This window comes from Pseudomonas sp. 3A(2025) (assembly GCF_054589175.1).
In genome coordinates, this window is the sequence record NZ_BAAILM010000008.1 from 171,220 (window position 1) to 225,407 (window position 54,188).

56 protein-coding genes, 1 other RNA gene and 2 pseudogenes (1 of these 59 running past the window's edge) are annotated in these 54,188 nt (G+C 61.4%); 25 read left to right on the top strand and 34 right to left on the bottom strand.

Annotated elements, in window-relative coordinates:
* From tcyN to ACYP2A_RS02930, 5 genes are all read left to right on the top strand, one after another.
* Positions 1-733 carry the 3' portion of an L-cystine ABC transporter ATP-binding protein TcyN gene (gene tcyN, locus ACYP2A_RS02910; RefSeq protein WP_459742588.1) on the top strand. It extends 14 nt beyond the left edge of the window, so only the last 733 of its 747 coding nucleotides appear in the window; its start codon lies beyond the left edge, outside the window; its stop codon occupies positions 731-733.
* 313 nt (positions 734-1,046) lie between these two features.
* Positions 1,047-1,772, top strand: coding sequence for a hypothetical protein (locus ACYP2A_RS02915; RefSeq protein WP_459742589.1), 726 nt, complete (start codon positions 1,047-1,049; stop codon positions 1,770-1,772).
* Between the two features lie 134 nt (positions 1,773-1,906).
* Positions 1,907-2,530, top strand: coding sequence for a class I SAM-dependent DNA methyltransferase (locus tag ACYP2A_RS02920; RefSeq protein ID WP_459742591.1), 624 nt, complete (start codon positions 1,907-1,909; stop codon positions 2,528-2,530).
* 134 nt (positions 2,531-2,664) lie between these two features.
* A complete protein-coding gene (locus tag ACYP2A_RS02925) occupies positions 2,665-3,138 on the top strand; it encodes a carbohydrate binding domain-containing protein (RefSeq protein ID WP_459742593.1) in 474 nt (157 codons plus the stop codon).
* Between the two features lie 235 nt (positions 3,139-3,373).
* Positions 3,374-3,868 carry a hypothetical protein gene (locus tag ACYP2A_RS02930; protein WP_459742595.1) on the top strand — a complete coding sequence of 165 codons (495 nt, stop codon included), beginning with the start codon at positions 3,374-3,376 and terminating at the stop codon, positions 3,866-3,868.
* Here ACYP2A_RS02930 and ACYP2A_RS02935 read toward each other — a convergent pair.
* The 5 genes from ACYP2A_RS02935 to ACYP2A_RS02955 form a co-directional block, all read right to left on the bottom strand.
* Complete coding sequence (locus ACYP2A_RS02935) at positions 3,865-6,966, bottom strand: efflux RND transporter permease subunit (RefSeq protein WP_459742597.1); 3,102 nt, start codon at positions 6,964-6,966, stop codon at positions 3,865-3,867. The genes ACYP2A_RS02930 and ACYP2A_RS02935 overlap by 4 nt on opposite strands.
* Entirely contained in the window at positions 6,963-8,033 is a 1,071-nt protein-coding gene (locus tag ACYP2A_RS02940; protein ID WP_459742599.1) for an efflux RND transporter periplasmic adaptor subunit, read from the bottom strand. Before ACYP2A_RS02940 ends, ACYP2A_RS02935 begins: the two co-directional genes overlap by 4 nt.
* Positions 8,030-9,145, bottom strand: coding sequence for an efflux RND transporter periplasmic adaptor subunit (locus ACYP2A_RS02945; RefSeq protein ID WP_459742600.1), 1,116 nt, complete (start codon positions 9,143-9,145; stop codon positions 8,030-8,032). Before ACYP2A_RS02945 ends, ACYP2A_RS02940 begins: the two co-directional genes overlap by 4 nt.
* 156 nt (positions 9,146-9,301) lie before the next feature.
* Positions 9,302-10,207: an RHS repeat-associated core domain-containing protein gene (locus tag ACYP2A_RS02950; RefSeq protein ID WP_459742602.1), complete on the bottom strand. Its 906-nt coding sequence runs from the start codon at positions 10,205-10,207 to the stop codon at positions 9,302-9,304.
* 173 nt (positions 10,208-10,380) lie between these two features.
* Positions 10,381-11,493, bottom strand: coding sequence for an RHS repeat-associated core domain-containing protein (locus tag ACYP2A_RS02955; protein WP_459742604.1), 1,113 nt, complete (start codon positions 11,491-11,493; stop codon positions 10,381-10,383).
* Between the two features lie 208 nt (positions 11,494-11,701).
* On the opposite strand from ACYP2A_RS02955, the gene ACYP2A_RS02960 reads away from it, so the two are divergent.
* Positions 11,702-12,004 (top strand): type II toxin-antitoxin system MqsR family toxin, encoded by a 303-nt coding sequence (locus tag ACYP2A_RS02960; protein WP_459742606.1) that lies wholly within the window; start codon positions 11,702-11,704, stop codon positions 12,002-12,004.
* Positions 12,001-12,402 (top strand): type II toxin-antitoxin system MqsA family antitoxin, encoded by a 402-nt coding sequence (locus tag ACYP2A_RS02965; RefSeq protein WP_459742607.1) that lies wholly within the window; start codon positions 12,001-12,003, stop codon positions 12,400-12,402. Before ACYP2A_RS02960 ends, ACYP2A_RS02965 begins: the two co-directional genes overlap by 4 nt.
* A 67-nt stretch (positions 12,403-12,469) precedes the next feature.
* Here the strand turns inward: ACYP2A_RS02965 and ACYP2A_RS02970 are convergent, their stop codons facing one another.
* From ACYP2A_RS02970 to ACYP2A_RS02985, 4 genes are read right to left on the bottom strand one after another with little or no spacing between them, the layout of a single operon-like run.
* Complete coding sequence (locus tag ACYP2A_RS02970) at positions 12,470-13,474, bottom strand: ABC transporter substrate-binding protein (protein ID WP_459742609.1); 1,005 nt, start codon at positions 13,472-13,474, stop codon at positions 12,470-12,472.
* A 50-nt stretch (positions 13,475-13,524) separates the two neighbouring features.
* Positions 13,525-14,391, bottom strand: coding sequence for an ABC transporter permease (locus ACYP2A_RS02975; protein ID WP_459742610.1), 867 nt, complete (start codon positions 14,389-14,391; stop codon positions 13,525-13,527).
* Positions 14,392-14,438: 47 nt separating this feature from the next.
* Positions 14,439-15,311, bottom strand: a complete 873-nt coding sequence (locus ACYP2A_RS02980) for an ABC transporter ATP-binding protein (protein ID WP_459742612.1) — start codon at positions 15,309-15,311, stop codon at positions 14,439-14,441.
* Between the two features lie 16 nt (positions 15,312-15,327).
* Entirely contained in the window at positions 15,328-16,224 is an 897-nt protein-coding gene (locus ACYP2A_RS02985) for a TauD/TfdA dioxygenase family protein (protein WP_459742614.1), read from the bottom strand.
* Between the two features lie 224 nt (positions 16,225-16,448).
* Between ACYP2A_RS02985 and ACYP2A_RS02990 the strand changes: the two genes are divergently transcribed.
* Complete coding sequence (locus ACYP2A_RS02990) at positions 16,449-16,682, top strand: hypothetical protein (RefSeq protein WP_459742616.1); 234 nt, start codon at positions 16,449-16,451, stop codon at positions 16,680-16,682.
* On the opposite strand, the gene ACYP2A_RS02995 is transcribed toward ACYP2A_RS02990, so the two are convergent.
* From ACYP2A_RS02995 to ACYP2A_RS03005, 3 genes and pseudogenes are all read right to left on the bottom strand, one after another.
* Complete coding sequence (locus ACYP2A_RS02995; protein ID WP_459742618.1) at positions 16,666-17,448, bottom strand: MetQ/NlpA family ABC transporter substrate-binding protein; 783 nt, start codon at positions 17,446-17,448, stop codon at positions 16,666-16,668. The genes ACYP2A_RS02990 and ACYP2A_RS02995 overlap by 17 nt on opposite strands.
* Before the next feature lie 122 nt (positions 17,449-17,570).
* Positions 17,571-18,386: pseudogene (locus tag ACYP2A_RS03000) on the bottom strand (sigma 54-interacting transcriptional regulator); the annotation flags it as partial.
* A gap of 79 nt (positions 18,387-18,465) precedes the next feature.
* On the bottom strand, positions 18,466-19,047 hold the full coding sequence (locus tag ACYP2A_RS03005) for an alpha/beta hydrolase (protein WP_459742619.1): 582 nt from the start codon (positions 19,045-19,047) through the stop codon (positions 18,466-18,468).
* A gap of 181 nt (positions 19,048-19,228) precedes the next feature.
* Between ACYP2A_RS03005 and ACYP2A_RS03010 the strand changes: the two genes are divergently transcribed.
* Complete coding sequence (locus tag ACYP2A_RS03010; RefSeq protein WP_459742621.1) at positions 19,229-20,203, top strand: AraC family transcriptional regulator; 975 nt, start codon at positions 19,229-19,231, stop codon at positions 20,201-20,203.
* Here ACYP2A_RS03010 and ACYP2A_RS03015 read toward each other — a convergent pair.
* Positions 20,204-20,902 (bottom strand): annotated as a pseudogene (locus ACYP2A_RS03015) (Crp/Fnr family transcriptional regulator); the annotation flags it as partial.
* Positions 20,903-20,999: 97 nt separating this feature from the next.
* Between ACYP2A_RS03015 and ACYP2A_RS03020 the strand changes: the two are divergent.
* Entirely contained in the window at positions 21,000-21,515 is a 516-nt protein-coding gene (locus ACYP2A_RS03020) for an Mpo1 family 2-hydroxy fatty acid dioxygenase (RefSeq protein ID WP_459742701.1), read from the top strand.
* Here the strand turns inward: ACYP2A_RS03020 and ACYP2A_RS03025 are convergent.
* From ACYP2A_RS03025 to dibA, 6 genes are all read right to left on the bottom strand, one after another.
* Complete coding sequence (locus ACYP2A_RS03025; protein WP_459742623.1) at positions 21,508-22,497, bottom strand: sulfate/molybdate ABC transporter ATP-binding protein; 990 nt, start codon at positions 22,495-22,497, stop codon at positions 21,508-21,510. The two genes, ACYP2A_RS03020 and ACYP2A_RS03025, sit on opposite strands and share 8 nt — an antisense overlap.
* Positions 22,498-22,500: 3 nt before the next feature.
* Positions 22,501-23,373: a sulfate ABC transporter permease subunit CysW gene (gene cysW, locus ACYP2A_RS03030; protein ID WP_459742625.1), complete on the bottom strand. Its 873-nt coding sequence runs from the start codon at positions 23,371-23,373 to the stop codon at positions 22,501-22,503.
* Between the two features lie 13 nt (positions 23,374-23,386).
* On the bottom strand, positions 23,387-24,208 hold the full coding sequence (gene cysT / locus ACYP2A_RS03035) for a sulfate ABC transporter permease subunit CysT (RefSeq protein ID WP_459742627.1): 822 nt from the start codon (positions 24,206-24,208) through the stop codon (positions 23,387-23,389).
* 99 nt (positions 24,209-24,307) lie between these two features.
* Positions 24,308-25,315: a sulfate ABC transporter substrate-binding protein gene (locus tag ACYP2A_RS03040; RefSeq protein WP_459742628.1), complete on the bottom strand. Its 1,008-nt coding sequence runs from the start codon at positions 25,313-25,315 to the stop codon at positions 24,308-24,310.
* A 158-nt stretch (positions 25,316-25,473) separates the two neighbouring features.
* Positions 25,474-25,656, bottom strand: coding sequence for a sulfur starvation response protein OscA (oscA, locus tag ACYP2A_RS03045; RefSeq protein ID WP_459742630.1), 183 nt, complete (start codon positions 25,654-25,656; stop codon positions 25,474-25,476).
* 190 nt (positions 25,657-25,846) lie between these two features.
* On the bottom strand, positions 25,847-27,778 hold the full coding sequence (dibA, locus tag ACYP2A_RS03050; RefSeq protein ID WP_459742632.1) for a phosphodiesterase DibA: 1,932 nt from the start codon (positions 27,776-27,778) through the stop codon (positions 25,847-25,849).
* Between the two features lie 156 nt (positions 27,779-27,934).
* Here dibA and desA point away from each other — a divergent pair, with 156 nt between their 5' ends.
* Both desA and ACYP2A_RS03060 read left to right on the top strand, forming a co-directional pair.
* Positions 27,935-29,119 (top strand): delta-9 fatty acid desaturase DesA, encoded by a 1,185-nt coding sequence (gene desA / locus ACYP2A_RS03055; RefSeq protein WP_459742634.1) that lies wholly within the window; start codon positions 27,935-27,937, stop codon positions 29,117-29,119.
* A 138-nt stretch (positions 29,120-29,257) separates the two neighbouring features.
* Complete coding sequence (locus tag ACYP2A_RS03060; RefSeq protein WP_459742635.1) at positions 29,258-30,217, top strand: GGDEF domain-containing protein; 960 nt, start codon at positions 29,258-29,260, stop codon at positions 30,215-30,217.
* A 5-nt stretch (positions 30,218-30,222) separates the two neighbouring features.
* Here the strand turns inward: ACYP2A_RS03060 and ACYP2A_RS03065 are convergent, their stop codons facing one another.
* Genes ACYP2A_RS03065 through ACYP2A_RS03080 form a run of 4 tightly spaced genes read right to left on the bottom strand, consistent with a single transcriptional unit; the run spans position 30,223 to position 33,086 of the window.
* Positions 30,223-30,960, bottom strand: a complete 738-nt coding sequence (locus ACYP2A_RS03065) for an amino acid ABC transporter ATP-binding protein (RefSeq protein ID WP_459742637.1) — start codon at positions 30,958-30,960, stop codon at positions 30,223-30,225.
* A complete protein-coding gene (locus tag ACYP2A_RS03070; protein ID WP_459742703.1) occupies positions 30,944-31,597 on the bottom strand; it encodes an amino acid ABC transporter permease in 654 nt (217 codons plus the stop codon). Before ACYP2A_RS03070 ends, ACYP2A_RS03065 begins: the two co-directional genes overlap by 17 nt.
* On the bottom strand, positions 31,594-32,259 hold the full coding sequence (locus ACYP2A_RS03075; RefSeq protein ID WP_459742639.1) for an amino acid ABC transporter permease: 666 nt from the start codon (positions 32,257-32,259) through the stop codon (positions 31,594-31,596). Before ACYP2A_RS03075 ends, ACYP2A_RS03070 begins: the two co-directional genes overlap by 4 nt.
* Before the next feature lie 41 nt (positions 32,260-32,300).
* On the bottom strand, positions 32,301-33,086 hold the full coding sequence (locus tag ACYP2A_RS03080; RefSeq protein WP_459742640.1) for a transporter substrate-binding domain-containing protein: 786 nt from the start codon (positions 33,084-33,086) through the stop codon (positions 32,301-32,303).
* A 250-nt stretch (positions 33,087-33,336) separates the two neighbouring features.
* On the opposite strand from ACYP2A_RS03080, the gene ACYP2A_RS03085 reads away from it, so the two are divergent.
* From ACYP2A_RS03085 to ACYP2A_RS03120, 8 genes are all read left to right on the top strand, one after another.
* Positions 33,337-34,041, top strand: coding sequence for a FadR/GntR family transcriptional regulator (locus tag ACYP2A_RS03085; protein WP_459742641.1), 705 nt, complete (start codon positions 33,337-33,339; stop codon positions 34,039-34,041).
* Between the two features lie 124 nt (positions 34,042-34,165).
* Positions 34,166-34,495, top strand: a complete 330-nt coding sequence (trxA, locus tag ACYP2A_RS03090) for a thioredoxin TrxA (protein ID WP_459742642.1) — start codon at positions 34,166-34,168, stop codon at positions 34,493-34,495.
* Between the two features lie 238 nt (positions 34,496-34,733).
* Positions 34,734-35,993, top strand: coding sequence for a transcription termination factor Rho (gene rho, locus ACYP2A_RS03095; RefSeq protein WP_056841185.1), 1,260 nt, complete (start codon positions 34,734-34,736; stop codon positions 35,991-35,993).
* A 116-nt stretch (positions 35,994-36,109) separates the two neighbouring features.
* Positions 36,110-37,576, top strand: coding sequence for a 4-hydroxy-3-polyprenylbenzoate decarboxylase (ubiD, locus tag ACYP2A_RS03100; RefSeq protein ID WP_459742643.1), 1,467 nt, complete (start codon positions 36,110-36,112; stop codon positions 37,574-37,576).
* On the top strand, positions 37,576-38,541 hold the full coding sequence (locus tag ACYP2A_RS03105; RefSeq protein WP_459742644.1) for a CDP-6-deoxy-delta-3,4-glucoseen reductase: 966 nt from the start codon (positions 37,576-37,578) through the stop codon (positions 38,539-38,541). The genes ubiD and ACYP2A_RS03105 overlap by 1 nt, the downstream gene beginning before the upstream one ends.
* Positions 38,542-38,780: 239 nt before the next feature.
* On the top strand, positions 38,781-39,446 hold the full coding sequence (locus tag ACYP2A_RS03110) for a gamma-glutamylcyclotransferase (protein ID WP_459742645.1): 666 nt from the start codon (positions 38,781-38,783) through the stop codon (positions 39,444-39,446).
* Positions 39,447-39,598: 152 nt separating this feature from the next.
* Positions 39,599-40,084: a TonB family protein gene (locus tag ACYP2A_RS03115; protein WP_459742647.1), complete on the top strand. Its 486-nt coding sequence runs from the start codon at positions 39,599-39,601 to the stop codon at positions 40,082-40,084.
* A 72-nt stretch (positions 40,085-40,156) separates the two neighbouring features.
* Positions 40,157-40,567 carry a flagellar basal body-associated protein FliL gene (locus tag ACYP2A_RS03120; RefSeq protein ID WP_459742649.1) on the top strand — a complete coding sequence of 137 codons (411 nt, stop codon included), beginning with the start codon at positions 40,157-40,159 and terminating at the stop codon, positions 40,565-40,567.
* A 13-nt stretch (positions 40,568-40,580) separates the two neighbouring features.
* Here ACYP2A_RS03120 and ACYP2A_RS03125 read toward each other — a convergent pair whose 3' ends face one another.
* The gene (locus ACYP2A_RS03125) at positions 40,581-41,039 is read right to left on the bottom strand and encodes an EVE domain-containing protein (RefSeq protein ID WP_459742651.1); all 459 of its coding nucleotides are present in this window, start codon (positions 41,037-41,039) and stop codon (positions 40,581-40,583) included.
* A 184-nt stretch (positions 41,040-41,223) separates the two neighbouring features.
* On the opposite strand from ACYP2A_RS03125, the gene ACYP2A_RS03130 reads away from it, so the two are divergent.
* Positions 41,224-41,376 carry a hypothetical protein gene (locus ACYP2A_RS03130; protein ID WP_459742653.1) on the top strand — a complete coding sequence of 51 codons (153 nt, stop codon included), beginning with the start codon at positions 41,224-41,226 and terminating at the stop codon, positions 41,374-41,376.
* A gap of 8 nt (positions 41,377-41,384) precedes the next feature.
* Here the strand turns inward: ACYP2A_RS03130 and ACYP2A_RS03135 are convergent, their stop codons facing one another.
* The 4 genes from ACYP2A_RS03135 to ACYP2A_RS03150 all read right to left on the bottom strand — a co-directional run bounded on the left by ACYP2A_RS03135 (position 41,385) and on the right by ACYP2A_RS03150 (position 42,814).
* Positions 41,385-41,987 (bottom strand): 5-formyltetrahydrofolate cyclo-ligase, encoded by a 603-nt coding sequence (locus ACYP2A_RS03135; protein WP_459742655.1) that lies wholly within the window; start codon positions 41,985-41,987, stop codon positions 41,385-41,387.
* An 83-nt stretch (positions 41,988-42,070) separates the two neighbouring features.
* Positions 42,071-42,248, bottom strand: a non-coding RNA gene (gene ssrS, locus ACYP2A_RS03140) — 6S RNA.
* A gap of 30 nt (positions 42,249-42,278) precedes the next feature.
* Positions 42,279-42,608 (bottom strand): cell division protein ZapA, encoded by a 330-nt coding sequence (locus ACYP2A_RS03145; protein WP_459742657.1) that lies wholly within the window; start codon positions 42,606-42,608, stop codon positions 42,279-42,281.
* Positions 42,605-42,814, bottom strand: a complete 210-nt coding sequence (locus ACYP2A_RS03150) for a TIGR02449 family protein (protein ID WP_459742659.1) — start codon at positions 42,812-42,814, stop codon at positions 42,605-42,607. Before ACYP2A_RS03150 ends, ACYP2A_RS03145 begins: the two co-directional genes overlap by 4 nt.
* Before the next feature lie 188 nt (positions 42,815-43,002).
* Between ACYP2A_RS03150 and ACYP2A_RS03155 the strand changes: the two genes are divergently transcribed.
* The 4 genes from ACYP2A_RS03155 to ACYP2A_RS03170 all read left to right on the top strand — a co-directional run bounded on the left by ACYP2A_RS03155 (position 43,003) and on the right by ACYP2A_RS03170 (position 47,433).
* The gene (locus tag ACYP2A_RS03155; protein WP_459742661.1) at positions 43,003-43,566 is read left to right on the top strand and encodes a YecA/YgfB family protein; all 564 of its coding nucleotides are present in this window, start codon (positions 43,003-43,005) and stop codon (positions 43,564-43,566) included.
* 78 nt (positions 43,567-43,644) lie between these two features.
* Positions 43,645-44,979 carry a Xaa-Pro aminopeptidase gene (pepP, locus tag ACYP2A_RS03160; protein ID WP_459742662.1) on the top strand — a complete coding sequence of 445 codons (1,335 nt, stop codon included), beginning with the start codon at positions 43,645-43,647 and terminating at the stop codon, positions 44,977-44,979.
* Positions 44,976-46,163 (top strand): 2-octaprenyl-6-methoxyphenyl hydroxylase, encoded by a 1,188-nt coding sequence (ubiH, locus tag ACYP2A_RS03165; protein ID WP_459742664.1) that lies wholly within the window; start codon positions 44,976-44,978, stop codon positions 46,161-46,163. Before pepP ends, ubiH begins: the two co-directional genes overlap by 4 nt.
* Positions 46,164-46,212: 49 nt before the next feature.
* Entirely contained in the window at positions 46,213-47,433 is a 1,221-nt protein-coding gene (locus tag ACYP2A_RS03170) for a 2-octaprenyl-3-methyl-6-methoxy-1,4-benzoquinol hydroxylase (RefSeq protein WP_459742666.1), read from the top strand.
* A gap of 27 nt (positions 47,434-47,460) precedes the next feature.
* Here the strand turns inward: ACYP2A_RS03170 and ACYP2A_RS03175 are convergent, their stop codons facing one another.
* From ACYP2A_RS03175 to ACYP2A_RS03200, 6 genes are all read right to left on the bottom strand, one after another.
* Positions 47,461-48,849: an HDOD domain-containing protein gene (locus ACYP2A_RS03175; RefSeq protein WP_459742668.1), complete on the bottom strand. Its 1,389-nt coding sequence runs from the start codon at positions 48,847-48,849 to the stop codon at positions 47,461-47,463.
* Positions 48,850-48,949: 100 nt separating this feature from the next.
* On the bottom strand, positions 48,950-50,194 hold the full coding sequence (locus tag ACYP2A_RS03180) for a dipeptidase (protein ID WP_459742670.1): 1,245 nt from the start codon (positions 50,192-50,194) through the stop codon (positions 48,950-48,952).
* Positions 50,191-51,573 (bottom strand): MmgE/PrpD family protein, encoded by a 1,383-nt coding sequence (locus ACYP2A_RS03185; RefSeq protein WP_459742672.1) that lies wholly within the window; start codon positions 51,571-51,573, stop codon positions 50,191-50,193. Before ACYP2A_RS03185 ends, ACYP2A_RS03180 begins: the two co-directional genes overlap by 4 nt.
* Positions 51,573-52,295: an SDR family NAD(P)-dependent oxidoreductase gene (locus tag ACYP2A_RS03190; RefSeq protein WP_459742673.1), complete on the bottom strand. Its 723-nt coding sequence runs from the start codon at positions 52,293-52,295 to the stop codon at positions 51,573-51,575. Before ACYP2A_RS03190 ends, ACYP2A_RS03185 begins: the two co-directional genes overlap by 1 nt.
* Positions 52,295-53,584: an FAD-dependent oxidoreductase gene (locus ACYP2A_RS03195; protein WP_459742675.1), complete on the bottom strand. Its 1,290-nt coding sequence runs from the start codon at positions 53,582-53,584 to the stop codon at positions 52,295-52,297. The genes ACYP2A_RS03190 and ACYP2A_RS03195 overlap by 1 nt, the downstream gene beginning before the upstream one ends.
* The coding region (locus tag ACYP2A_RS03200; protein ID WP_459742677.1) for an amino acid ABC transporter ATP-binding protein at positions 53,581-54,188 on the bottom strand (608 nt) is incomplete at its 5' end. The genes ACYP2A_RS03200 and ACYP2A_RS03195, both read right to left, overlap by 4 nt.

Below are 54,188 nucleotides of genomic sequence, written 5' to 3' on the forward strand. Positions count from 1 at the left end.
GGGGCTCACCAAGCAGTTCAACGGCAATCAGGTCCTCAAGGGCATCGACCTGCGGGTCGAGGCCGGCGAAGTGGTGGCGATCATCGGTCCCAGCGGCTCGGGCAAAACCACCTTGCTGCGCTGCCTGAACCTGCTCGAAGAGCCGTCGGGCGGTACGCTCAAGGTCGGCGATATCCAGATCGACGGCAACCGCCCGCTCAGCCAGCAACAGGGGCTGATTCGCCAGTTGCGCCAGCAGGTGGGTTTTGTCTTCCAGAACTTCAACCTGTTCCCGCACCGCACGGCACTGGAGAACGTCATCGAAGGCCCGGTGGTGGTCAAGAAGGTGCCCAAGGAAAAGGCCATTGCCCTGGCGCGGCAGTTGCTGGCCAAGGTCGGCCTCAGTGGCAAGGAAGATGCGTACCCCAAGCGCCTGTCCGGCGGCCAGCAGCAACGGGTCGCGATTGCCCGTGCGCTGGCGATGGAGCCACAGGTGATTCTGTTCGACGAACCGACCTCGGCGCTGGACCCGGAACTGGTGGGCGAGGTGCTCAACACCATCCGCGCCCTGGCCGCTGAAAAGCGCACCATGGTCATCGTCACCCACGAAATGAGCTTTGCCCGGGATGTGGCCAATCGAGTGGTGTTCATCGATAAAGGCGTCATCGTCGAGCAGGGCGAAGCCAAAGCGCTGTTTGCCGACCCCAGGCAAGAACGCACCCGGCAATTTCTGGAACGTAGCCGTGGAACGTAGCCGTTCCTGACCCTTCGCCGCCAGCTCGGTAGGACGGCTGCTTACCGTACGGTAAACAGCCTCTGCCAACAGGTGTAGGAATCGTCTGATTCTTTTGTTTCATGCCCTGCCCGCCCGCCTGCATATTGACAGCCCCAACTAAAGTCCATTAGCTCAGAAAACAACACGTTCGATGCCCTCAAAAGAGCCCATTCGAATCGTGTGCAAACTTTTGTGCACCCCGTTACTTATCAACCGGCGACTAAGCTCGTGAAAGGGGCTGGTTCGCCTGTTCCTTTTTAGTTGCACGACTGAACGAGCGAGTACTTTGGACATGAGCCACACCTCTTGCAGCAACAGCCTGCTAAAACTGCCAGCCCCCTATATTCCGATGGCCTGTCGCCATGGCATCGGACTGCTTGCCGCCTCACAACTGACGGTACAGATCCCCGTCTACGAAGCGATGGACGAAGGCGACCTGATCGAACTGTTCTGGGACGGCTGCTATGTGGCCTCCACGGTGCTGTGCCGTGATGACCTGGAGCAGCCGGTTGACCTTCGCGTACCGGAAAGCTTCCTGCAAAGCGGCAAGGCCCGCACCTATTACCGGGTGATGAAAGTCGGTGGCACGCCGATAACATCGCTGTGCCACAAGCTATGGGTCAAGCTGGACGCCCCCGGCGGGCAACTGCCTGGCGTGTGCGAGGAAGAAAATCAGGGCCTGGCGCCGCTGTCGCTGCCCGCCTCGGTCGCCCGGCGCGGTGTGACCGAAAGGCATCTGGAAAGTGGCCTGCCCCTGACTATCGAGCCCTACCTGAACATGGCCGCCCACGATGAAATAACCCTGCGCTGGGGCGACCTGCGCCTGGACTTGCCACCGCTGCGCAGCGAAGACGTCGGCGACACCCTCGAGCTGATCGTACCCGCCGAGTTCATTCGAGAAGCGATAGAAACCCAGGCGACGGAAGTGACTTACTGCATTATCGACCGGGTCGGCAATCACTCTTACTGGGCACCGCCCCGAACAATAAGCCTCCAGATTATGGACGCAGAAAGTTGATGGCTATTTGAATAGTCGAATATAGCGATGCGCCAGTTGTTGATATAAACATGGCGTATCGACATGTTTTGCATCTATGTCCTTTATGCCAGCCGGCGTATATTGTCCGCCTTGCCCCTGACGGACAACTGCCTGTGAAACTCGACCCGCCTACCCTCGCCCGCATCACCGACACCACGCTTGCGCACTACAACCAGACGGCCGACAGTTTTCGCGAGGGCACCCGCGACCATGACGTCAGCCAGAACATCGAAGCCCTGTTGCGCCACCTGCAAGGCAGCGCGCCCTGGCAGATTCTGGATTTTGGCTGCGGACCGGGCCGAGACCTGCGGGCCTTCAGCGCCTTGGGGCATGTGCCGGTCGGGCTGGATGGCAGCGAGCGCTTCGTCGAGATGGCCCGCGCCGACACGGGGTGCGAAGTCTGGCATCAGGACTTTCTGGCCCTCGACCTGCCCGCCGCACGCTTCGATGGCATTTTCGCCAACGCTTCGCTGTTTCACGTCCCCGCTCAAGAGCTGCCCAAGGTGTTGGCACAACTGCATGCCACCTTGAAGCCTGGTGGCGTGCTGCTCAGCTCCAACCCGCGCGGCAACAATCAAGAGGGCTGGAACGGGCGGCGCTATGGCGCGTATCACGACCTGTCGGCCTGGCGTGAACGGCTGACCGAGGCAGGGTTTGTCGAACTTGAGCATTACTACCGCCCGGCCGGTTTGCCATTGGATCAGCAGCCGTGGCTGGTGAGTGTCTGGCGGCGTTAACCGCCTTCAATCCGGCGTAAATGCTGCCTTTCGATTCCTTGACGGTCCCGCAAGGTTCCGATTACGTGCGTCCCAGTTGTCATTTCTGACAACCTCCGTCGGCAAACAACGGACCACTTTTCAAGGAAAGAACCATGAGCAATCTGATCATCAACGGCGACTTCACCGACGCAACACTGGCTCCCTGGATTTCCACTTCGACGCAGGACCCGGTGTTCGAGCCATTCGACAAATCCTCAAGGGCCTACAGCCTGCAGCTCAAACCCAGCACCCAGATTCAGCAGATGAACACTGCTACAGAGACCAGACCCTTTCTGCTCAAGTGGACGTTTTCGGCACGCATCGACTCCAGGGCGAGTCTGGGTGCCTCAATTGTCGTGCTGCTTACAGCTCGCGCAGGTTTTGAGTACTACTTTGACACCTCGGTGACCCACGAGCTGACCGATCAATGGCAAACCTTCAGCTACACCGGCCACCAACCTTTTGCCGAGGTTAACGAGGGCGTGAACATGCAGATCATCTGCTCCCGGACCTTCGATGGCGGCGGCGAGATCAGCGCGCCGGTGCAAATCACCGGCATCAGCCTCTCTACCATCACGCATGAATAAGCTACAGCCCTGAGCAAACCGCCCCGGTCTTGAGCCTTCGAGTATCGGCCCATGCAGACTACACATATCGCAAAGTCCGGGGCGAACGGCCTAACACCGAACGTTCTGCGAGACCCGAGCCGCTGGTCGATCAGGGCCTCACCCTATCATTTCTGATAGTACCCACTGTCCTGCTTATCACACAGGATGGAGGCTCCACAGAGAACAGTAATATTTTGATCAAAAGGAACCGATCATGGCCGATGAATTCATTAAAAATGGCAGCTTCAGCGAACAGTTCAAAGATTGGGGGTACGTAGCGTCGTTTGAGCCTTATCTGGAGGGTCTCAGTATCCGGCTCCCTTATGCTGTAATGATCTCTCAAGCCCTGCCCGATCTGCCTGGAAAGACGTTGCGCCTTAAATTCGATGTGCGCAGTCTGGAGGAGCCAGGTGGGTATTATGCCGTCACTGTAGGGGGGTATAGAGCGGATGGAAGTTTGCTCGCCGCGCCCGTGGCGGGGCTGGCAACGGATCAATGGACCACTGTCTCAGGCCGACTGTTTTTCCAGGAAGACCTGAGCAACTGCTTTATACAACTGGGTAGTCCACGCTTAAACCCGACGGATGAACAAGGGACCAAAAAGATAGCTACAGATATTCCCGAGCAGCCTGCTATTCAAACACCTGGACAGACAGCACCCGCGTCTGACCTTCTCATCAGCGGGGTGTCTCTCACCCTTGATTCCTAAGTGCCGGACTGCGCATCGGGAGCCGTCTGGCTGACAGGCGTCTCTTTACGCTGCGCCTCACTCGGCTCTTTAATCCGGTACCACGCCACATACAGCGCCGGTAAAAACAGCAGCGTCAGCAAGGTGGCTACCACAATCCCGCCGATCATGGCGTAGGCCATCGGTCCCCAGAACACCTCCCGGGCAATCGGGATCATGCCCAGGCTCGCTGCCGCCGCCGTCAGCAGAATCGGACGGCGGCGATGTTCGGTGGCTTCGACCACCGCGTCCCACGGCAGGTAACCGTCGCGCTCGTAGGCATCGATCTGGGTCACCAGAATCACCGAGTTGCGGATGATGATGCCGATCAGCGCCAGCACCCCGAGAATCGCCACGAAGCCCAGCGGCGTGCCGGTCGGCACCAGCGCCAGCACCACGCCGATCAGGCCCAGTGGCGCGACGCTGACCACCAGGAACATCTTCTGCACGCTGTGCAGCTGGATCATCAAAAAGGTCGCCATCAGAAACAGCATCAGCGGCAGAACCTGAGCAATCGGGCCTTGCGCCTTGCCGCTCTCTTCCACAGTGCCGCCAGTGGCAACCTTGTAGCCGCTGGGCAGGCCTTGGGTGAACGTGTCGATTTCCGGCTTGAGCTGCGCCACCAGGTCCGTCGGCTGAATCGCATCGCGCACCGAGCTTTTCACGGTGATGGTCGGCTGCCGGTCGCGGCGCCAGACCAGCGGCTGCTCCAGTTCATAGCCGACCGTGGCGAAGGCCAGCAGCGGAATCGAGGTGCCGGCCGGGGTGACGATCTGCAGGTTTTGCAGGGTTTCCGGGCTGCCACGTTCGGCGTCTACCGCGCGGCCCACCACGTTGATCAGGTAGATATCATCGCGCACCTGGGTCACGGTCGAGCCGCTGACCACGCTGTTCATCACCGAGGCCACGTCTTCGGACGACAGCCCCAGTTGCCGTGCCTTGTCCTGATTGATGTCGATGCGCAGCACCTTGCCCGGCTCGTTCCAGTCGTAGACCACCTCGCCGACATGGCTGTTGTTGTCCAGCAGGGTGGCCAGTTCGATGGCGTGCTGGCGCACCTTGTCGATGTCCGGCCCGCTGATCCGGTACTGCAATGGCCGGCCCACCGGCGGGCCCATTTCCAGCGGCTGCACGAACGAGCCGACGCCGACGAAGTCTTCACGCAGGCGTTGCTGCAAACGCGTGGTCAGTGCACCGCGCGCCTCCAGGTCCTTGCTGACAATCACCAACTGGGCATAGAACGGGTTTTGCAATTGCTGGTCCAGCGGCAGGTAGAAACGCAGTGCGCCCTGGCCGATGTAGGTGCTCCAGCGCACGATGTCTTCATCGCCCTTGAGGGTCGCTTCCAGGCGGTCGACCACCTTGCGGGTTTCATTGATGGATGCACTTTGCGGCAGCTTGAGATCAACCAGAATCTCCGGTCGATCGGAGGCCGGGAAAAACTGGTTCTGCACAAAGCGCATCGAAAACAGTGCCGCGGCAAACAGCAGCAAGGTGATGCCGATCGCCCACCAGCGATGGCGCATCGACCAGAGCATGCTGCTGTTGAACGCCCGGCCGATACGGCCCGGCTCTTCGGACTTTTGCTTGATCTTGCTGCTGAGAATATGCACGCCGATCACCGGCGCAAACAGCACCGCGACGACCCACGACACCAGCATGGCCACGGCAATCACCGCAAACAGGGTGAAGGTGTATTCACCCGCCGAGCTGTTGTTCAGGCCGATGGGCACAAAACCGGCCACCGTCACCAGCGTGCCGGTGAGCATCGGGAAGGCGGTCGAAGTGTAGGCGTAAGTCGCGGCCTCTTCCTTGCTTTTGCCCTGTTCCAGGCGGGTGACCATCATTTCGACTGTGATCATCGCATCGTCCACCAGCAACCCCAGCGCGATGATCAACGCGCCCAGAGAAATACGCTGCATGGTGATGCCGCTGTACTCCATGAACACAAAAACCATGGCCAGTACCAGCGGAATCGAGCAGGCCACCACCAGTCCTGCGCGAATCCCCAGGCTGATAAAGCTGACCACCATGACGATGATCACGGCCTCGAACAGCGCGCTGGTAAAGCCACCCACCGCCTTGTCGACCACCTCGGCCTGGTCCGAGACCTTGTGTACGCCAACACCGACCGGCAGGTTGGCGGTGGCCTCGTCCATACGTGCATGCAAGGCCTTGCCGAAGCTCTGGATATTGCCGCCGTCCTTCATGGCGATGGCAAGACCGATCGCCGGCTGGCCATTGAAACGAAACAACGGCGCGGGCGGGTCGGTGAAACCGCGCTCGATCTCGGCGATGTCGCTCAGCCGATAGAAGCGGTCATTGAGGCGTAGATTGACCGCTGCCAGGTCCTTCTCCGAGGCGAACTGCCCGGAGGTGCGCACCGAAATACGCTCTGGCCCCGCCTCGATAACCCCCGCCGGCGTCACCGAGTTCTGTGCTTGCAGGCTTTGCAGCACCTGGCGCTGATCCAGGCCCAGCGCGGCCAGCTTGCGGGTCGAGAAATTCAGGTACAGCACTTCGTCCTGCTGGCCGATCATCTGCACCTTGCCCAGCCCTTCGACACCGCGAATCTCGGCGCGCACCTGCTCGACATGGTCGCGCAACTGGCGCATCGAAAAACCGTCGGCGGTAAAGGCATAGATCGAGCCGTAGACATCACCGAACTCATCGTTGAACGACGGCCCTTGCAAGCCCTGCGGAAACTGGCCGCGAATGTCCTCGATCTTCTTGCGCACCTGGTACCAGATTTCCGGGATCGCCTTGGCATCGGTGGTGTCGCGCAGGAACACCATGATCGTCGACTCGCCCGGCAGCGTGTAGCTCTTCACATAGTCCAGCGAGTCCAGTTCTTCGAGTTTTTTCTCGATGCGATCAGTGACCTGCTCGATGGTTTCGTCGACCGTCGCGCCGGGCCAGCGGGTCTGGATGACCATGGTCTTAATGGTGAACGACGGGTCTTCTTCACGGCCCAGGTTCATGTAGGAAAACACGCCCATCAGCAGCGCGACGAACATCAGGTACCAGACAAACGACTGATGCTTGATGGCCCATTCGGACAGATTGAAGCCACCTTTCATCGCGGGCCTTCCTTATCGATTTTGATGTTTTGCCCAGGCTTGAGGCTGTTGACGCCTGCCGTGACTACCCGCTCGCCGGCCTGAACACCACCGGCCAGCCAGACGCTGTCGGCTGAGCGATCAAGCACCTGCACCGGTTTTGGATTGACTGTCTTGCTGGCGGTGTCGACCACCCAGACCTGGGTCTTGCCGTCCACCTCCTGCAAGGCACTGAGCGGCAGGCGCAGGCGCGGCGCGATGGGTGACGTCAGGCTGACGCTGATCGCGGTGCCCAGGCGCAGCGCCGGCGGCTGCTCGGCCAGGGTCAGGCGCGCCCGCTGGGTGCGGGTCGAGCGGTCCGGCTGCGGTTCTACTTCACGCAGTGTGGCGGCGGTGCTGACGCTGGGGTCGAGCTGGCTGGCAACGGTGAACTGCACGCCGGCCGGCAACTGATCGAGCAAGGCGGCCGGCAGATCGATCACCGCTTCCTTGATGTCCGGTTGCGCGAGGGTTACCACTTCCTGGCCTGCTGTGACGACTTGTCCGGCTTCGACTTTCCATTCGGTGACCACAGCTTTATGGTCGCTGCGCAGCTGACTATAGGTCAGTTGGTCACGGGCCTGGGCGACGGCAGCGCGGGCCTGGTCCAGCGAGGAGCGCGTGGTTTTCAGGTCGGTCAGAGCAATGTCCAGTTGTGCCTGGGCACCGACGCCACGATCGAACAAGGTCTGTTGGCGCCGCGCATTGGCCTGGGCATTGATCCACTGCGCCTCGACCTGCGCCTGATCGCCCTCACGGGCGCGTACGGCGTTCTGCTGATCCGTCGGGTCCAGCGTGGCAAGCAGATCGCCCTTGGCCACTTCGTCGCCGACATCCACTGCGCGCCGGGCAATGCGCCCCGGCACCCGAAAGCCCAGCACGCTTTCATAACGCGCCTGGATATTGCCGGCAAACCGCCCGAAATCTGCTATCGACTCCGGCTCGACCAGCACTGACAACACCGGGCGCACCGGCTCGGGTTTCGGCTCGTCCTGGCCACAGGCCGCCAACAGAACAGCGCTCAATACAAGGCAGGTACGGCGCTTCATGGTTTGGCTCCTGACTCTTGTGCTTTCGGCTCGGCAATCTCGACCTGCATGTCCGGGTGCAGCAACTGGCCGCCGGCGGTCACGACTTTTTCGCCCGATTGCAGGCCTTCGTCGATGATGACTTTGCCGGTCAGGTAACGCGCCACTTTGACCGTGCGCAGGTTGGCCTTGCCGTCACCGTTCACCACCCACACCGCAGGCTGACCGATGTCCTGGCCGATATTCTTGGTCAGCGCCGCCCAAGGCAACTCGACCCGGGGCCTGGCCGGCCCGTTGAGGGCCACGCTAACCACCGACCCCAGGTCCATGCCGGCCGGGAGTTTTTCAAGGGCGACCTTGACCTGCAAGGTGCCGGTCTGCGCCGACACCGCCGGCGTGACTTCACGCACCTTGCCTACGGCTTTTATTTGCGGGTTATCCAGCAGGCTGACCTGCACCGGTTGATCGGTGGGCGGCTGGACGAACAGCGACTCATACACGTTGAACACCGCATCGCGCTCGCCGTCGCGGGCCAGCTCGAAGATCGGCTGCGTGGCCTGTACCACCTGCCCAACCTCGGCCTGACGCGCAGTAATCACCCCCGGCGCGTCGGCCAGCAGCGCGGTGTAGCTCAATTGCTCGCGGGCATTGGCCAGTTGCGCCTGCGCCGCCTTCAAGGCACTTTCGCTGCCGCGCAACTGAGCCTGTGCCGCATCGTATTCACTGCGGCTGGTGTAGCCCTTGGGCAACAACTGCTGCTGACGCCAGAACGCGGTTTTCGCCTGCGCCACCCGCGCCTGCTCGGCGGCCACGGCGGCTTGTGCCGAGTCGACATTGATCTGCAAGTCTTTCGGGTCAAGCTTTGCCAGCACCTGCCGCGCCGTAACCCGCGCGCCGACATCGACCAGGCGCTCGGTGATCTTGCCATTGACCCGGAATGAAAGCGGCGTCTGCACCCGCGCCTGGATATCGCCGGTCAGGGCAACGCTGGCGGCGAAGCCGGCCTGTTGTACTTCTTGTACATAGACGCGCGGCAATTCGGGAGCTTCAGACTGTTTTTCGCTGCAGCCGGCGAGCAGGGCCAATGAGAACGTCAGGCCGAAAAGGACACGTCTTGGAGGAGAAACGGGCATGCAGACTCCTTGATACGGATGCCGTGCGCGCGCTTCGCTGCGGAGGAGTGGAGAGCGCCGTGATTATGCGACTCTCCGGGGTGAGGAGGGTTCCTTGGGGAGTTGGTCATGAAAGCTCTGGCCGTTTGGCTGCGCCATAGTGCAATCCTGGAAATGTCAGATCAGCCATTCATTAGGGGCTGGGGCCTCATTGCGCCTGATGCTGGCAGCGCTCATCCCGGTAATGCTGGCCCTTGGCGTAACAGATGAATCAGCTATAAGCGCCAGCATTTTCTGCCGACTCTTAGCCATACCATGAGAGCGGACCTGCGCGCCCAGCGACAGCGCCCCCAATACAAGCGACAACGCAATGAGTCCTTCGGGCACTTCGGAGTCGGGCAATTGCGTCGACACGACCAGCCCGACCACACCGGCAGGGGCCGCGGCCAGCGGCAAGATCATGCTGACAGCGCTCAGCTTTTCCTCAGGCAGCGACCTGCGAGCAAACAACTGGCGCAGCGACGGCTTGGCGACACGGATGGCCCATAGTCCACCGCCTATCCCCAGGAGAAACGCGGGAATGCCAAGGCCCCACTCCCATTCGTTGGCATGGCCGCTGGGGTCGCTTCGATTGACCGGGTCGGCCTTGCAGTAAACATAAGGATTAAGCCCCCCTTCACCGAATGGACTGAGGCTGTCCGGGCTATTGAAACGCATCAGCACCGGGTTATAGGCTCGGTAGCCATTGCCCAGCAAATAGTGGCCAGTCACAGGGTCAGGCAGTTCGCCGTTGAAGCCGGGCACATCAACGCCCTCGCGGTGGCCATAGGGCGCGTAGGCAACTGCGGCCGTGCCGGCGTGCACTACGCTGTTCTGCTGGTCGGTACCGAGCAGTACGGTACTGGACGATTTTTTTTGCGCCAGCAGCCGGGTGTCCGCACGCAGTAAAGAGCGGCGCTCGTTACCCTGAATTTCAGTGACTGGCTCGTCGGCTTGATAAAAGCGCCTGGCCATAGCCTCGCCCAATAAAGTACGGGTAGCGAGGCGATCCAGTGCGTCGTAGTGATAACGGCAGGTAGGCATGGCAATCTTCTCATTGCGCGAATGGGTATGAGCCGTTTCAGGGCCCGGGGCTACTGCCAAATATTTACTGAGGGCGCCAGGCCTGGAATGGCAAGCCTTGACTAAAAAACGGGTATGCAGACGCCTTGATGCGGATGCCGTGCTTCACGGTTTAATCGAAAGCATGATGGTTATCAAAAATCTCTGATTTCTTTCATCCTCTTATTCGTTGCCTTCTGTGCTTTGCCCAAAATTCGCAAATCAACTGGATGGATCCGAGCCGGTTGTAGCTGCGCTAGAGCCTCAAGCCAAGGAGCCAATGCAGCCTGCTTTCGAGCCATCAGGGCCTCTTGCTCCATCGTTTGAACTGTCTCTCTCTGAGCCAGTTTTCTGTGCCACGTAGCCTGGGGGCTCCTTGATCGTAGAGAAGGTGGAGGGGACGTGGCAGGTCTAAAACCATCAACATGCCTACCAACTGCTGGCTTGACCTTGCCGAATTTATAACCCTGATAACGAACCCCGGTAAAAGCGCCCGTTCCCACCAAAGCAAGTGACCCCAGCACAAAACCGATATTTGATTCGGGTTCAGCATATCTGGCGGCTACCCCGGCTATACCGACGACTGCCGATGCAGCGGCCCCTGCGACACCTGCAATAGAATAGTTGTCGCTTTTAGTTGCCTCTCCGGCAAAGAATCTGCGCAACCGTAGCTTTATAGATTTGTACATAAAGCCTACTGTGATGAAAGGTACGACCATACCTAGAATAGGCATTACATCTCTCCAGAAATCGCCAGAAATATCGAAATGTCCGCTCGGGTCGCTGCGGTTGACCGGATCGCCACGGCAATACATATACGCATTCAGCCCACCCTCACCAAATGGACTCAAACTGTCCGGGCTATTGAAGCGCCTCAACACCGGGTTATAGCCGCGATAGCCATTGCCCAATAAATAGTGACCGGTCAGCGGATCGCTTTCCTGCCCCGTAAAGCCGGGCAACACCCCTGAATCCTGACGATGGCCGTACGGGCTGTAGACGATGTCGCTGCGTTGCCCCGCACTGGCGGCTGTCAGCACGCTGTCCTGTTGATCGGTGGCGAGCAGATGACTGCGCTCGCCGGTTGTGGAGACATCCTTTTGCGCCAGTAACTGCCGATCGGTGGCCAGGATCGTTCGTTTCAGGCTATGGCCAATCGCCGTCGCCAGGCGGCTGGCCTGGTAGAAATGCCGGGTGCTGTCCTGCGCAGCATCGGTGCGTGCAGCCAGGCGGTCCAGCGCGTCGTAGTGATAGCGGCAGGTGGGCATGACGGGGGCGCTCGTTGCATCCATGTATGAGGCAAGAGTGCAGGATTGTGGCGGTGTGGGGTACTGGTAGAAATGACAGGGAAGCCTTCAGAATTTTCGGAATTTTCCCTCAATGAAAGCAGAGGCATCCTGCAATCAAGCACTAGGGAAAGGTATTACAGTCACAGTCCGACTTGCGAAAATAACCTACTAGGTTAGCTTGACTCATATGGAAAAGCGGGTGCCCCATTGCAGACTGTCATTTGTAAAAGCCTTGATCGAAGCAGGAAAGGTTCGTGCAACAAGAATTGCCCTGACTGGAAGTACAGCGCTTGGCTTCGACTTTGATGGGATTGTGGAGGTTGTCATGGCGTTGAATTCGAAAGACTTCTGCAAGAACATGACCACTCATGTCGACTACAAGGTCTGGCAGGACGTTTACCGGACGTCTACCGAAGCGGGTGAGGTATATCTGAAATTAACGGTCATTGATGACGTACTCATCGTGTCATTCAAGGAAGCACAACCATGAAATGCCCATTCTGCGCGGCGGCCGATCTGGTACATGACACCCGAGATCTGCCATACACCTACAAAAGCCAGTCCACGACCCTCGTGGCAGTAACGGGCGATTTCTGTCCTGCCTGCGACGAAGCCATTTTCGATGCTGATGAGTCTCGCCGAGTCAGCCACGTTATGCTTACCTTCAATAAGCAGGTCAACACATCGCTAGTGAACCCGGAATTTATTATCGGCGTGCGGAAAAAACTGGGCCTTGATCAACGCGAGGCCGCTGAAATTTTTGGAGGCGGCATCAATGCTTTCTCACGTTATGAGAACGGCAAAGCCAGGCCACCTCTAGCACTGGTGAAACTGCTCAAGGTGCTTGATCGCCATCCCGAGTTGCTTCAGGAAGTCAGGACCGCGTAACACACCATAGAAGCGAGCAAGCTTGCTTCTAGGGTTGCTCGGCTGGTCTCAAAATAACGACCGTCAATCAACTCCCCGGCGCACCATGCGCCTCTTCGAAGAAGTAATCCTTCCAGCTCGCCGCCTTGTTTTTCAGCACGCCCAGCTCGTGCAGTTTCTCGGCGTAGATAAACGTGCGCTGCGGGGTAATGGTGAAGTCGATTTCCGGATCGGCGACGATTTTCTCGACCAAGGCCAGCGGCAGTTTGGACTGTTCCACGCGGATGTAGGTCTGCGCCGCCGCCGGCTTGTCGGCCTTGATGATCTTTTCAGCCTCGGCCAGTGCGTCGTAGAAAGCCTTGTAGGTCTTGGGGTTTTCGTCGTGGAATTTCTGTGTGGTGTACAGCACGTTGAACGTGGCCTGGCCACCGAGCACGTCGTACGAACTCAGCACTTTATGCACATTGGGGTTTTCCAGCGCCTGGTACTGGAACGGCGGGCTGGAGAAGTGCGAGTTGATTTCCGAGCCGCCGGCCAGCAGCGCTGCCGTGGCGTCCGGGTGGGCGAGGCTGACGGAGATGTTGTCGAACTTCTTGTAGTTGTCGTTCCCGAACTGTTTGGCGGTTTCGATCTGCAAGGTGCGCGACTGGAAGCCCACGCCGGCGGCAGGCACGGCGATGCGGTCCTTGTCGGTGAAGTCCTTGAGGGTCTTGACGCTGGGGTTGTTGGTCAGCAGGTAGTTGGGCATCGAGCCCAGCGAGGCGATGGCCTTGACGTTCTGCTTGCCGCGGGTCCTGTCCCAGACCGTCAGCATCGGCGGCACACCAGCCGAAACCACATCCAGGGCACCGGCCAGCAGGCCTTCGTTCATCGCCGTGGCGCCGGAGACGCTGTTCCAGTTGACCTCGATGTCGAGGCCTTGCTGCTTGCCGTGTTTCTCGATCAATTTCTGATCGCGCACCACATCCAGAATCAGGTAACCGATGCCGAACTGCTGGGCAATGCTGATCTTGCCTTCGGCGTGCGCCCCGGCGCTGAACAAAAAGGTAGCCGCCAGTGCGGTAAGCGCCGGGCGTTTGAAAGAAATGCTCATAGTAATGCTCTCAAAAAGGGGTTTCGGGCCAAAGACCAGGCAGGCAACGTTTAGCGCTGCATGCCCCAGCGCTTGACCGTCAGGCGCTCGATATTGGCGAACAGCAGGTTTTCGACCAGCAGGCCGATAAGGATGACTGCCGCTAAACCTGCGAAGACTTTGTCGGTGTACAGCTCGTTGCGGTTCTGGAAGATGTACCAGCCCAGGCCGCCCTTGCCCGAGGAGGCGCCGAACACCAGCTCGGCAGCAATCAGGGTGCGCCAGGCGAAGGCCCATCCAATCTTCAAACCGGCCAGAATCGACGGCAGCGCTGCCGGAATCAGGATGTGCCAGACAAAACGCAGGCCCTTGAGGCCGTAGTTGCGGCCGGCCATGCGCTGGGTTTCCGAGACCCCGAGAAAACCGGCGTAGGTGTTCAGCGCCAGCGCCCAGAGTACCGAGTGCACCAGCACGAAGATCAGGCTGTTCTGGCCCAGGCCGAACCACAGCAACGCCAGCGGCAGCAGCGCGATGGCCGGCAACGGGTTGAACATCGCCGTCAGGGTGCTGAGCAGGTCGCGGCCCAGTTGCGTTGATACCGCCAGCGTGGTCAGGGCGAACGCCAGGACGATGCCGATCACATAGCCCTGAATCAGCACGGTGAGGGAAATCCACACCTTGCCCAGCAGCTCGCCGCTGAGCAGGCCGTCGTAGAACGCCACGGCAGTCTGCAAAAAGCTGGGCAGCAGCAGGTCGTTGTTCTGGATGCGCGCGACGATTTCCCAGAGCACGGCCAGCGCGATCATGATCACGGTCTTGCGTACCCAGCTCTGTTGCCAGATGCGCTGGGCCAGCGGAATGTCGCGGGCCAGTTCGGTTTGGGTAAAAGGTTGCAGCGTGATTTCGTACTCTTCACGCCGAGGAGGAGAAAGGCTCATGGTTCGGATCTCTGCGGGCGGCCCAAGACTGGCCTGCCGGTGAATACTCAATACGCGATGCGTATGTCCTGGAAGCCCAGCTCGCGCTCGGCCTGCTCGCCACCGGACTGCTCATCGAACAGCAAGCGGTGAATGCGCTGGGCGGTGTGCTGGAAGCCAACGCCGCCGAGGCTTTTCAGGTCGTACTGGTGGCTGTTGATTTCTGCCCGTACCCGGCCCGGGTGCGGCGACAGCAGCAGGATGCGGTTGCCGACCACCAGCGCCTCCTCGATGGAGTGGGTGACGAACAACAGGGTGAAGCGCACCTCTTCCCACAGTTCCAGCAGCTCTTCCTGCATCTTGCGCCGGGTCAGGGCGTCGAGCGCGGCGAACGGCTCGTCCATCAACAGAATCTTGGGTTGCATGGCCAGCGCACGGGCAATCGCCACGCGGGCTTTCATGCCGCCCGACAAGGTGTGCGGGTAGGCATCGGCAAAGGCGCTGAGGCCGACTTTGTCCAGGTAGTATCTGGCGCGCTCCAGCGCTTCGGGGCGCTTGAGGGTGCGCGAGGCCAGCAGCGGGAACATGACGTTCTCGATCACCGTTTTCCACGGCGGCAACTGGTCGAACTCCTGGAACACCACGATACGGTCCGGGCCCGGTTCGCTGACCTGCGTGCCGGCCAGACGGATCTGCCCTTCACTGGGACGAATGAAACCGGCCACTGCCTTGAGCAGCGTAGACTTGCCGCAGCCCGATGGGCCGAGCAGCACGAAGCGGTCGGAAGGATCGACCTCGAAACTGACCTGGTGAGTGGCGCGCACCACGCGTTCCGGGGTGCGGTATTCGAGACTGACGTTTTGCACCTGCAACAAGGCTTCAGTAGCCGGTTGCGCGTCGCTGATTGGGCTAGCCGTGTGGCTTTGCGCGACAGCATTCATGGGCGTGTCTCCTGAATCAAAATGGCGCATCGCCTTGAATGGTGGTGCGGTGCAGACGACGGCGCAGTTCGGGCGAGCAACCGGCGGCCAGGTGCATCAGCGAGCGGTTGTCCCAGAACACCATGTCGCCGTCTTGCCACTGATGGCGGTAGACGTTGTCGTTACCGACGCTGTGGGCGTTGATCTCGTTGAGGATCTGACGGCTTTCATCGTCCGGCAAACCGACGATATGGGTGGTGAAGTTCTCGTTGACGAACAGCGCCTTGCGTCCGGTTTCCGGGTGGGTGCGCACCACCGGATGCACCACCTCGACCACTTGCGCCAGTTGCTCGGGCGTCAGCGTCGGGCGCCAGTTCACGGCGTTGTGGCCATCGCGATAACGCGCGGTGTAGCTGTGTACCGCTGAACGCCCTTCAACAGCCTTGCGCAAGTGCTCGGGCAGCGTGTCCCAGGCCAGGTGCATGTCGGCAAACAGCGTGTCGCCGCCTTCGCTCGGCAATTCCTGGGCGTAGAGCATCGAGCCCAGGCTCGGCAGTTCTTTGTACGACAGGTCGGAATGCCAGAACTTGCCGGCATCGCCCAGACCGATCGGCTGGCCGTCTTCAACGATGTTGGAAACGATCAGGATTTCCGGGTGATTGGCCAGCAGGAACTGCTTGAGCACGTGGATTTGCAGCACGCCGAAACGGCGGCTGAAATCGATCTGCTGCTGGGGGGTGATGTGCTGGTCACGGAACACCACGACGTGATGATCCAGATGCGCCTTGTGAACACGGGCGAAATCGGCGTCATCAAGGGTTTTCGACAGATCGAGCCCGACGATCTCGGCACCGACCTTGTCGGTGAACGGGCGGACATCAAAGGATTGACTGGCGGCCTGAACGGCGGATGAAGCGAGGGAGGCTGCTGGCATGAGTACTCCGTCTCCAGAAGGCTGAATGGGAGTAACTGTATAGATATAAGAAATGGAATTTAAATACCGATATTGAATATCGATATAGCAGCTTTGATTCGTGCTTGTAGGAGATCACCCGCCGCCATGGCGCCGCGCTGCCGCGCAGCAAACATGGGATTGATCTGACCCCAAAATCGTAGGAGGGGGCTCTGCCCGCGATCAGCTGCGCAGCAGTCGTAGATTTGCAGCGTTTCGACGATTTCTATGAGCGCTTCGCGCTCAATCGCCAGCAGAGCTGCCTCCTACAAGTGTTTTTTAATTCAATAAAATCAATAACTTATTTTATGTTTGATGAGAGCGAGCTTGCTCGCGAATGGCCGGGCCAGACTATCAATCTCTATCGTCTGAAAGACCGCTTCTCGACCAAGGTCGCTCCTGCCAAGCCTTGCTTCAAATCTATCAGAACGCCGGAATGACCGCGCCGTCATACTTCTTGTTGATGTAATCCTTCACTTCCTGGCTGGTCAGCGCCTTGGACAGTTTCTGGATGGCATCGGTGTTGGCGTTGTCCTGGCGGGTGACCAGGTAGTTCACATACGGCGAATCAGAGCCTTCGATGATCAGTGCGTCTTTTTTCGGGCTCAGCTTGGCTTCCAGCGCGTAGTTGGTGTTGATCAGGGCGAGATCGACCTGGCTCAGTGCACGCGGCAGCACGGCCGACTCCAGCTCGCGGAATTTCAGCTTTTTCGGGTTGGTGGCGATGTCTTTAGGCGTCGACAGCGCATTGGTCGGATCCTTCAGGGTGATCAGGCCACCTTTTTGCAGCAGCAACAGCGCACGGCCGGCATTGCTGCCTTCGTTGGGAATGGCCACGGTAGCGCCTTCCGGCAACTCGGCCAGGCTCTTGTACTTGCTCGAATAGCCGCCAAACGGTTCAACGTGAACACCGACGCCGGTGGTCAGGGTCGCGTTCTTGCCCTTGTTGAAGCCGTCCAGGTAAGGCTTGGTCTGGAAGTAGTTGGCGTCCAGGCGTTTCTCGTTCAGCTGCACGTTCGGCTGTACGTAGTCGGTGAAGACCTTGATTTCCAGGTCCACGCCTTCTTTGGCCAGGGTCGGCTTGATCAGCTCAAGGATTTCGGCATGCGGCACCGGGGTCGCGCCGACCACCAGTTTTTCACCGGCGTGTGCCAGGCCTACCGAGAAAGCAGCCGCCAGTGCAGCCATCAACAACGTCTTTTTCATGCAAGTTCCTTAGGTATCGGCAGTGCCACAGCGCAGTTCGCTGTGGCGTGAAACGGACATTACCCGGCTTTTATATGCCGAGAAAATAATTTATGCGTAGCGGCTTATGCTCTTTTGAACGTCGGCAGATTGAGGTCATCGGCCACGATCTCGTCGCCGCTGCTGACCAGCAATGCAAAGTGAATGACGTTTTCCAGCTCACGGGTATTACCCGGCCAACTGTGAGCCTGCAAAACCTGTTGGGCGGCATCGCTGATCAACTGCACCGGCAGGCTCAGGCGCTGGCTGTAGATGCCGACGAAATACTCGGCCAGCGGCAGAATATTGCCCGGTTGCTCGCGCAGCGCCGGCAGGTCGAGCCGACCCTCGCTCAGGTAGTGGTACAAGCGCTCGTGGAACTTGCCGGCCGCCACCGCCTTGGCCAGGTCGATGCTGGTGGCCGCGACCAGGCGCACATCCACGGGGCTTGGCTGTTGCGCGCCGACGCGGGTGACTTCGTGGTTTTCAAGGGCCGCCAGCAGCTTGACCTGAATCGGCAGCGGCAGGTCGCCGATCTCGTCCAGGTACAGGGTGCCGCCGTTGGCTGAGCCGAACCAGCCGGCGCGGCTGCTGACCGAGCCGCTGTGGGCACCGGCGGCATAGCCGAACAATTCGGCATCGGCGTAGGTCGGGCTGATCGCGCCGCAGTTGACCGACACGAACAAGCCGCCACGATCACTGCCACGGTGAATGTGCCGGGCCAGCAACTCTTTACCGGTGCCCGGCTCGCCACGAATCAGGATCGGCAAGGAACCAGCGGCCAGATGCTCCATTTCGCTGCGCAACTGGCGCGAGCGCGGGTCGATGAACACCAACGCCTTGGCGCGGATGCTCAGGGGGCTTTTGTCGGCCTCGGGGAAGGTCAGCAAAGGCTGGCCGTGGGTCTCGTTAACACTCATGAAAAACTCCCGCCAGAACCTACAAAGGCCCGGGCGTTACTGAAAACGGTGACGATGCGCTTCCCGACCAAAGTCGGTCCTACGCGCGACGGCGCGATTGTTGCTCAAGACGATTCTGCAAACGGTACAGGTAAGCGAAACCCTGCTCCCAACGCTGGTGGCCGGACTTGACGTTGATGTGGCCGGCCTGGCTCAGGAAGCCCACTTCGGCACCCCAATGACGGGCCATTTCCATCGCCCGCTGGCTGCTGACCGCAGGGTCGTTGTCTGAACTGACGATCTGGGTCGGAAACGGCAGCAAGTCGGCAGGAATCGGCGCAAAATTGCGCAAGGCCGGCGAGCAGTTGGGACGTTCGACATCGGCAGGCGCCACCAGCAGTGCACCGTGCACCTGGCGCAGCGATTCCAGCGGCGCCAGTTGTGCCCAGTGCGCCACGGTGATGCAGCCCAGGCTATGCGCGATCAGAATCACTGGCGAGCTGTGCGCCGCGATCATGCGCTGCAACTCGCCGACCCAGTCTTCGCGGCGCGGCTTGAGCCAGTCGGCCTGTTCCACCCGTGCGCTGTTGGGCAGGCTATTCTGCCAATGGGTTTGCCAATGATCGTCAGGCGACCCTTGCCAGCCTGGCACTATCAGATAACGGATCGATTCGTTATGCATGGGGGTCGCCTCCTGAAGGCTTGAGTCCATGCCGCGAGTATAGGGATGCGAGATATATTCGTTAAGGAATAAGAAGCTATTTATTAATAGCCGTTTTGCATATGCCTTTGTTTTGCCTCTGTGCCTTGACCGGACTGCCCTCCGGTCCTTTCGCCCCTCGTCGACAGGAAGTAGCACGCCTATGTCTGAACCCGGCAGCCTTACCCGATGGACCCGCGCCCTGCGCAAACAACTCGATGCCATGGACCTGGACAGCACCGGGCTGTGCCTGGCTGCCGGTATAGACCCGCACACACCGCAACTGCCAGAAGCGCCGGGCGCGGCCTTGCGCCTGTGGCAACTGGCCGTGCAGGCCAGCGGCGAGCCGGCGCTGGGGCTGCGGGTCTCACGTTTTGCCAGCCCCACCAGCTTTCATGCGCTCGGCTACACCCTGGTGGCCAGCGACTCGCTGCGTGAGGTGTTCGAGCGCATCGTGGGTTATCACCCCAGCAGCCCCGACGCCTTGCAACTGACCTTTTACAGGGCGGGCGAACGCTACGAGTTCATTTTCAGTGCACCGGCCGATTACCCGACGCCGGTCCCGGAACTGTTCGATGCCTTTGCCGCCATCTATGTGCGCACCTGCCGCAACCGGCTGGGGCGCAGTTATGCGCCGCTGGAAGTGCACCTGCAACGGCCGCTGCCGGATAATCCGCAACCCTGGCAGGAGCTGTTTCGGGCACCGCTGTTCTTTGCCGCCGCACAGAATATGCTGGCGTTTGCCTGCGACGATTTCGACAGCCATCTGGAGGGCGGCGCGGCGCCCTGCGCCGAGGACTCGGCACAGGCCCGGCAATTGATCTGGGAGCCACGGGTACGTTGTGCCATCGAGGCGCAGCTGCCCGACGGTGAACCCGCTGCCGAAAGCATCGCCCAGGCGCTCAACCTGAGCCCGCGCAGCCTGCACCGGCACCTGGCCGATGAAGGTTGTCGTTATGACCTGCTGCTTAACCAGTGCCGGGAAAATCTGGCACTGCTGCACATCAGTGACCCCAATGCTTCACTGAGCGAGGTAGCCTGGCTGCTGGGCTTTGCCGATGTCGACAACTTCAGCCGCGCCTTCAAGCGCTGGACCGGGCTGACTCCCGAGCAATACCGGCTGGGTTTGCCGGGCTGACGCGCGGACCCGCGACACGTTGGCCACCTTGCGCAGCTTGTCGACGCTCAGCACCTCGATCAGGTCCGGGTCCAGACGGATGATCTTGCGCCGCTGAAAGTCCTCCAGCACCTCGACCAGCGCGCTGCGTGACAGGCCCACGGCGGCGCCGGCCTCGATCGCATCGAGGGTCAGTACGCGCCGGGCATTGCTCAACTGGCCATAGCCCTCGCCCAGCATCAGCACGCGCCAGGCCACGCGGGCACGGTCGGGCAGGCTGTGCATTTTTTCGCGGTTGGGCAGCTCAAGGCCGATTTTCTGGCTGAGCAAATCGGCGAAGGTGCGCTTGTATCCGGGATGTTCTGCCAACAAGGCGTCGATCACCGGCTGCGCAATGTGCAAAAAAATACTCTGCTGCGTCGAGTAGGCGTCCAGCATGCGCGGCAGCCCATCGAACAGTGACACCTCGCCAAACCAGAAAGGCGGCCGCACCTCCTGCGGCGGCGCCCGGCGCTGCTCGTCGACGCTGCCCATACGCACTGCACCCTCGACCAGGGCGTACAGACCACAGGGCGCATCGCCCTTGGCAAACAGCAATTTGCCCGGCGTGATACGCCGCTGTCGGGTGGCCGCGAGCAAGCCATCCTGCAAGCCGGCCGGCAAGTGGGCGAACCAGTATTCACCCAGCAGCCGCGACCGCCATCCTGTTCCATTTGTCATTGTTGCTTCCTTGATCAGTGCACGCATTTTCTACAGGCAAGCATTCGGTAAAGCGGCTACGTTAAACAGGCCGATCACCGAATGGGGCGACATCATAATGAAAACGCTGGTCGATCATCTCAGCCAATATGCCGCTTATCACAGAGATTCACGCAATATCGTGACGCACTTCCTGGGGATACCCATGATCGTACTGGCCGTGACGATTTTTCTGTCACGTCCTGGCGCACTTGTTGGCGAAACATGGCTTTCGCCGGCAACACTGGTGGCGCTGGCTTCGACGCTGTTCTATCTGCGGCTCGATTACAGGCTGGGTCTGGTGATGGCGGGGTTGTTGGGGCTATGCCTGTGGGTGAGCGCACGCCTGGCGCAACAATCGACGGGCGTGTGGCTGGGCTGGGGAATCGGACTGTTCGTGGCGGGCTGGATTATCCAGTTCATCGGCCATTATTACGAAGGCCGCAAACCGGCCTTCGTCGACGACATAACCGGGCTGATCATCGGCCCGCTGTTCGTGGTGGCGGAACTGGCGTTCCTGATCGGCCTGCGCAAACCTCTGCAACAGGCCATCGAACAACGGCTGGGGTCGCCCGGCCATCATCAGCTCAAATAGATGGCACTTTCTGCCAGACCTTGGGCTTGAAGAACAGCACTTCGCCGCGTGCCAGGCCGTTGAGGCTGTCGTGGTCCTTGACCACTTCGGCCTCGATCAGGTCGCTCTGCCCTTCGACCTTGAGAGTCACCCGGGTGGTGGCGCCCAGCGGACGGATGTCGCGCACTTCGGCGGCGTGGTGATCTTCCAGTTCATGGCGCGACAACGACACTTCGTGCGGACGGAACAGCAAGTGTTCGCTGTCGCCCACGCTCAGGCGGTTGGAGTCGCCCAGGAAGTGGTAGACGAAATCGTTGGCCGGGCTCTCGTAGACTTCGCCCGGCGAGCCGATCTGTTCGATCACGCCCTTGTTCATCACCACGATGCGGTCAGCCACTTCCATGGCTTCTTCCTGGTCGTGGGTCACGAACACCGAGGTCAGGTTGATGTCTTCGTGCAGGCGCGCCAGCCAGCGACGCAGCTCTTTACGGACCTTGGCATCCAGGGCACCGAACGGCTCGTCGAGCAGCAGCACCTTGGGTTCGACTGCCAGGGCACGGGCCAGCGCGATACGCTGGCGCTGGCCGCCGGACAGTTGCTCCGGGTAGCGGTCGGCCAGCCAGTCGAGCTGCACCATGTTCAGCAGCTCATGCACCTTGGCCTTGATCTGGGTTTCGTTCGGGCGCTGGTTCTTGGGCTTCATGCGCAGGCCGAAGGCGACGTTGTCGAACACCGTCATGTGCCGAAACAGCGCGTAGTGCTGAAACACAAAGCCGACGTTACGATCACGCACATCGTGGCTCGACACGTCTTCACCGTGGAACACGATGCTGCCGGCATCCGGGGTTTCGAGACCGGCAATAATGCGCAGCAGCGTGGTCTTGCCACAGCCCGACGGCCCCAGCAGGGCGACCAGTTCGCCGCTGTTGATGTCTAGGTTGATGGTGTTCAGCGCCTTGAAGGCATTGAAGTTCTTGCTGACGTTACGGACTTCGATCGACATGACTTATTCCTCCGCCGCGTTCTGGCGCAGACGGTTAATGCGCGATTCGCTCCACTGCTTGAGCAGCAGGATGAACAGGGCTATGACCAGCAACAGGCTCGCAACCGCGAAGGCCGCGACGTGGTTGTATTCGTTGTAGAGGATCTCGACGTGCAGCGGCAAGGTATTGGTGACCCCGCGAATGTGCCCGGACACCACCGACACCGCACCGAACTCACCCATGGCGCGGGCAGTACACAGCACCACACCGTAGATCAGGCCCCATTTGATATTGGGCACGGTGACGTGCCAGAACATCTGCCAGCCATTGGCGCCCAGCAAGCGGGCGGCCTCTTCCTCTTGCGTGCCCTGCTCCTGCATCAGCGGGATCAGCTCACGGGCCACGAACGGCACGGTGACGAAGATGGTGGCCAGCACGATGCCCGGCAGGGCAAACACGATCTGGATGTCACGGTCCTGCAACCACGGGCCGAAGAAGCCCTGGGCGCCGAACATCAGCACATAGACCAGACCGGCGATGACCGGCGACACCGAGAACGGCAGGTCGATCAGGGTCACCAGGATGCTCTTGCCGCGAAACGAGTATTTGCTCACGCACCAGGCGGCGCACACGCCAAATACCAGATTCAACGGCACCGAGATCAGTACCGCAATCACGGTGAGCTTGAGTGCCGACAGCGCATCGGGCTCGAAGATCGCGGTAAAGAACGCGCCCAGGCCATTTTTCAGGCCTTGGGACACCACGATGATCAACGGCAGGGCCAGAAACAGGAAAAACACCAGCCAGCCCAGGCCGATCAGGATACGGCGGGCCACAGGACTGCCGCGACGGGCATCGTTGGCCGCAGAGGCGGCAGAAACCGACGAATGGGACATGATCGCTTGCTCCTCAGCTCGGGGTTTCGATGCGCCGCTGCAACAAGTTGATCAGCAGCAACAGAATGAAGGAAACCACCAGCATCATCACGCCGATGGCTGTGGCGCCGGTGTAGTCGTACTGGTCGAGCTTGACCATGATCAGCAGCGGCAGGATCTCGGTCTTCATCGGCATGTTGCCGGCTATGAAGATCACCGAGCCGTACTCGCCCACGCCACGCGCAAAGGCCAGGGCAAAACCGGTCAGCCAGGCGGGCAGCAAGGCCGGCATGAGGATGTGCCGGAACACCTGCAAGGGACGCGCGCCCAGGCAGGCGGCGGCTTCTTCGACTTCACGCGGGATGTCGGCCAGCACCGGCTGCACCGTGCGCACCACGAACGGCAGGGTCACGAAGGTCAGCGCCAGGGTGATACCCAACGGGGTGTAGGCGATCTTGAAGCCCAGGTCGGTGGCGAACTGGCCGACCCAGCCATTGGGCGCGTACAGCGCCGTCAGAGCGATACCGGCCACGGCGGTGGGCAGGGCGAACGGCAGGTCGATCATCGCATCGATGACCTTGCGCCCAGGGAAGGTGTAGCGCACCAGCACCCAGGCCAGCAGCGTACCGATGATGCCGTTGATGATGGCGGCGTAGAACGCCGTGCCGAAACTCAGTTTCAGGGCCGCGATCACCCGGGGCGCGGTGATGATGGTCCAGAACTGATCCCAGGTCAGCTGGGCGGCATGCACGAACATGGCGGCCAGCGGAATTAACACAATCAAGCTGAGGTACACCAAGGTGTAGCCCAGCGTCAGCCCGAAGCCGGGTATGACGGGGGAGATACGACGCGACATAAAAATCCCTGGTTTAACTTGCAGCAAACCCGGACATAAGTCCGGGCCCCTTTGACCAAGCCAAAGACACCGCCAAAAGGCGGTGTCCTGCGCAAATGCTTACTGCGCTTTGTAGATCTGGTCGAATACGCCACCGTCGTTGAAGAACTTCGGCTGCGCAGTTTTCCAGCCGCCAAAGTCCTTGTCGATAGTCACCAGCTCAAGTTTCGGGAATTGCTTCTCGTACTTGGCAGCCACTTCGGCATTGCGCGGCCGGTAGAAGTTCTTCGCGGCAATCTCCTGGCCAGCCGGGCTGTACAGGTGCTTGAGGTATTCGGTAGCGATTTCGGTGTTGCCCTTCTTCTCGGCGTTCTTGTCGACCACGGCCACGGGCGGCTCGGCGAGGATCGACAGCGAAGGCACGATGATATCGAACTTGTCGGCACCGCCGTCTTCTTTAAGGGCCAGGAACGCTTCGTTTTCCCAGGCCAGCAACACATCACCCTGACCGTTGTTGACGAAGGTGATGGTCGAACCACGGGCGCCGGTGTCGAGGATCGGCACGTGCTTGAACAGTTTTTCGACGTATTCCTGCGCCTTGGCTTCGCTGCCGCCCGCTTTCAGGCCGTAGGCCCAGGCCGCCAGGAAGTTCCAGCGGGCGCCGCCGCTGGTTTTCGGGTTCGGGGTGATCACCGAAACGCCGTCCTTGATCAGGTCGTTCCAGTCCTTGATGCCTTTAGGGTTGCCCTTGCGCACCAGGAACACGATGGTCGAGGTGTACGGGGTGCTGGCATCCGGCAGACGGGTCTGCCAGTTTTCCGGGAGGGTCTTGCCCAGCTTGGCGATTTCGTCGATGTCACCGGCCAGGGCCAGGGTCACCACGTCGGCGCGCAAGCCGTCGATCACTGCACGGCCCTGTTTGCCGGAACCACCGTGGGACTGCTTGATTTCGACCTTGTCGTCCTTGTGCGTCGCCGTCCAGTGCTTGATGAATTCGGCGTTGTATTCCTGATACAGCTCGCGGGTCGGATCGTACGACACGTTGAGCAACTCATAATCCTTTGCAACAGCAGAACCTGCGAATACGGCGCTGGCGAGAGCGGCCAGGGCGAAACGACGAATAGACATAAATCAAGCTCCTGGAAAAATCCGAGTATTGGCGTTATCGATTATTCTTGGCGCGTTGATGCCGCAAGCGGCATCGCACGTTGCTTAAGAGAGGCGTATCAGGAGTCAACATGACACCCTCCGGTTGACCAGTCGGGTTAAGCAGCGCGGGGGTTGAATCAGTTGGGTTTGGTGCCGGAGTTCTGCAGGCGGAACTTCTCTTTACGCTCGATCTGAACGACCTGGGCGTTGTGTACCGTGATTTCGACGGCACCAAAACGAAGATCACGCAGGGCACTCTGAATCTCACGCAGAATGGCTGCTTCGTCCTGACCGTCAACGCTACGCAGAGTGGCGCTCATATTCATAACTCCTTCGAAAAATTGGCAAACCCGCCGTTACGACTGGGGGGTAACGGCTTGTGGCGTTGGGGCCATATTAGATAGGCAGAGTTATTCTTAAAAAGACTATTTAAGAATGCAGATATAACCAAAAGAAATTTATGGTGACGGCGGCATCCGGGGCGCATTGCACGCCCCAGGCCGAATGCGGTTAAACCACTGATAAATCGAAGCTTGGCGCTCTGGACCAGTCGATTTGAGCCGCCGGCATGGGCCGGGCAAACCAGTAGCCCTGGCCCAGCTCACAACCGCTGTCGAACAAAAACGCGGCTTGTTCGGCCGTCTCGATGCCCTCGGCCAGCACCTTCATGCCCATACTGCGGGCCAGCGCGATAATCGCCTGGACAATGGCGATGTCGTCTTCGTCGCCCGGCAACCCGGCGACAAAGCCCTGATCGATCTTGAGCTTGTGCACCGGCATGCGCTTGAGGCGCAGCAAGGATGAGTAACCGGTGCCGAAGTCATCGATGGCCAGGCTCAGGCCCAGCTCGCGCAGCCGGTGCAACTGCTCCAGTGCCTGTTCAGGGTCTTGCATCACCGCGCTTTCAGTCACCTCCAGCTCCAGCAGCGCAGGGTCCAGCCCGGTGTCGCGCAAGATCGCCGCGACTTGCAGGTCAAGGTCGCCCTGAATGAACTGCCGACTGGAAATATTCACCGCAACAAAGTCCAGCGGCACACCGGCCGCCTGCCATTGGCCCATTTGCGTGCAGGCGGCGCGTAGTACCCAGTCATCGATATCGCCGATCAGCCCGCTTTGCTCGGCAATGGGGATGAACTCGCCGGGCGAGACCATGCCGCGCAGCGGGTGCTCCCAGCGCACCAGCGCCTCGACCCCGCGAATGCGCCGGGTCGTGAGGTCGTGCACTGGCTGGTAGAACACCCGCAGTTCGTTCTGCTCGATGGCACGACGCAACTCGCTGGCCAGCTCGACCCGCTGCTGGGCATGGGCGGTGAGTTCTTCGGTGTACAACGCATAGTTTTCGCGCCCGCCGCGCTTGGCCTTGAACAGCGCGGCGTCGGCATTGCGCAGCAATTGTTCGGCCGACAGCGCGTCGTTGGGAAACAGGCTGATGCCGACGCTGACGGTGATGAACAGCGCCTGGTCATCGATCAGAAACGGCATCTTGAACGCTTCGAGCACCTGCTGAGCCAGGTTCGCGGCCTGGGCCATCTGCGGGCAGTCCTTGAGCAGCAGGGCGAACTCGTCGCCGCCCATTCGCGCCAGGGTCAACTGCGCGCCAAACAGACCGACCAGGCGCTCGGCCACCGACTTGAGTACCAGATCGCCCACGCCATGGCCCAGGCTGTCGTTGATGTTCTTGAAGTGATCAAGGTCCAGCAGCAGCATTGCGCAGTTGCGCTTGGTCGCCCGCGCGGCAGCGACCGCCTCGGTGGCGCGGTCGGTGAACAACAGGCGATTGGGCAGGCCGGTCAGCGCATCGTAATGGGCGAGCTGGACGCGCTCATGCTCCGAGCGCTTGATCGCCGAGAGGTCGGAAAACACCGCGACAAAATGACGGATTTGCCCGTTGGCACCTTTGATGCCACGAATGCTCTGCCATTGCGGGTACACCTCGCCGCTTTTGCGGCGGTTCCAGATTTCACCATTCCATTCGCCGTCACTGTGAATGGCCTGGTACATCTGCCCGTAGAAGTCGGCGCCGTGGCGGCCTGATTTGAATTTGCTGGGGTTGTGGCCCAGCACCTCGTCGGGCTGATAACCGGTGATGTCCACAAAGGCGCGGTTGACGTGGACAATCTGCGCCTTGTCGTTGGTCACCAGCACGCCCTCGCGGGTGCTGTCGAATACCGCCGAGGCCAGCCGCAGGCGATCATGGTCTTCGCGGTGCTGGCGCAGCAGGTGCTCACCGCCCAGCCAGCCCAGCAGCCGATGGCGGTTCATGAACAGGGTCAGGGTGCCCAGCAGAACCCACAGGTAACCGCTCGTCTGCTGCCACTCATCGAGCCGTACCGGGTCGTGAACCCATAACGGCAATAGAGAGCGGCTTGCCAGCCACCACAGAAACGTCAGGAAGCCATAGAAAATGGCGGCCCCGAGCGCTTTTCGCGTTAAATCCGTCATGAGAAAGCACACATCCCTACGTAGACTCGCGATTATAAAACAAGAAACATCCCGAGACGCTTCTTCACAGTCACATCTGGTTTTCTGGTGCCGCTCAGAGATAATGCGGCCTGTATGTTTTTCACCCACCCGCCACCTGTGAGGGCCCAACAGCCTATGTGGTACAACGGTTTACTCGATTTATCCGTCTGGCAACTGATTGCCGTCACCCTGGTCATGACCCACGTCACCATTATTGGCGTGACCGTCTACCTGCACCGCTATTCGGCGCACCGCTCGCTGGAACTGCACGCGAGCCTCAAACACTTTTTTCGCTTCTGGCTGTGGCTGACCACGGCGCAGAACACCCGCGAGTGGACCGCCATCCACCGCAAGCATCACGCCAAATGTGAAACCGTCGACGACCCGCACAGTCCGGTGATCAAGGGCCTGTCGACCGTACTGCGCAAGGGCGCCGAGCTGTACCGCGCCGAAGCCGGCAACCCCGACACCCTGCGCATCTACGGTAAGCACTGCCCCGAAGACTGGGTCGAGCGCAATCTGTACTCGCGCTACAAGCTGCTGGGCATCGCCCTGATGGCGGTGATCGACCTTGCGCTGTTCGGCGTGCTGGGCATCACCGTGTGGGCCATCCAGATGATGTGGATTCCGTTCTGGGCCGCCGGCGTGGTCAACGGCCTAGGCCATGCGGTGGGCTATCGCAACTTCGAATGCAAGGATGCAGCGACCAATCTGGTGCCGTGGGGCATCGTCATCGGTGGCGAAGAACTGCACAACAACCACCACACCTACCCCAACTCGGCCAAGCTGTCGGTCAAGCCGTGGGAGTTCGACATGGGCTGGGCCTGGATCAAGGTGTTCAGCGCCCTGCGTCTGGCCAAGGTGCAGCGCGTGCCGCCGGTGGCGCACCGTATCGAAGGCAAGCAGCACCTGGATACGGACACCGCCCTGGCGATTCTCAACAACCGTTTCCAGATCATGGCCCAGTACCGCAAGGTGGTCATCGGCCCGCTGGTGACCCAGGAACTGGCCCGCGTCGACGCCTCGGTGCGCCATCAGTTTCACCGTGCCAAGCGCCTGCTGTCGCGTGAGACCAGCCTGCTCGACGACCAGCACCGCCTGCGTATCCAGGGCATGCTCGAACACAGCCAGGCGCTGAAGACGATCTACGAAAAACGCCTGGCCCTGCAGCAGATCTGGCTCAAGACCAGCAGCAACAGCCACGACATGCTGGCGGCCATCAAGGACTGGATTCACGAGGCTGAAAGCAGTGGTATCCAGTCGCTGCGCGACTTCGCCGACCAGCTCAAGACCTACACGCTGCGCCCCTCCTACGCTTGATACCGTTGATCGGTGCGCCCCATGATGGCGCACCGACATCGGAACTTCCTGGCGAAAAAAACCTCGAAATGTTTCTCCATTGCCCTACAAACCAGGTAGCGGCGCGAGTGAATTCGCGACGTTCGAGAAACCGTGTCCATGGAAAACATGCCTGTCGCCGCCGAAACCTTGCTGGCCCTGATGCACGCCCAGGCGGAGGTTGCCCGCCTGAGCGAACGCGAGCAGTTGTTCAGCTCTTTGCTGGTCAGCGTCAATGCGGTGTTGTGGGCGTTCGACTGGGAAACCCAGCGGATGATTTATGTCAGCCCCGCCTACGAGAAGATTTTCGGTCGCTCGGTGGGCCTGGTGCTGGCCGACTACGCGCAATGGCGCGACAGCATTTACCCCGACGATCTGAACTACGCCGAGCGCAGCCTCAGTGAAGTGATCGAAAAAGGCGCCGTAGAGGACCGCGAGTACCGCATCATCCGCGCCGATGGCGAAGTGCGCTGGCTCAGCGACAAATGCTTCGTCAGCCACCGCAACGACCCGGGCCAGCGGCTGGTGGTGGTCGGCATGGCCGAAGACATCACCGACAAAAAGTACCTGGAAGACGAGCTGCAACGCCTGGCCACCACCGATGTGTTGACCCAGAGCAGCAACCGCCGGCACTTCTTCGACTGCGCACAGCGCGAGTTCGAACTGGCGCGCGTGCAAGGTACGCCATTGTCTTTTTTGCTGCTGGACATCGATGACTTCAAGAAGATCAACGACACCTTTGGCCATCAGGTGGGCGACGGCGTCTTGCAGCGCATCGCCGAAAGCGGGCGTACCACGCTGCGCCGTGGCGATCTGTTCGGGCGGATCGGCGGCGAAGAGTTCGCGGCCATCTTTCCTGGCTGCGCCTCGGAGATGGCCCTGCAGATCGCCGAACGCCTGCAACGGGAAATTCAGCGGCAGCATTTTCAAAGCGACCAACAGAGCTTCGGTATTACCGCCAGTCAGGGCCTGACCAGCCTGACCGATGAAGACCAGACCCTCGAAGCCCTCTACGCCCGCGCCGACGCGGCGATGTATCAAGCCAAGCGCCAGGGCAAGAACCAGATTGTGCTGGGCTAGCCCGGTCAGGCGTGCTCCACCGACCCGATAAAGTTGGCCAGCTCAGGCGTCTGCGGGTTGGCCATCAACTCTCGCGGATGGCCGGTTTCATGCACCTTGCCCTGATGCATGAACACCAGTTTGTCGCCAACCTCGCGGGCAAAGCGCATTTCGTGAGTGACCATGATCAGCGTCATGCCATCGGCAGCCAGCTGGCGCACCACGCTGAGCACTTCGTTGACCAGCTCAGGGTCCAGCGCCGAGGTGATTTCGTCGCACAGCAGCACCTTGGGTGACATGGCCAGGGCACGGGCAATCGCGACCCGCTGTTGCTGGCCACCCGACAACCGGTCCGGGAAAGCATCGAACTTGTCGCCCAGACCGACACGGTCGAGCATCTGCCGGGCCAGTTTGGCCGCGTCGCTGCGGTTGGTCTTTTTCACCACTTGCGGGGCAAGCATGACGTTTTCGCCGACCGACAGGTGCGGAAACAGATTGAACTGCTGAAACACCATGCCGACCTTCTGGCGCAGGCTGCGCAGATCGGCGCGGGCTGCGTCGAGGTATTCGCCGTCGACTTCGATCACCCCGTCGTTGATCGACTCCAGGCCATTGAGCGTGCGCAGCAGCGTGCTCTTGCCCGAACCGCTGCGACCGATGATCGCCACGACCTGGCCTTGCTCGACCGTCAGATCGATGCCTTTGAGCACATGGTGATCGCCATAATATTTATGCAGCGCGGAAACTCTAAGCAGTGGTGGCATGCAGCCTCCTTTCCAGATGGCGCGCGCAGAGCGACAGGGGATAGCACAGGATGAAATAGCCCAGGGCCACAAAGCCGTAGACCATGAAAGGTTCGAACGTGGCATTGGCCAGCATGCTGCCGGTCTTGGTCAGTTCGGTGAAACCGATGATCGAGGTTACCGCCGTGCCCTTGACCACTTGCACCGAGAAACCCACGGTGGGCGCCACGGCAATGCGCAAGGCTTGCGGCAAAATGACATAGCGCATCTGCTCAAGCGGGGTCAGTGCCAGGCTGGCCGAGGCTTCCCACTGGCCCTTGCCGATCGACTCGACGCAACCGCGCCAGATCTCGGCCAGGAACGCACTGGTAAACAGCGTCAGCGCCACGGCAGCGGCGGCCCAGGGCGAAATATCCACACCCAGTAGCGCCACACCGAAAAACACCAGAAACAACTGCATCAACAGCGGCGTGCCTTGAAACAGTTCTATATAAATGTGCGCCACCCAGCGTGGCCCGGCCTTGGCCGACAGGCGCATGCCCATCACCAGCAGGCCGACCAGCCCGCCACCGACAAACGCTACCAACGACAGGGCCAGCGTCCATTGCAGGCCGGTCAGCAGGTTGCGCAGGACGTCCCATAAGGTGAAATCCATCAGCGACTCCTCGCGATATAGCGCCGTCCGACCCAGGCCAGCAACTGCCGGATCAGCAAGGCCATGCACAGGTAAACCAGGGTGGTGACGATGTAGGTCTCGAACGCACGGAAATTGCGTGATTGCAGGAAGTTGGCGAAGAAGCTCAGTTCTTCGGTCGCAATCTGCGAACACACCGACGACCCGAGCATGACGATGATGATCTGGCTGCTCAACGCCGGCCAGACCTTGCCCAGCGCCGGCACCAGTACCACATGGCGAAACGCTTCGAAACGGGTCATGGCCAGCGCGGCGGCGGCTTCAAGCTGGCCCTTGGAAATGGCCTGGATACCCGCACGGATGATTTCCGTCGAATAGGCGCCCAGGTTGATCACCATGGCCAGGATTGCCGCCTGCCACTCACTGATCTGCAACCCCAGCGACGGCAGGCCGAAGAAGATGAAAAACAACTGCACCAGAAACGGCGTGTTGCGGATCAGCTCGACATAAACGCCGAAGATCGCCGAGAACGGCTTGATGTTCCAGGCCCTGACGAGCGCGCCGACAATGCCCAGGCCGACCCCGAGCACCGTGCCGATGGCGGTCAGTTCGAGGGTGAACAGCGCGCCGCGCAGCAACAGGTCGGCGTTTTGCACCACCGGTGTGAAGTCGAAGTTATAAGCCATGGGCAGGTCTCGTCAGTGCGGGGTCAGCGTTCAAAAGCAGGTCAGAGATCAGCCGGCAGCGGTTGCTTGAGCCAGGTCGTCGAGGCTTTTTCCAGCGTGCCGTCGGTCTTGGCCGCATTCAGGATCTCGTTGACCTTGCTCAGCAGCTCCGGCTGGTTCTTGTTCACCCCGACGTACACCGGCGAATCCTTGAGTTTCACTTTCAGCTCGGGAATGCGCTTGGGGTTGCGCTCGCTGATGGCGACCATGACCACGTTGCCGCTGGCAATCAGGTCGGTCTGACCTGCGAGATAAGCGGCGATGGTCGAGTTGTTGTCTTCGAAGCGCTTGATGGTTGCACCTTCAGGGGCGACGGCGCTGAGCTCGATGTCTTCGATAGCCCCACGGGTCACGCTGATGGTCTTGCCCTTGAGGTCGGCAATGTCCTTGATCGGTGCTTCGGGCGGCCCGAACACAGCCAGGTAGAACGGCGCATAAGCGCGCGAGAAGTCGATGACTTTTTCGCGGTCAGGGTTCTTGCCGAGGCTGGAAATCACCAGATCGACCTTGCCGGTGGTCAGGTATGGAATACGGTTGGTGCTGTTGACCGGCGTCAGTTCCAGCTTGACCTTCAACTGGTCGGCCAGCAGCTTGGCGGTGTCGATGTCCAGGCCGCGCGGTTTCATGTCCGGGCCAACCGAGCCAAAGGGCGGGAAATCCTGAGGCACGGCCACCTTCAGGGTGCCGCGGCTGGTGATGTCATCCAGGCCATTGGCATGGGCAGGGGCCTGGCTGAGGGCCAGACTGGTAAACAAAGCCGCGAGCAGAGCACTGTAACGCTTGGTCATGAGACATCTCCGGATGACGCGATAAGGTGGACACAAGTGCCAGTGCACAGGCCATGCCACAGTTTTGATCCGAGCGGTAAATCAAGGCTTTCAGCGCTGTTTTGGTCTTACTGGTCTGAACAGTTAGTAAAAGCCGCGCCCAATACTGGAGCGCCGTCAGGCCCCGTCGCCCCAGCAATGGGCGTCGCTTGCCCGCCGGCGTAGTTAAGGATAAAAGGGGTTTTTACCGGACAGACTGGCCTGAACAGTAATGCTCACGACTTCCCTCGCCGTACCCGAATCGGCCCTCAGGGCCATCCGTAAACTGATTGCCGAGCAGGGCTATCAGCCTGGCGACAGCCTGCCATCGCAGCGTGATCTGGCGGTTTTACTGGGGGTCAGCCGGGCGTCGCTACGCGAAGCCTTGTCTTCGCTCAGCGCCATGGGCGTGGTCAGCGTGCAACCCGGTAAAGGCGTGTTCGTTCAGTCATTGAGTGAACCACAACCGCGCAGCCAGGGTTTTTCGTGGCCTCAGGGCGCTCTGGTTTCACCGGCCGACACGTTTCAGTTGCGCTATGCGCTGGAGGGCTTTGCGGCAGGTCTTGCCGCGGTGACACTGACCGCCGACGAATGCGATGTGCTTGAAGACAACGTCGAGGCCATGCGCCTGGAGCTACGCGCCGGTGATTTCGAGGCAGCAGGCAGGCTGGACTTCGAGTTTCACCGGCTGATTCTGGTGGCCAGCGGTAATCAGGCGATCCTCGGCATCATGACCTCCGGCGCCGATATTTTTCTGGAGAGCCAGAAAATGCCCTTCATCCGGGCCTCGCGGGCCATGGAAACCTGGCAGGAACACCGCAAGATCCTGCGCTCGCTGGCACGCCATGCCAGCGGCCCGGCACAACGCGCCATGCAGGAGCACATTCGCGGCGCGGCCTTGCGCACCGGAATCGTGTTCGTCTCACCGGCGACCTGAATGGCGCCCTATACGCTGACTCATGGGCAATGATAGACAGACTCAATCATCGCCGACTTCCTGAATGCCGGCAGGCCCGTTATGATGGGCGACGTTTTTTTAGCCTGACACCTCGGAGAATTCCATGAGTAGCGACCTGATCAAACACGTCACCGACGCCAGCTTTGAAGCCGATGTACTCAAGGCTCAAGGCCCTGTGCTGGTTGACTACTGGGCTGAGTGGTGCGGCCCGTGCAAGATGATTGCCCCGGTTCTGGACGACATCGCATCGACCTACGAAGGCAAGCTGACCGTCGCCAAGCTGAACATCGACGACAACCAGGACACCCCGGCCAAGCACGGCGTGCGTGGTATCCCGACGCTGATGCTGTTCAAGAACGGCAATGTCGAAGCCACCAAGGTTGGCGCGCTGTCGAAGTCGCAACTGCAGGCGTTCCTCGACGCTCACCTGTAAGACTTGCCGCCTGTTCAAGACCCCGCAAATCGCGGGGTTTTTTTTCGGCTCCCATACTAGACGCCTGCAAATTCAGGTGTTACATTCGGCCCCGCTATGGTTTCTCCCTTAGCCCCCTGCAAGCCGTCGCCGACGCTCTCCTTTCGATTCAGTACGCGATCCTTTCGCCATCTCTGCGGCGCGGTCTCATTAAGCCAAACGCTTAATTTCCCCTCATATACGATTACTTCATTCCCATATGAACCTGACTGAACTCAAGCAAAAGCCGATTACCGATCTGCTCGAAATGGCCGAACAGATGGGCATAGAAAATATGGCCCGTTCGCGCAAGCAGGATGTGATTTTCTCCCTGCTCAAGAAGCACGCTAAAAGCGGTGAGGAAATCTCCGGTGATGGCGTGCTGGAGATCCTCCAGGACGGCTTCGGTTTCCTGCGTTCCGCAGATGCTTCCTATCTTGCCGGCCCGGACGACATCTACGTCTCGCCCAGCCAGATCCGTCGCTTCAACCTGCGCACCGGTGACACCATCGTTGGCAAGATCCGCCCGCCAAAAGAAGGCGAGCGTTACTTCGCACTGCTCAAGGTCGACACGATCAACTACGACCGTCCAGAGAACGCGAAGAACAAGATCCTGTTCGAGAACCTCACGCCGCTGTTCCCGACCATCCGCATGAAGATGGAAGCCGGTAACGGCTCCACCGAAGACCTCACCGGTCGGGTGATCGACCTGTGTGCGCCGATCGGCAAGGGCCAGCGTGGCCTGATCGTTGCGCCGCCAAAGGCCGGCAAGACCATCATGCTGCAGAACATCGCGTCGAACATCACGCGTAACAACCCTGAAGTGCACCTGATCGTTCTGCTGATCGACGAGCGCCCGGAAGAAGTGACCGAAATGCAGCGCACCGTGCGCGGTGAAGTGGTTGCATCGACCTTCGACGAGCCGCCAACCCGCCACGTGCAGGTTGCCGAAATGGTCATCGAAAAAGCCAAGCGCCTGGTCGAGCACAAGAAGGACGTGGTCATTCTGCTCGACTCCATCACCCGTCTGGCACGTGCCTACAACACCGTGATCCCGAGCTCCGGCAAGGTCCTCACCGGTGGTGTCGACGCCCACGCCCTCGAGAAGCCGAAACGCTTCTTCGGCGCTGCGCGTAACATCGAAGAAGGCGGCTCGCTGACCATCATCGCCACCGCGCTGATCGAAACTGGCTCGAAGATGGATGAAGTGATCTACGAAGAGTTCAAGGGTACCGGCAACATGGAACTGCCCCTGGACCGCAAGATCGCCGAGAAGCGCGTCTTCCCGGCCATCAACATCAACCGCTCCGGCACCCGCCGCGAAGAGTTGCTGACCGCCGACGACGAGCTGCAGCGTATGTGGATCCTGCGCAAGCTGCTGCACCCTATGGATGAAGTCGCGGCCATCGAGTTCCTGATCGACAAGCTCAAGACGACCAAGACCAACGATGAGTTCTTCCTGTCGATGAAACGCAAGTGACAGGCAGTAGCTGAAAAGAATGGCGCCCTTCGGGACGCCATTTTTTTTGGCTGTGTGCCCAAGCCATGCTCTGGAGCAGGTACGATACGCACCTATTTCAGAAAGTGGCCGGGTCGATGAAATTCAAGGATCTTAGGGATTTCGTGCAGCAGCTTGAGCAGCGCGGAGAGTTGAAACGTATCCAGATGCCCATTTCCCCAGTCCTGGAAATGACCGAGATCTGTGATCGCACCCTGCGTGCCAAGGGCCCGGCCCTGTTGTTCGAAAAGCCTGTCGGTTTCGATATTCCGGTGCTGGGCAACCTGTTCGGCACCCCTGAGCGGGTGGCCATGGGCATGGGCGCCGAGACCACCGCCGAACTGCGCGAAATCGGCAAATTGCTGGCTTTCCTCAAGGAGCCCGAGCCGCCCAAGGGGCTCAAGGACGCCTGGTCGAAGCTGCCGATCTTCAAGAAAGTCATCGCCATGGCCCCCAAGGTGGTCAAGGATGCGCCGTGCCAGGAAGTGGTCATCGAAGGCGACGATGTCGACCTGGGCCTGCTGCCGGTACAAACCTGCTGGCCGGGCGATGTCGCGCCGCTGATCACCTGGGGCCTGACCGTCACCCGCGGGCCGAACAAAGAGCGCCAGAACCTGGGCATCTATCGCCAGCAGGTGATTGGCCGCAACAAGGTCATCATGCGCTGGCTCAGCCACCGCGGCGGCGCGCTGGACTTCAAGGAATGGTGCGCCAAACACCCTGGCCAGCCATTTCCGGTGGCCGTGGCCCTGGGCGCGGACCCGGCGACCATTCTTGGCGCCGTGACGCCGGTGCCCGACAGCCTGTCGGAGTACGCCTTCGCCGGCCTGCTGCGCGACAGCCGCACCGAGCTGATCAAGTGTCGTGGCAACGACCTGCAAGTGCCGGCCAGTGCCGAAATCGTTCTCGAAGGGGTGATCCATCCCGGCGAAATGGCCGATGAAGGCCCGTATGGCGACCACACCGGCTACTACAACGAAGTCGACAGCTTTCCGGTGTTCACCGTCGAGCGCATCACCCATCGGGTCAAGCCGATCTACCACAGCACCTACACCGGCCGGCCACCGGATGAACCGGCGATTCTCGGCGTGGCGCTCAACGAAGTGTTCGTCCCGATCCTGCAGAAGCAGTTTCCGGAAATCGTCGACTTCTACCTGCCCCCCGAAGGCTGTTCGTATCGCATGGCGGTGGTGACCATCAAGAAACAGTATCCCGGCCATGCCAAGCGCGTGATGCTGGGTGTGTGGTCGTTCCTGCGACAGTTCATGTACACCAAATTCGTTATCGTCACCGACGACGATATCAACGCGCGCGACTGGAACGACGTGATCTGGGCCATCACCACGCGCATGGACCCCAAGCGCGACACGGTGATGATCGAGAACACGCCCATCGATTATCTGGACTTCGCCTCGCCGGTGTCTGGCCTGGGTTCGAAGATGGGTCTGGACGCCACGCACAAATGGCCGGGTGAAACCACCCGCGAATGGGGCCGCGCGATCGTCAAGGACGAGGCCGTCACGCGCCGTGTCGACGAGATCTGGAACCAACTGGGAATAAACTGATGCGCGTCACCTTGCAGCCCTCGGGCGCGGTGCTGGAAACCCTGCCCGGCGAGGCCATTCTCGCGGCCGCACAGCGCCTGGGCTACGAATGTCCGAACAGCTGTCGCAACGGTAACTGCCATGTGTGCGCCGCCTTGCTGGTCGAAGGCCAGGTGCTGCAAGGCGGGCAGGCGCATGATCATGGTGAGGTCTACACCTGCCTCGCCGAGCCGCTTGAAGACTGCGTGCTGCTGTGGGATGGCGTGCTGGCATTGGGCGAACTGCCGGTGCGCCGCCTGGCGTGCCAGTTGAGCGAATGCACGCCGGTGGGCGGCGATGTCTGGCGCATCGGCCTGCGCGCCCCGGCCGGCAAGCCACCGCGCTACCACGCCGGGCAATACCTGATGATCGAGCGCGAAAATGGCGACAAGTCCGCGTTCTCGCTGGCCAGTGCGCCGCACCGTGGCCGTGATCTTGAGTTGCATGTGCTGGCCCGCGAGGCCGGCTCGCAGGCCCTGCTGGCGCAACTGCAACGCGACGGTCTGGCACGGGTCGAACTGCCGTTCGGCGACACCCACCTGGCCGAACTGCCCGACGGGCCGCTGGTGCTGATCGCCGCCGGCACCGGCATGGCGCAGATGCACAGCCTGATCGAACACTGCCGCGCCGCAGGCTTCAAGCACCCGGTGCACTTGTACTGGGGCGTGCGCCGCCCGGAAGACTTCTACGCTATCGGCCATTGGGATGAGTGGCTGCAAGTACCCAACCTGTTCCTGCACAAGGTCGTCAGCGACCTGTGCGGCTGGGAAGGCCGCTGCGGCATGCTGCATGAAGCGGTGCGTGAAGACATTGCCGACCTGTCGGCCGTGCATGTCTATGCCAGCGGCTCACCGGCCATGATCTACGCCACCCTGGATGCCCTGGTCGAAGCGGGCATGGACGCCCACCGCATGCGCGCTGACGTCTTCGCCTACGCCCCCCGATAACGGCGGCCGCCCGGCCGCTGTTGCGACGTCTTATGGCGTTTGCACAGCTTCTTATCCTTAAACGGTCTTATATTCCGCTGATCTGAAGCCTGCCGCGCGCCCTTCGCGGTTGGATTAAAAATTGCTTCATGCCAGTATTGAAGCGTTGTTCGATATCGATCCATCGAACACTTTTTCAATCGCCAGACGTTATTTGCAACACCGGCAGACCACGCCTTCGGACGCTGCCAGGGAGACAGATGGATAACCCAGTCAACGAGCTGTCAGCCGCCGTGCACAACGGTCTGGGCCTGACCTACCCACCGAGCATCGACCTCGGACCGCAACTGACCCATGAACAATTGCTGGCCTCGATGCACGCCACCTTGCAAGGCCACGAAGGCGGCCCGGTCTGGCTGTTCGCCTACGGCTCGCTGATCTGGCGCCCCGAATGCCCCGCCGTGGAGCGTCAGCGCGCCAAAGTGCACGGTTATCATCGCGGTTTGTACCTGTGGTCCCACGAACATCGCGGCACACCCGACACCCCGGGCCTGGTGTTCGGCCTTGATCGCGGCGGCTCCTGCACAGGCTTTGCCTATCGGCTGGGCGAAGAATGCCTCGAAGAATCCTTGCTGGCGCTGTGGAAGCGCGAAATGCCTTACCCCTCCTATCGCCCGCACTGGCTCAGTTGCCGCCTCGAAGACGGCCGCAAGGTTCAAGCGCTGGGTTTCGTGCTGGAACGCCATTTACCCAGCTACGCCGGCAACCTGCCCGACAGCGTACTCAGCCAGGTACTGGCCAGCGCCTGCGGCCGCTCCGGCACCACCCGCGACTACGTGCACCAGACCGCCCAGGCACTGCGCAACCACGCCATGCCGGACAAGGTTCTGGAAGCGCGCCTCAAACGCTGCGGTTCGCTGTCCTGAAACCGATGTGTATCCACCTCGTTCAGACGGATACAAGATATTTCGGAGTTCTCCTACAGCCGTCTCGGACGCCATGAACTTACCCGCAACCACCATCCGCTCTAGCATTGCAGGCATGACGCCATACCGGCGTTTTTGCGCTGGAGGTGGGGATGAAATGGCTTGGATCAGGGTCACCCGGCAGGGCTTGTTTCTGGATCATGGTTGGCCTGCTGATATTCAGCGCAACCGCTGCAGCCGGGCAGGCGCGGCTGGAGTTTGTCGCGCGCGAAGCACCCGCCTATCCCGCTGAAATGCTCTCAAGCCATTTGCTGGGGCGCGTCAAGATTGCCTTTACGGTTCGCCATGACGGCTCGGTGCAGAAAGTCAGGATTATCAAGAGCAACCATTCTGGTTTTGAAAAGGGTGTAGTGGCCGCCGTACAGCAATGGCGTGCCCGGCCCTGGCGTGTAACCCGGCATGCACCTGCCAGCCTGAAAGTGACCACTGAACTGATCTTCCTGCCGGTGCCCAGAATCCAGCCTTTGAGAGTGATGAACAGAAAAGGCTTTACGTTGCTTGCCCAGGCAAGCCTTTCAGCCTATTCCTTTTCCAGCGCTTGCCGATATGCTCACAACAACGCCAACCCGGCTGGATGAGCATTCGGCAGGCGTCGATTCAAACGCTGTAGACTGCGCAGCCCGGCGCTAACCGTATTGAAGGAGTGGACTGTGAAAGCGTGGATCCTGATGTTGCTGGCCTTGTCGCTGCCTGCCCTGGCGCAGGCAGAAGAAAAGAAGGAAGAAGAAGGCGCGCCGAAGGCGGCCTATGTGAGCCTGACGCCGCCTTTCGTGGGCAACTATGCCCTGGATGGCGGCCCCAAGGTGCGCGTGTACAAAGCCGACATCGCCGTGCGCGTCACCGGTGCCGACGCCCAGGCAGCGGTCAAGCGCAACGATGCATTGATCCGTAACCAGTTGGTCGCACTGTTCGCTCAGCAAACGGTCGAGAGCATGGGCACTGCCGAGGCCAAGGAAAGCCTGCGTCAGGAAGCGCTCAAGCAGGTCCAGCAGATCATGAACGACGAGGAAGGCAAGCCGATCGTCGAAGACTTGCTGTTCAATAACCTGATTGCACAGTAAGCCGGTGGGGCGGTTATTTGCCGCCCGCTAACGCCACAATCGCGGCCCACTGCTCGGCGGTCACAGGCATCACCGACAGGCGGCTGCCCTTTTGCACGAGCGGCAGCTCTTCGAGCGCGCGTTGCTGCTTGAGCCAGTCCAGCCCCAGTACCTTGGGGAAAATCTCGGTAAAGCCCACGTCGATGGCGCTCCAGGGATTTTTCTCAGGGCTGGCCTTGGCATCGAAATAATGGCTGTCCGTATCGAGCGCCGCCGGGTCGGGGTAGGCGCTGCGCACGATACTGCCAATGCCGGCGATACCGGGCTGCGGGCAGCTCGAGTGGTAGAAAAAGAATGCGTCCCCCTCGACCATGCTGCGCAGAAAATTGCGCGCCTGATAGTTGCGCACACCGTCCCAGCGGGCGTTGCCCAGGCGTTTTAGGTCGCTGATCGAGAACTCGTCGGGTTCGGATTTCATCAGCCAGTAGGCCACGCGCAACACTCCTGAAAAAGGGTTAATACAAGTTCATGACAAACCGACGACCGGTTGAATTCATGATTTGCGTACTGCGTCACGTTACCGCAAAATGCGCTCCCTTTCGTACCACGCAGCCAGAACGGTCCCTCACCTTCCCCCGCTGCTGACCACGTTTTTGATTCGCTTCAGGAGGCAATCAGTGAATCGCAAGCCGGACCTTCTCTGGATTCTTGTCATCTTGTTCGGCCTGGGCATCGTCACCACCGGCTATGCGCAAAGCCTGTGGACCAACAAGCCTGACGCGCCGCTGGAAATCGTCCAGCAACAGCAAAAGGTTCCGGGCCGTCATTGAGTGACCGCTTACGCCAGATACCAACGCTTATCTGACACCGTGCCCTGCAGCGGGATATCCCAACTGGCCAGGGCCAACTGCTCGACTTTCTGACATTCGTGGGCCAGGCCCAATAGCGTCGGCTTGCGCCAGGTTTTTCGGCGGCTGCGGTACGCCAGGCTGCGGTCGTAGAAACCGCCGCCCATGCCCAGACGCCCGCCCTGCTCGTCGAAGCCCACCAACGGCATCAAAATCAGATCCAGTGCCCAGATCGGCCGCTGCTTTGCGCGGTTGATCAGCGGCTCTGGAATACCGAAACGATTGGGCTTGAACGCCTCGCCACGCTGTACGCGCTGGAACACCATCCGGGTTCTGGGCCAGGCATTGAGCACCGGCAAATACACCGACTTGCCACGCCGCTGAGCCGCTTCAAGCAGCAGACGCGGATCGATTTCGCCGTCATTGGCCAGGTACAGCGAGACATGCCGGGCGCGGCGAAACAGCGGGTGTTGTGCCAGTTGCCGGTAGAGCCCGCGTGCGGCAGCGTTTTGCTGGCTGCGGCTCAGGGCACGGCGCGTTTTACGCAAGTGGCGGCGCAGTTGCACACGAGACATTGATGCGGCGCTGATCATGAGCGAAGTGTCATGCAGGCAGATCCTCGAATTGAGGAAAGAGAAAGCCATTGCCGGGCTTTACCTGACAATGGCTTGAATCAAGACTCCCCGACGAGCCGCTGTCGGTGTAGCCCTTGAACCCGAAAGTTCAAGGTGGAGATTGCAGGAAGTTTTAAGGCTTTCCGTCGGGCGGACATGCACACCAACTCCACGTGCAACCCCCGTGGTTGTGCGTATCGGCTCAGGGACATGACCGACTGGCAAACACTCCAGGGAGCGGCGCAAGTATACAGAAACGTTACGAAATAATCAGCTGTGCGACGAACTGCCACTATTGGGGGCATCGCCAGACAGCTCAAGATCGACCCGCTCAAGCAAGTCGCGCACCTGCTCACGCGTCGAACCACTGGCCTGCACGTCTGGCAGATTCTGGCGATGCAGCAGGTCGTGGGTGATGTTCAGGGCGGCCATGACGGCAATGCGGTCGGCACCGATGACTTTGCCGGTGGTGCGGATTTCCCGCATCTTGCCATCGAGGTAGCGGGCAGCGCTGACCAGGTTGGCGCGTTCCTCGGCCGGGCAACTGATGGAATATTCCTTGTCGAGGATTTGCACGGTAACGCTGTTGCCATTGCTCATGAGTCTTGCTCCAGGGCTTTGAGGCGCGAAATCAGTGACTCGACCTTCTGCCGGGCGATTTCGTTCTTTTCAATGAGATGGGCGCGTTCCTCGCGCCAGGTCTTTTGCTGAGCTAATAGGAACGCATTCTGGCTTTTTAGTTGCTCGACACGTTCAAGCAACAGCTCCAGGCGGGCCATCAACGCTTGTAGATCAGTGTCTTGCATGGAGCCTCACAGATGACTTTCAGATGGGTGGCATGATTGGCAGTGCCGGCTGCACGGCTTTCAAGAGTCTGTTGGACACTCGAACCTTGCAGATAGTTTGTGGGGTTCAGCTTGTGCTGCAACGCTATCAGCCCCTACGATACAAGGCCTTCATTCTAGACATAGCGCCGTTTGGCGACCAGTTGCCCATGCCCACTCAAAATTCTCCCTACAAAGCCTTCGCCACCCTGCTCGCCAGCGGCGGCCATCCGGTCTCTCCTGCCGAACTGCATGGCATGTTGCTTGGCCGCAGCTGCGCCGGCGCCGGCTTCGATACCGAAAGCTGGTTCGCCGATGCCTCGATCCTGCTCGAAACCGAGCCGCAGGATAACGTGCGCCAGGCCTTGGTCGGACTGCAGGAAATGGTCAAGGGCGAGCTGACCAGCGACGACATGACCGTGGTGCTGTTGCTGCCCGGTGACGATGAAGCGCTGACCGAGCGCGCCGCAGCACTGGGCCAGTGGTGCCAGGGCTTTCTGTCAGGCTTTGGTCTGGCCGCCGGTGACCGGGTGATCAGCCCGGAAGCCACTGAAGTGCTTCAGGACCTGGCGGCCATCGCTCAGGTTCAGGATGCGCTGGAAGAGTCCGAAGACGGCGAAAGCGATTACATGGAAGTCATGGAATACCTGCGCGTCGCACCGCTACTGCTGTTCACCGAGTGCGCCAAGGCCAGCGCTGCACCGGCAGCCGAAGCCAAACCTTCGCTGCACTGATCCCATACCGCAAACCCGGTGTGAAGGCATTGCCAACGGCCTGTTTTCACACCGTTTGAACGGGGACGCCCATTACCCATGATGCATATCCCGAAGTCCGAGTACGCCCGGCGCCGCAAGGCCTTGATGGCGCAGATGGAACCCGACAGCATTGCCATTCTGCCGGCGGCAGCGGTGGCGATTCGCAACCGCGATGTCGAGCATGTCTATCGTCAGGACAGCGACTTTCAGTACCTGAGCGGTTTTCCTGAGCCCGAAGCGGTCGTGGTGCTGATTCCGGGCCGTGAATACGGCGAATACGTGTTGTTTTGCCGTGAACGCAATCCCGAGCGCGAACTGTGGGACGGCCTGCGCGCCGGCCAGGAAGGCGCGGTGCGCGATTACGGCGCCGACGATGCGTTTCCGATCAATGACATCGACGACATCCTGCCGGGCCTGATCGAAGGCCGTGACCGGGTGTATTCGGCCATGGGCAGCAACCCCGAATTCGACCGGCACCTGATGGAATGGATCAACACCATTCGCTCCAAGGCCCATCTGGGCGCACAACCGCCGAACGAGTTCGTTGCGCTGGATCATCTGCTGCACGACATGCGCCTGTATAAATCGGCGGCCGAGGTCAAGGTCATGCGCTATGCAGCGCAAGTGTCGGCCCGCGCCCATGTGCGGGCGATGCAGGCCAGCCGAGCCGGTTTGCATGAATTCAGCCTGGAAGCCGAGCTGGAATATGAATTTCGCAAGGGCGGCGCGCGCATGCCGGCCTATGGCTCGATTGTCGCCTCGGGCCGCAACGCCTGCATCCTGCACTATCAGGAAAACAACGCGGCGCTCAAGGACGGTGATCTGGTGTTGATCGACGCTGGCTGCGAGATCGACTGCTATGCCAGCGACATCACCCGCACCTTTCCGGTCAGCGGCAGGTTTTCACCGGAGCAAAAGGCGATCTACGAACTGGTGCTCAAAGCCCAGCACGCCGCCTTCGAGGCGATCGGCCCCGGCCGGCACTGGAACGAAGCGCACGAAGCCACGGTACGGGTCATCACTGCCGGGCTGGTCGAGCTAGGCTTGCTCAAGGGCGATGTCGAGACTTTGATCGCCAGTGACGCGCACAAGGCGTTCTACATGCACCGTGCCGGCCACTGGCTGGGCATGGATGTCCACGATGTCGGCGACTACAAGGTCGGTGGCCAGTGGCGTGTGCTGGAGCCTGGCATGGCACTGACCGTTGAACCAGGCATCTATATTGCGACAGACAACAAGACGGTCGCGAAGAAATGGCGAGGGATCGGTGTGCGAATCGAAGACGACGTGGTGGTGACCCGCCAGGGTTGCGACATCTTGAGCCGCGATGTGCCAAAAACCGTGGCTGAAATCGAAGCCTTGATGGCCGCCGCCAGGGTGCAGGCCGCATGAGCCGCTTCAACCTGGCCATCGTCGGTGGCGGGCTGGTCGGCGCCAGCCTGGCCCTGGCCCTGCAAGCCGGCGCCCGCGAGCGCGGCTGGAAGATCGTGCTGATCGAGCCATTCGCGCCGGGCGATACGTATCAGCCCAGCTACGACGCCCGCTCGTCGGCGCTGTCATTCGGTGCCCGGCGCATCTATGAGCGCCTGGGCCTGTGGCAGGAAATTGCCCGGCGGGCCGAGCCGATTCTGCAGATTCAGGTGTCCGATCGTGGCCGCTTTGGCTCGACCCGCCTGTCGGCGCTCGAAGAAGGCGTGCCGGCGCTGGGCTATGTGGTCGAAAACGCCTGGCTGGGCCAATGCCTGTGGCAGGGTCTGGATCCCGAGGTAATCAGTTGGCGGGTGCCGGCCGAGGTGCGCAAGATGCAGCCGGTCGACCAGGGCTATCGGCTGACCTTGAGTGACGAAACCGAGCTGGAATGCGACCTGGCCGTGCTGGCCGACGGCGGGCGCTCCAGCCTGCGCGAACAACTGGGCATCGGCGTACGTCAGCGGCCTTACGGCCAGAGCGCGCTGATCGCCAATATCAGCCCTGCCGAAGCCCACTGCGGCCAGGCCTTCGAACGCTTCACCGAGCAAGGCCCGATGGCCCTGCTGCCGCTGCCGGAAAACCGCTGTGCGCTGGTCTGGACCCGCACCGGCGACGACACCCAGCGCCTGGCAACCCTCGATGAGCGCAGTTTCCTGAGTGAGCTGCAGGACGTGTTCGGCTACCGCCTGGGGCGTTTGTGCCAGGTCGGCGCACGCCACGTGTACCCGCTGACGCTGATCGAGGCCGATGAACAGGTGCGCTCGCACCTGGTGGTCCTCGGCAACGCCGCGCACAGCCTGCACCCGATTGCCGGGCAGGGCTTCAACCTGTCGCTGCGCGACGCCGATGCACTGGCCCGCACGCTGCTTGAAAGCCCCGGCACGCCGGGTGACCTGGCGACCCTGCAACGCTACCGCGACCGCCAGCAACTCGACCAGCAACTGACCGTGGGCTTTTCCGACAAGGTCACACGGCTGTTCGGCAGCACCCAGTCGGTGGTCACCGCCGGACGTAACCTGGGCCTGCTGGGCCTGGACCTGCTGCCGCCGGCCAAACGCTGGTTCGCCCGGCAGGCCATGGGTCTGGGAACGCGACCCGATGCCTGAGCCTCTAAACACCACCCGGCCTGCGCGCCCCACACGAGTGATCTGAACCATGGAAACCCGCGCAGATGTGCTGATCGTTGGAGCCGGCATGGTCGGCAGTGCCCTGGCCCTGGCGTTGCAAGGCAGCGGCCTGGATGTGCTGGTGGTCGACGGCGGCTCGATGAGCGTCGAACCGTTCGACCCGCAGGCGCCGTTCGAGCCGCGCGTCAGCGCGCTGTCGGCGGCCAGCCAGCGCATCCTTGAACGCCTGGGCGCCTGGGACGGCATCGTTGCCCGGCGCCTGAGCCCCTACGCGCAGATGCAGGTCTGGGATGGCAGCGGCACCGGGCAGATTCACTTTTCGGCGGCCAGCGTGCACGCCGATGTCCTTGGTCATATCGTCGAGAACCGCGTGGTTCAGGACGCACTGCTTGAACGCCTGCACGACAGCGACATCGGCCTGCTGGCGCAGGCCCGTATCGAACAGTTGCGCCACTCCGGCGACGACTGGCTGCTGACCCTGGCCGACGGCCGCCGCCTGCGCGCGCCGCTGGTGGTCGGCGCCGACGGCGCGCACTCGGCCATTCGCCGCCTGAGCGGCACACCGACCCGCGAATGGGATTACCTGCACCACGCCATCGTCACCAGCGTGCGCACCGCACAACCGCATGGGCGCACGGCCTGGCAACGTTTCACCGACGACGGCCCGCTGGCTTTTCTGCCGCTGGTGCGCGAAGGCGAACACTGGTGCTCGATCGTCTGGTCGGTGACCCCGGTCGAGGCCGAGCGCTTGATGGCGCTGAACAGCGACACGTTCAGCGCCGAACTGGAGCGCGCCTTCGAGGGGCAACTGGGCACCGTACTGCATGCCGACGCCCGGATGTGCGTGCCGCTGCGCCAGCGCCACGCCAAGCGCTATGTGGCCCCCGGCCTTGCGTTGATCGGCGACGCCGCCCACACCATCCACCCGCTGGCCGGGCAAGGCGTGAACCTGGGTTTTCTGGATGCAGCGGTCCTGGCCGAAGTGCTGCTGCACGCGGCGGCGCGTGGCGAAAAGCTTGCCGATGAACGCGTGCTGGCCCGCTACGAACGCCGGCGTATGCCGCACAACCTGAGCCTGATGGCGGCGATGGAAGGCTTCGAGCGGCTGTTTCAGGACGACCGGCTATCCTTGCGCTGGCTGCGCAACACCGGCCTGAAAGTGGTCAACGGCTTGCCCGAAGTCAAAGCCATGTTCGTGCGCGAAGCACTGGGGTTATCTGGCGAGATGCCGATGCTGGCGAAAATCTGAGTCGCCGTGTGCAGGCCCGGCGTACGTTTACTGGAGCGGGGTGGCCGGTGTTTCAGAGGTATCCGGCGAGAGCTCTTCTTCCATCGAGCGTTCGGGCTCCGGGGTCAGGTCGAGCAAGTCCGGCAGGTCGTCTTCGACCTCGGCCTCCACCACCGCCACGTCCTCAAGCGGCTCGTTGGTCAGTGCCACCAGGCTAGGGTCCGTGACCCCGGTGAGCTTCTTGCGCAGGCGTTGCAGGTCATCGACGCCCAGTTTGAGCAAGCGTGCCGGTTTCGACTTGAGCAGAAGGGTGACGCTTTGCTCATCGCTGAGCCGGGCCATTTCGCCGGCCAGGTTCATCGCCAGCACTTCGCGGGTGAAGACGCCGGTGTTGTACTGATAAATCGCTGCGATCAGTTCGCGCAGCTCCAGCGGCAGGCGCCAGCGGGTGCGCAGGGCCGAGCCGTAGGCGGCCGAGTATTGTTCCAGCATCTGCGTGATGGTGTTGTCGTCCAGCTTGCCGCCGTTGAGTAGCCACTCCTGCAAACAGCCAAGCACCGCCAGATCGCCCAGCGACTGCAACAGCCCGGCGGTAAAACAACGCTCCTGATTCAATTCGAGCATGCGCGCCAGAATGCGCGCGTAGTCGCCGGTACGCTGCGACATCAGCCACAGCGCGCTGGCCTTGGCCAGCAAGCCGTCATGGGTCAGCACGGCAACACGCTTTTTACCCAGATTGGCCGCAATGTGTGCGCTTTGAGTCGCCCCCAGCGTGGCCAGTGCCCCGCCGAGGGTCTGCACCGGTTTGCCCAGATGCTGGGCGGCGGTGTTGGCGGCGGCAATCAGTACCGCAGTGATATGCGGGTCGTTGCGCAGTTCTTGCTCAAGCAGGTGCACATCCAGGCCCTTGGCCCCCTGACTAAGCCCCAGCGCCGACTCGACATCGACAAACAGCGGCGCGCCGTCGGCGGTTTCCCGGCGGGTGTCGAGAAACCGGGTCAGGGTCATGCCGGGCACTTTGACCGCCCCGTCGGTCGAGCACTCCACCAACAGGCTGCGCAGCCGTTGGCGCAGGCCTTCACTGTTCAGCGGCTTGGTCAGGTATGCGGTGGGCGCCAGCGGCAAGACTTCGCGCACACTGGCGGTGTCGCTGCGGCTGCTGAGCAGGATGAAGGGGATAGGCGGCTGGCGGCGCAGCTTGCGCACCCCGCGCAGCAGACTCAGGCCATCGATAGACGGCAGTTCACGGGCCGCAATGATCAGATCGGGCAGATGGCCTTTCATCCATTCGACAGCCTGTCGGCCATCGGTGCACACCTCCAGCTCGACATCGGCACGTACGCTCAGGACCAGATCACTGAGGGTCTCGCGAACCCAGGGATCGGACTCTGCGATCAATACGCGCGGTACGCCAAGCAAATCTACAGCGGCCATCATCACTCTCCGACATCGATGCCTTCACCTTAGCCAATGCCATCGCCGGTATATAGCCATCAGCCGAAAAAAGACGGGGACGGATGAAAAAACCCGGCCGGTCCTACGGGCAGCCGCTGTCAGGACGGGCGGCAAACGCCTGGGCCTGATCCAGCACGCGCAGCAGGTTTTCGCCCCAGATCGCCGCAATGTTCTGCTCGCTGTAACCGGCCTGTAACAGCCGCTCGGTGATGCGTGGCAATTGCGCCACATCCGCCAGGTCGACCAGCCCGCCACCACCGTCCCAGTCGGCACCACCGTCCCAGTCGGCACCGATTCCGACATGCTCAGGCCCTACCAGTTCCAGAACATGCAGCAGATGCTTCATGAAGTCGTCGAGGCTGGCCTGTGGTTTGGGGTATTGGCGTTCCACTTCGGCGATCTGTGCGGCCAGTTCGCTGAACTCGGGCTGAGTCAGCGCAGCCATCTGCCGCAAACGGGTGTACAGCGGGCGCAAGGCGATGTCGCGGCGCGGGTCGGCTTTTTGCGTCGACAGGTAGCTGCTGTAGGTATTGACCTGAATGACCCCGCCGCGTGCCGCCAGGCGCAACAGCCGCTGATCGTCGAGATTGCGCGGATGAGGGTTGATTGTCCGGCTGGACGAGTGCGAAAGAATGATCGGCGTGCGCGACAGTTCAAGCATCTGATCGAAGGCCTGATCCGAGGCGTGCGAGGCATCCAGCACGACGCCCAGGCAGTTGGCGCGCTGCACCAGCTCGCGGCCCGTCGGGCTCAACCCGTGCCATTCAGCGATGGCGGTGGCCGAGTCGGCCAGATCACTGTTGCTGCTGTGCACCAGCCCGAGCATGCGCAAGCCCTGGCGCTGATAGGTGGCCAGCAACGCCGGATCGGCCGCCAATGGCTGGGCGTTTTCCATGCTGATGAGCACCACGCGCTTGCCCGCTGCGGCAATACGCCGGGCATCATCGGAGGTCAGCGCCAGGCCGAACAGTTGTGGATAACGCTCGGTCAGGTCACGCAGGCGCAACAGTTGCGACAAGCCATAGGCGGCATCTTGCGAGCGCCCCGCCACACTGCGCTCACCCTGCGGCGTGTAGATGGCCCAGAAACCGCCATCCAGTCCGCCTTCCAGCATGCGCGGCAGGTCGACCTGCGACAGGTCGCTGGCAAAATCATGCCGTTGCAGAATGTCCCAGCCCGGCCGCACCAGTTGCCGCGAGGTGTCCATGTGGCTGTCGAGCACCAGCAAACGCTGATGCAGCGCCAGCGCCTGTTCGCTGACCGGTGCCGCCTTTACGCCCGCTGCGCACAGCAATGCGCCAGCCAGTAGCCAGGCGCAGCGCTTCACAGCGGGTGTCCGAACAACTGCGCGATGCTCTCAGGTGCGGTCAGCAGCCCCAGCAGTCGCTCGCGCAACGCAGGCTCGCAAAGCTGCTGCAGTTTGTCCTCGAACAGCGCCTGACGCGCATCCGCCTCCAGGCCGTCGAACGGCCCTGAACGGCTGAACCGGGCCACTTCGCGCTCGCCGTGAAAAAACACCAGCACCGCCGGGAAGCCGCCGGTCGCCTTTTGCTGCGCGGTCAGCTCGGGGCTGGCCACCACCTCGATACGCGGCATGAACGCCAGCACCTGTGCATCCTTGATCGCCGCCGGCTCAAAATCTTCCAGCACCGAACGCTGACGCACCAGCGCGCTGGCCACCGCATACGGCAGGCTGAAACGCGCCGCCAGGTGATTACCGATGACACGGGTCGACAGCGAACTGGCACTGCCCTGATTGACCTCCACGCGCACGCGGGTCACGTGCGCCAGGTCCAGTTCAGCGCCGCCTTCCAGGGCTGCGCGGATCGCCGACTGGCAGCCGAAGCAGGCCGGGTAAGCTTTGAGCGCATAAGCGCCAAGGTCCACGGCCAACGGGTCGATCAACAGCTGCTCAGGCTGCGCCGAATCGAAGCCGAAGCTGGCCAGCCAGCCATGCTCGCCGGTCAGCGACGTCTTCGGCCCGGTCGCGCCGGCCTCGGCGAGCAGCACCGATTGCAGGGCATTGCGGGCGCTGAAGCCCACGGCCAGGTCCTTGTCGAGGCTGTAGCTGCCGACCTTGGGCGACAAGGCCGAGAGCAACCCTGCGCTCAGGGTCGTGGCAGTGATGGCCGCCGCGTGCAGGGCCAGTTCGTTGTCGTCGCTGATCAAGGCCGCCGCACCCAGGCTGGCGGCAATCGGCGCGATCAAGGAGGTAGTGCGAAAGCCCGCCTGCCCGGTGCGGTGCGAGCGGCCCAACGCTTGCGCCAGGCTGACATTGGCCGCAAAGGCAATCCACAAGGCGCGCAGCAAACGCTCGCCGCCAATGCCACGCTGTTCGGCCAGGGCCAGCAGCGTCGGCACGATCACCACGGCGGCATGGCCGTTGTTGCGCGGGTTGATCAGCACTTCCTGAAAATCCAGCGCCTCGGCCGCGCAACCATTGAGAAACGCGGCATCGCTGGCGCTGACAACAAAGTCCGCGCCCCAGACCGAGCAGCCTGTGGCGTGCACCTGAACCAGCGCCTGGTCCACCTGCGTACCGCCCAGCTGTTTGCGCCGCGCATGACTGGCAATCGCTACGGTGTCGGCCACCAACAAGCCAAGCATGGCCGCCGTTTGCGCGGGCAGCGGTGCGGCCAGCAGGGCCAGATGGTTATCGGCCCATTGCCTGTCTATCGTTTGCCCATCTATCGTTGTCGTCGCCATTAATCCACACCGTTTGCCATGATGCCGCCGTCGATCACAAAGTCGCTGCCGTTGGCGTATTGAAAAGCAGGATCGGCCAGGGCACGTACCGCCCGGCCAATTTCGTTCGGTTGCGCCAGACGCCGCGCCGGAATGCGCGACAGCAGGCGCTGCTCATCGAGGCGACCGGCCTGCAGTGCCCTGTCGACCATGTCGGTGCGCGTGTAGCCGGGGCTGACCGACAGGGCGCGGATGCCGAACTCGGCAAAGTCCAGCGCCAACACCTGGGTCATCGCCACCACACCGGCCTTGCTCGCCACATAACTGGCACGGCCGGGGCCGGCGCGATGGGCGACGAACGAGCCGATATTGATGATCAGCCCGTCATTGGAAGCCTTGAGCGCGGGAAACGCTGCCTGGCAGGCGTAAAACGTGCCGCTAAGGTTAGTGTCGATCACCGCCTGCCAGTCCTCGACCGACAAGGTCGCGGCATGCCCGCGCCGGGCAATGCCGGCGCAGTTGACCAGCACATCGAGGCGGTCCAGGCCGGCGGCGGCGCGATGCAGCGCATCCGGGTCACGAATATCGACGGTCTGCACCGGGTATTCACTCACCGTGTCAGGCTCAAGGTCCCAACCGATCACCTCGCAACCTTGCTCAAGAAACGCCAGGGCCACGGCGCGGCCGATGCCGCTGGCGGCGCCGGTGACCAGTACCCGGCGCACCGTGTTGTCGTGCGTCATCACAGGATCGCTCCTTGTTCCAGTAAGGTGGTTTTGATCGCGGCCAGCGGCGCACGCTGCGCCAGGCCACACGACAGGGCCGCCGCGACACCGGCCGCATGCCCGGTGGCAAAGGCGCAGCCCATGACCCGTATCGAGCCAAAGGCCTGATCGTCGGCGCCGATGCAACTGCCGGCCAGCCACAGGTTGCAGCAGCCGTCGGGAATCAACGCGCCGTACGGCACGTGAAACCAGCCGTTGCCGGCAATCGGTTGATATTCGGTCACGCCGGGGCACGGGTGCAGTTCGCAGGGCCAGCCGGAACGGGCAATGCCATCGGCGCGGCGCCGCGCTTCGAGCAAGTCGCAGGCCCGTACATCCTGCTGCGAACGCACGCTGCGGGTGCCGCGAATGCCCAGCCGTGGGCCAGTGACTTCCAGTTGTGCGGCGGCAAAGCCGGGCACCACACGGCGCAGGGAATCGAGATAGTCGTGGGCAATCGCCCGGGCTTCGCTTTCGGCACGGCTAAGGCTGGAGCTGGTGCAGTCGGGCAAATCGACATCGACCATCATCGCCCAGTAACTGTTGGACCACGGCAGGCGCACAAAGAAGCCGCCATTGGCCCGCGCCAGCGGATGGCCGGTACGTTGCCGGTAATCGGCAGCCGCCGCCTCCAGGTCGCTGCGAGTCCATTGGCAAGCGCTGTCGACAGAGGTGATGCGCGCCGTCAGCGTGGCAGCCTGAATGCGCGGGCGCACGCTTTGCGGGGCGATCATGGCAGCAATGTTGGCATTGCCGGTGGCATCGACCACCGTGCGCGCCTCGACCTGAAACAGCCCATCGGGGTCGCTGCACAGCAAGGTCTGGATCTTGCCGCCCTGCAAGTCGGTGGCCACCACGCGACAATGCAACAAGGTCTGGATGCCGGCCTCTTCGACCAGACGGTCGAGCACGCGCTTGAGGCGTTCGGGGTCGAGCAGGATGATCCAGTTGCCGGAGCTTTGCCGCACCGGGGCGATATCAAGGCCCATGGCCCGCAAGCCGTCGAGCACGCGCTGGCCCATACCGGCGACCACCTGCTCGGGCGCCTCCCCTCGTGTATAGAAGCCGCAGTAGGACTGCACGCCGGCCACGGTCGCGGTGCCGCCGAGAAAACCGTAGTCCTCGATCAACGCCACCGAGCGCCCGCACTCGGCCGCCGCCAGTGCCGCCGCCACACCGGCCGCACCGCCGCCGACCACTGCGACGTCGACCCGCAGCGCCGGGCGACCGCCGGTCTGCAAGCGGCGGCTCAGCAAGGCCTGGCTCATAGCACCTTGTCCAGAAAGGCCCTTGTACGCGGGTCTTGCGGGCGATCGAACAGGCTTTCGGCGTCTGCATGCTCGACCACACGGCCCTGGTCCATGAAGAACACGTAATCGGCGGCCTGGCGGGCAAAGCGCATCTCGTGGGTGACCAGCAGGCAGGTCATGCCTTCGGCGGCGATCTCCTGAATCACCGTCAGCACTTCCTTGACCGTCTCCGGGTCCAGCGCGGCAGTGACTTCGTCGAACAGCATGACCTCGGGCTGCATGCACAAGCTGCGGGCAATCGCCACACGCTGCTGCTGGCCGCCGGACAATTCGCCGGGGTAGGCGTTTTCCTTGCCGTCCAGGCGCACCTTGGCCAGCAGCGCACGGGCCTGGACCTCGACTTCGCCGCGCTTGCGGCCCAGCACCTGAATGGGCGCCATCATCACGTTCTGCAGCACGGTGCGGTGCGGGAACAGGTTGTAGCCCTGGAATACGATACCGACCCGCCGACGCAGCGCCTGCGCGTCCAGCCGGCGGTCGTCGACACGCACCCCGGCCACCTGGATCGAGCCGCCGTCCAGCGCGGTCAGGGCGTTGATGCAGCGCAGCACGGTGCTTTTGC

Bases quoted from the DNA above. Each gene is read 5' to 3' on its own strand.
- ACYP2A_RS02915 (WP_459742589.1), top strand. From the start codon at position 1,047: ATGAGCCACACCTCTTGCAGCAACAGCCTGCTAAAACTGCCAGCCCCC.
- ACYP2A_RS02925 (WP_459742593.1), top strand. From the start codon at position 2,665: ATGAGCAATCTGATCATCAACGGCGACTTCACCGACGCAACACTGGCT.
- ACYP2A_RS02930 (WP_459742595.1), top strand. From the start codon at position 3,374: ATGGCCGATGAATTCATTAAAAATGGCAGCTTCAGCGAACAGTTCAAA.
- ACYP2A_RS02935 (WP_459742597.1), bottom strand. From the start codon at position 6,966: ATGAAAGGTGGCTTCAATCTGTCCGAATGGGCCATCAAGCATCAGTCG.
- ACYP2A_RS02940 (WP_459742599.1), bottom strand. From the start codon at position 8,033: ATGAAGCGCCGTACCTGCCTTGTATTGAGCGCTGTTCTGTTGGCGGCC.
- ACYP2A_RS02945 (WP_459742600.1), bottom strand. From the start codon at position 9,145: ATGCCCGTTTCTCCTCCAAGACGTGTCCTTTTCGGCCTGACGTTCTCA.
- ACYP2A_RS02950 (WP_459742602.1), bottom strand. From the start codon at position 10,207: ATGCCTACCTGCCGTTATCACTACGACGCACTGGATCGCCTCGCTACC.
- ACYP2A_RS02955 (WP_459742604.1), bottom strand. From the start codon at position 11,493: ATGCCCACCTGCCGCTATCACTACGACGCGCTGGACCGCCTGGCTGCA.
- ACYP2A_RS02960 (WP_459742606.1), top strand. From the start codon at position 11,702: ATGGAAAAGCGGGTGCCCCATTGCAGACTGTCATTTGTAAAAGCCTTG.
- ACYP2A_RS02965 (WP_459742607.1), top strand. From the start codon at position 12,001: ATGAAATGCCCATTCTGCGCGGCGGCCGATCTGGTACATGACACCCGA.
- ACYP2A_RS02970 (WP_459742609.1), bottom strand. From the start codon at position 13,474: ATGAGCATTTCTTTCAAACGCCCGGCGCTTACCGCACTGGCGGCTACC.
- ACYP2A_RS02975 (WP_459742610.1), bottom strand. From the start codon at position 14,391: ATGAGCCTTTCTCCTCCTCGGCGTGAAGAGTACGAAATCACGCTGCAA.
- ACYP2A_RS02980 (WP_459742612.1), bottom strand. From the start codon at position 15,311: ATGAATGCTGTCGCGCAAAGCCACACGGCTAGCCCAATCAGCGACGCG.
- ACYP2A_RS02985 (WP_459742614.1), bottom strand. From the start codon at position 16,224: ATGCCAGCAGCCTCCCTCGCTTCATCCGCCGTTCAGGCCGCCAGTCAA.
- ACYP2A_RS02995 (WP_459742618.1), bottom strand. From the start codon at position 17,448: ATGAAAAAGACGTTGTTGATGGCTGCACTGGCGGCTGCTTTCTCGGTA.
- ACYP2A_RS03005 (WP_459742619.1), bottom strand. From the start codon at position 19,047: ATGCATAACGAATCGATCCGTTATCTGATAGTGCCAGGCTGGCAAGGG.
- ACYP2A_RS03010 (WP_459742621.1), top strand. From the start codon at position 19,229: ATGTCTGAACCCGGCAGCCTTACCCGATGGACCCGCGCCCTGCGCAAA.
- ACYP2A_RS03020 (WP_459742701.1), top strand. From the start codon at position 21,000: ATGAAAACGCTGGTCGATCATCTCAGCCAATATGCCGCTTATCACAGA.
- ACYP2A_RS03025 (WP_459742623.1), bottom strand. From the start codon at position 22,497: ATGTCGATCGAAGTCCGTAACGTCAGCAAGAACTTCAATGCCTTCAAG.
- cysW (WP_459742625.1), bottom strand. From the start codon at position 23,373: ATGTCCCATTCGTCGGTTTCTGCCGCCTCTGCGGCCAACGATGCCCGT.
- cysT (WP_459742627.1), bottom strand. From the start codon at position 24,208: ATGTCGCGTCGTATCTCCCCCGTCATACCCGGCTTCGGGCTGACGCTG.
- ACYP2A_RS03040 (WP_459742628.1), bottom strand. From the start codon at position 25,315: ATGTCTATTCGTCGTTTCGCCCTGGCCGCTCTCGCCAGCGCCGTATTC.
- oscA (WP_459742630.1), bottom strand. From the start codon at position 25,656: ATGAGCGCCACTCTGCGTAGCGTTGACGGTCAGGACGAAGCAGCCATT.
- dibA (WP_459742632.1), bottom strand. From the start codon at position 27,778: ATGACGGATTTAACGCGAAAAGCGCTCGGGGCCGCCATTTTCTATGGC.
- desA (WP_459742634.1), top strand. From the start codon at position 27,935: ATGTGGTACAACGGTTTACTCGATTTATCCGTCTGGCAACTGATTGCC.
- ACYP2A_RS03060 (WP_459742635.1), top strand. From the start codon at position 29,258: ATGGAAAACATGCCTGTCGCCGCCGAAACCTTGCTGGCCCTGATGCAC.
- ACYP2A_RS03065 (WP_459742637.1), bottom strand. From the start codon at position 30,960: ATGCCACCACTGCTTAGAGTTTCCGCGCTGCATAAATATTATGGCGAT.
- ACYP2A_RS03075 (WP_459742639.1), bottom strand. From the start codon at position 32,259: ATGGCTTATAACTTCGACTTCACACCGGTGGTGCAAAACGCCGACCTG.
- ACYP2A_RS03080 (WP_459742640.1), bottom strand. From the start codon at position 33,086: ATGACCAAGCGTTACAGTGCTCTGCTCGCGGCTTTGTTTACCAGTCTG.
- ACYP2A_RS03085 (WP_459742641.1), top strand. From the start codon at position 33,337: ATGCTCACGACTTCCCTCGCCGTACCCGAATCGGCCCTCAGGGCCATC.
- trxA (WP_459742642.1), top strand. From the start codon at position 34,166: ATGAGTAGCGACCTGATCAAACACGTCACCGACGCCAGCTTTGAAGCC.
- rho (WP_056841185.1), top strand. From the start codon at position 34,734: ATGAACCTGACTGAACTCAAGCAAAAGCCGATTACCGATCTGCTCGAA.
- ubiD (WP_459742643.1), top strand. From the start codon at position 36,110: ATGAAATTCAAGGATCTTAGGGATTTCGTGCAGCAGCTTGAGCAGCGC.
- ACYP2A_RS03105 (WP_459742644.1), top strand. From the start codon at position 37,576: ATGCGCGTCACCTTGCAGCCCTCGGGCGCGGTGCTGGAAACCCTGCCC.
- ACYP2A_RS03110 (WP_459742645.1), top strand. From the start codon at position 38,781: ATGGATAACCCAGTCAACGAGCTGTCAGCCGCCGTGCACAACGGTCTG.
- ACYP2A_RS03115 (WP_459742647.1), top strand. From the start codon at position 39,599: ATGAAATGGCTTGGATCAGGGTCACCCGGCAGGGCTTGTTTCTGGATC.
- ACYP2A_RS03135 (WP_459742655.1), bottom strand. From the start codon at position 41,987: ATGATCAGCGCCGCATCAATGTCTCGTGTGCAACTGCGCCGCCACTTG.
- ACYP2A_RS03145 (WP_459742657.1), bottom strand. From the start codon at position 42,608: ATGAGCAATGGCAACAGCGTTACCGTGCAAATCCTCGACAAGGAATAT.
- ACYP2A_RS03150 (WP_459742659.1), bottom strand. From the start codon at position 42,814: ATGCAAGACACTGATCTACAAGCGTTGATGGCCCGCCTGGAGCTGTTG.
- ACYP2A_RS03155 (WP_459742661.1), top strand. From the start codon at position 43,003: ATGCCCACTCAAAATTCTCCCTACAAAGCCTTCGCCACCCTGCTCGCC.
- pepP (WP_459742662.1), top strand. From the start codon at position 43,645: ATGATGCATATCCCGAAGTCCGAGTACGCCCGGCGCCGCAAGGCCTTG.
- ubiH (WP_459742664.1), top strand. From the start codon at position 44,976: ATGAGCCGCTTCAACCTGGCCATCGTCGGTGGCGGGCTGGTCGGCGCC.
- ACYP2A_RS03170 (WP_459742666.1), top strand. From the start codon at position 46,213: ATGGAAACCCGCGCAGATGTGCTGATCGTTGGAGCCGGCATGGTCGGC.
- ACYP2A_RS03175 (WP_459742668.1), bottom strand. From the start codon at position 48,849: ATGATGGCCGCTGTAGATTTGCTTGGCGTACCGCGCGTATTGATCGCA.
- ACYP2A_RS03185 (WP_459742672.1), bottom strand. From the start codon at position 51,573: ATGGCGACGACAACGATAGATGGGCAAACGATAGACAGGCAATGGGCC.
- ACYP2A_RS03190 (WP_459742673.1), bottom strand. From the start codon at position 52,295: ATGACGCACGACAACACGGTGCGCCGGGTACTGGTCACCGGCGCCGCC.
- ACYP2A_RS03195 (WP_459742675.1), bottom strand. From the start codon at position 53,584: ATGAGCCAGGCCTTGCTGAGCCGCCGCTTGCAGACCGGCGGTCGCCCG.